This is a genomic window from Streptomyces sp. NPDC000348 (assembly GCF_042898795.1).
In the GTDB taxonomy this organism is placed as follows: Bacteria; Actinomycetota; Actinomycetes; order Streptomycetales; family Streptomycetaceae; genus Streptomyces.
This window is the reverse complement of the sequence record NZ_JBIAZD010000004.1, coordinates 423,675-479,709: the sequence shown is the minus strand read 5'-3', so window position 1 is coordinate 479,709 and position 56,035 is coordinate 423,675. Positions and strand designations below refer to the sequence as shown.

Genomic DNA, 56,035 nt, shown 5'->3' with positions numbered 1-56,035 from the left:
GGCGCAACCTCGCCAAGGGCCAGACCGGTCTGTCGGTCGCCTTCGACCTGCCGACGCAGACCGGGTACGACTCCGACCACGTCCTCGCCCGCGGCGAGGTCGGCCGGGTCGGGGTGCCGGTCGCGCACCTCGGTGACATGCGCCGGCTGTTCCAGGACATCCCCCTGGAGCGGATGAACACCTCGATGACGATCAACGCCACCGCCATGTGGCTGCTGGCGCTCTACCAGGTCGTCGCCGAGGAGCAGGGCGCGGACGTCACCAGGCTCCAGGGCACGACCCAGAACGACATCGTGAAGGAGTACCTGTCCCGGGGCACCCATGTGTTCCCGCCGGGGCCGTCGCTCCGCCTGACCACGGACATGATCGCGTACACGGTCTCCCACCTCCCGAAGTGGAACCCGATCAACATCTGCAGCTACCACCTGCAGGAGGCCGGGGCCACGCCGGTGCAGGAGATCGCGTACGCGATGTCCACCGCGATCGCCGTGCTCGACGCCGTGCGCGACGGCGGCCAGGTGCCGCAGGAGCGCATGGGCGACGTGGTCGGCCGCATCTCCTTCTTCGTGAACGCCGGCGTCCGGTTCATCGAGGAGATGTGCAAGATGCGCGCCTTCGGCCGCATCTGGGACCGGGTCACCCGCGAGCGGTACGGCATCGAGGACCCCAAGCACCGCCGCTTCCGGTACGGCGTCCAGGTCAACTCCCTCGGTCTGACCGAGGCGCAGCCGGAGAACAACGTCCAGCGGATCGTGCTGGAGATGCTGGCCGTCACCCTCTCCAAGGACGCACGCGCGCGCGCCGTGCAGCTGCCGGCCTGGAACGAGGCCCTGGGCCTGCCCCGCCCCTGGGACCAGCAGTGGTCGCTGCGCATCCAGCAGGTCCTGGCGTACGAGAGCGACCTGCTGGAGTACGACGACATCTTCGAGGGCTCGAAGGTGATCGAGGCGAAGGTGGAGCGGCTGGTCGCGGACTCGTTCGCGGAGATGGAGCGGATCGAGGAGATGGGCGGCGCGATGGCCGCCGTCGAGTCCGGCTACCTCAAGTCCCGGCTGGTCTCCTCGCACGCCGAGCGCCGGGCCCGGATCGAGTCGGGCGAGGAGAAGATCGTCGGTGTCAACGCCTTCGAGGGCACCGAGCCGAACCCGCTGACCGCCGACCTGGACACCGCGATCCAGACGGTCGACCCGGCGGTGGAGGCCCGCGTGATCGCCTCGCTGCGGAACTGGCGCGACACGCGCTACCAGCCGCCCTTCAACCACCCGCGCCCCTGCAAGGCGCTGGAGAGGCTGAAGGAGGCCGCGCGCGGCACCGAGAACCTCATGGAGGCCACCCTGGAGTGCGCCCGCGCCGGCGTCACCACCGGCGAGTGGGCCGGAGCGCTGCGCGAGGTGTTCGGGGAGTTCCGGGCGCCGACCGGTGTCTCCTCCGCCCCGGTGACGGTCGCCGCCGAGGAGGGCTCGGCCCTGTCGGAGGTGCGCCGCAAGGTGGACCTGACGGCCAGGGACCTGGGCGTCGGCAAGCTGCGCTTCCTGGTCGGCAAGCCGGGCCTGGACGGACACTCCAACGGCGCCGAGCAGATCGCCGTGCGGGCCCGCGACGCCGGGTTCGAGGTGGTCTACCAGGGCATCCGGCTCACCCCGGAGCAGATCGTGGACGCCGCCCTCGCGGAGGACGTGCACGCGGTGGGCCTGTCCATCCTGTCCGGCTCGCACGCCCAGCTGGTGCCGGACGTGCTCGAACGGCTCCGTGTGGCCGGTGCCACAGATATACCGGTGATCGCCGGTGGCATCATCCCGAACGGTGACGCCGAACAGCTGCGGGCCGCGGGAGTGGCCGCGGTCTTCACCCCGAAGGACTTCGACATCACCGGGATCATCGGCCGCATCGTCGACGAGATCCGCACAGCGAACAAGCTCGACCCCCTGGAGGTCCCCGCATGACCACGGTCAACCGCCTTCGCCCCCGGCGTTCCTGCCTGGCGGTACCGGGCTCGAACCCGCGCTTCCTGGAGAAGGCCCAGGGCCTCCCCGCGGACCAGGTCTTCCTCGACCTGGAGGACGCCTGCGCGCCGCTCGCCAAGCCCGAGGCGCGGCACACCATCGTGAAGTTCCTCAACGAGGGCGACTGGACCGGCAAGACCCGCGTCGTACGCGTCAACGACTGGACGACCGAGTGGACGTACCGGGACGTCGTGACGGTCGTCGAGGGCGCCGGCCCGAACCTCGACTGCATCATGCTCCCGAAGGTCCAGGACGCCCAGCAGGTGGTGGCCCTCGACCTGCTCCTCACCCAGATCGAGAAGACGATGGGCTTCGAGGTCGGCCGGATCGGCATCGAGGCGCAGATCGAGAACGCCCGCGGCCTGAACAACGTCAACGAGATCGCGCAGGCCTCCCCGCGCGTCGAGACCATCATCTTCGGCCCGGCCGACTTCATGGCGTCCATCAACATGAAGTCGCTGGTCGTGGGCGAGCAGCCGCCCGGCTACCCGGCGGACGCCTACCACTACATCCTGATGAAGATCCTGATGGCCGCCCGCGCCAACGACCTCCAGGCGATCGACGGCCCCTACCTCCAGATCCGCAACGTGGACGGCTACCGCGAGGTCGCGCAGCGCGCCGCGGCCCTCGGCTTCGACGGCAAGTGGGTGCTGCACCCGGGCCAGGTCGAGGCGTCCAACGAGATCTTCTCGCCCTCCCAGGAGGACTACGACCACGCCGAGCTGATCCTGGACGCGTACGACTACTACACGTCCGAGGCGGGCGGCAAGAAGGGCTCCGCGATGCTCGGCGACGAGATGATCGACGAGGCCAGCCGGAAGATGGCCCTGGTCGTCTCGGGCAAGGGACGCGCCGCCGGCATGCGGCGCACGTCGAAGTTCGAGATCCCGGAGGCCTGAGCGCGATGCAGTTCGGACGCACCTACGAGGAGTTCGAGGTCGGGGCGACGTACAAGCACTGGCCGGGCAAGACGGTCACCGAGTACGACGACCACCTGTTCTGTCTCCTCACCATGAACCACCACCCGCTCCACATGGACACGAACTACGCCGAGAAGACGACGGACTTCGGCAGGAACGTGGTGGTCGGGAACTACGTCTACTCCCTGCTGCTCGGCATGTCGGTGCCCGACGTCTCCGGCAAGGCGATCGCCAACCTGGAGATCGAGTCGCTGAAGCACGTGGCGCCGACCTTCCACGGCGACACCATCTACGGCCAGACCACGGTGCTCGACAAGTGGCCGTCGAAGTCGAAGGACGACCGCGGCATCGTCCACGTCGAGACCAGGGGCTACAAGCAGGACGGAACCCTGGTCTGCGTGTTCCGCCGCAAGGTGATGGTGCCGACCGAGACGTACATCAAGGAGCGCGGCGGCGAACAGCCCGGCCGCCCCGAACCGAAGCAGCAGGAGAAGTAGCCATGGCGCGACTCGCCCAGACCGCCGGTCTGACCGACGTCCAGCAGGAGATCCTCTCCACCGTCCGCGACTTCGTGGACAAGGAGATCATCCCGGTCGCCACCGAGCTGGAGCACCGCGACGAGTACCCGCAGGCGATCGTCGACGGCCTGAGGGAGCTCGGCCTGTTCGGCCTGATGATTCCCGAGGAGTACGGGGGTCTGGGCGAGTCGCTCCTCACCTACGCGCTGTGCGTGGAGGAGATCGCCCGCGGCTGGATGTCGGTGTCCGGCATCATCAACACGCACTTCATCGTGGCGTACATGCTCAAGCAGCACGGCACGCAGGAGCAGAAGGACCACTTCCTGCCGAGGATGGCGGCCGGCGACGTCCGGGGCGCCTTCTCGATGTCGGAGCCGGGCCTCGGCTCCGATGTGTCGGCGATCACGTCGAAGGCGGTGAGGGACGGCGAGGAGTACGTCCTGAACGGCCAGAAGATGTGGCTGACGAACGGCGGCACGTCGTCACTGGTGGCCGTTCTGGTGCGGAGTGACGAGGGTCACTCCCCTTCGGAGACGGCCGCGGCGCCGCACAGGTCGATGACCACCTTCCTGGTGGAGAAGGAGCCGGGCTTCGGCGAGGTCCGCCCCGGCCTGACCATCCCCGGCAAGATCGACAAGATGGGCTACAAGGGCGTCGACACGACCGAGCTCATCATGGACGACCTGCGGATTCCCGCCGACCGGGTGCTCGGCGGGACCACCGGCCGAGGTTTTTACCAAATGATGGACGGGGTCGAGGTGGGCCGCGTCAATGTGGCGGCGCGTGGCTGCGGCGTCGCTCGGCGCGCCTTCGAGCTCGGCGTCCGGTACGCCCAGCAGCGGCACACTTTCGGCAGGCCGATCGCCCAGCACCAGGCCATCCAGTTCAAGCTGGCGGAGATGGCTACCAAGGTGGAGGCCGCGCATGCGATGATGGTGAACGCGGCACGCAAAAAGGACTCCGGTGAACGAAACGACCTTGAAGCAGGGATGGCGAAGTACCTCGCCTCCGAATACTGCAAGGAGGTCGTGGAGGACGCCTTCCGGATCCACGGCGGTTACGGCTTCTCCAAGGAGTACGAGATCGAGCGCCTCTACCGGGAGGCGCCGATGCTGCTGATCGGTGAAGGCACCGCCGAGATCCAGAAAATGATCATCGGCCGCCGACTGCTCGAAGAGTATCGATTCCAGGGTTAGATGTCCGGATACGGGGTGCTTTCTTGGAGAAGAGGATCACACCCCGTATGCACTCTTCGGCCGCCGACTCGGCTGACTGGCTTACCCAGTTACGGCCCGGAGCCGCTACGATCGCCGGAAAGCCGCCGTCCCCCGCAAGTGCGCGGCATCATCCGCTACGAAGGTCATCCATGCCCCACAGCCAAACCTCTGCACACCGCGACAGCCTCGCCGGCGTACGCCTCGCGCGCGGAGCATCGCCGTGGCTTCTGCCGACCGTCGCCACCGCAGCCGTCAGCCTTCTGCGCGCCCGCCGCTCGGGTGCCGCCAAGGCCGTCGCCGTCCCCGCCACCGCGCTGGCGGCGGGGATGCTGTGGTTCTTCCGCGACCCCGAGCGCGAGATCGCCCAGGGCAGGGTCATCTCCCCCGCCGACGGTGTGGTGCAGAGCATCATGCCGTGGAAGGACGGCCGCACCCGCGTCGCGATCTTCATGAGCCCGCTCAACGTCCACGTGAACCGGGCCCCGCTGTCCGGCACGGTGACGTCGGTCGAGCACATCCCCGGTGGCTTCGTTCCCGCCTTCAACAAGGAGAGCGAGAACAACGAGCGCGTCGTGTGGCACTTCGACACCGAGCTCGGCGACATCGAGATGATCCAGATCGCCGGCGCGGTGGCCCGCCGCATCGTCCCCTACGTGCCCCAGGGCACCAAGGTCGAGCAGGGCGAGCGCATCGGTCTGATCCGCTTCGGCTCGCGCGTCGACATCTACCTGCCGGAGGGCGTGGAGGTGGCCGTCGAGGTCGGTCAGAAGACCGTGGCTGGGGTGACTCGCATTGACCGTGGTTGATCCCGAGACACAGGCCGGCTGGGTACCGGAGGCCGACGAGGCGGACGACGAGGAGGAGATGCCCCTCTCGCTCCGTCTGTCGATAGCGGACACCCTCACCCTGGGCAACGCCACCTGTGGCTTCATGGCGGTGTACTTCACCACCACCGGCATCCTGATCCCGCACCTCCAGGGCAGTCAGGAGACCGGCATGGCCCGCCACAGCGCGGCCACCGCCGTCATCCTGATGCTGTGCGCGGCGGTCTTCGACCTGTTCGACGGCCTGGTGGCGCGCAAGCTGCGCTCCTCGCCGATGGGCGCGGAGCTGGACAACCTGTCCGACCTGATCAGCTTCGGCCTGGCGCCGGCGTACTTCGTCCTGGTCTACGGCATGGTCGCGGACGACGCGCACCAGAGAGTGGCCGCGGTCGGGGCGATCGTGGTGCTGCTGGCGGTGGTGCTGAGGCTGGCCAGGTTCTCCTGCGTCACGGTGAAGGACGGCACCTTCCAGGGCATGCCGTCGCCGTTCGGCGCGCTGACCGTCGTCTCGATCGTGCTCCTTGAGCTGCCGTTCGTGGCGACGCTGCTGGCGATTCTGGGCACGGCGTGGCTGATGGTGAGCCGGGTGGAGTACCCGAAGCCGCGGGGCCGCCTCGCGGTGGCCATGCTCTCCTGGATCGTGCTGTCGATGGGCCTGCTGGCGGCCTGGGCGTTCGACGCGCCGAGCGGTCAGCTGCTGCTGCAGACGGGGTGTGCGCTGCAGCTGGTGATGGGGGCGGTGATCCCGCTGTTCGCCACGGCGCGGCGGGTGAACAATTTCCGCGACAACCGTCGCGAGGCGCGGGCGGCGCAGGTGCCGTAACGCGTGCGGTGTGGTGGGGCCCCGGACCCGGGCAGGGTTCGGGGCCCTTTTCCTTGTCCCCGGCGTGGGTGCGGGCCTCGCCGGGGCTCCGCCCCCGGCCCGCGCCCCCGTGTACGCGGTGTGAGTGCGGCCCTGCCGGGGACTCCGCCCCGGGCCCCCGGCCCGTGCCCACCCACCACCCGACTCGGTCACCTGAGGAGGGACCGCCGGGCCGGCCCGGCCCGTCCGGGGCCGGAAGGGGCCCGGGGGCGCGGCCCCCGGGGAGGGGACGGGAAGGGGCGGCGGGGGCGGAAAACTCCCCCGCGTCAGCTCAGGAAGTCCCGTGCGATCCGTTCCGCCGTGCGTTCCAGGATCGGCCCCGCGTCGGCGATGCACGCGGCCACGTCCGGCTCGAGGTCCGTCAGGGCGTACGCCCGCCGGATCCCCGCCCGTCCCAGCACCTCCGGCGGCAACGCGAGCCGCCCGCACACCGCGACCACCTCCTTGCCCGCCGCACGCGCCGCCGCGGCGACGCCCGCGGGGGCCTTGCCGTGCAGCGTCTGCTCGTCCAGGGACCCCTCCCCCGTGATCACCAGATCCGCCCGCTCCAGCGCCGGCGCGAACCCGAGCACGTCCAGCATGACCTCGATGCCGGGACGGAAGCCGGCCCCGAGCAGCAGCGCGCCGTAGCCGATGCCGCCGGCCGCGCCCGCGCCGGGGGACGCGGCGTACTCCGCGGCCTTCGGCCCCACCGCCCCCTCCAGCACCTTCGCGAAGTGCGCGAGCGCCGCGTCCAGCGTCTCCACGTCCTCCGGTGCGGCCCCCTTCTGCGGGCCGTACACCGCCGGCGCGCCCTTGGGCCCGGTCAGCGGATTGTCGACGTCACTGGCGAGCACGAGCTCCACCGACGCCAGCCGCGGGTCCAGCCCGGACAGATCGGCGGACGCCAGCTCGGCCAGTCCCCCGCCCCCCGGCGTCACCGGCTCACCGTCCGCCGTCACGAACCGCGCGCCCAGCGCCGACAGCATGCCCGCACCGCCGTCGGTGGTGGCACTGCCGCCCACCCCGAACACGATGCTCCGCGCCCCCGCGTCCAGCGCGGCCCGCAGCAGCTCCCCGGAGCCGTACGTCGACGCCGTGAGCGGCGCGAAGACGCCGGCCGGCAGCCGCTGCAGCCCGCTCGCCTCCGCCATCTCCACGACGGCGGTGTCACCGCGCAGCGCGTACGCCGCGGTCACCTCGTCCCCGAGGGGGCCGGCGACCCGTACCTCCCGCCGCTCGAACCCGGCCGCGACCGCCGCGGCCACGGTGCCGTCGCCGCCGTCGGCCACCGGCAGCGCCTCGACCTCCAGGTCCGGTACGATCCGGCGCAGTCCGGCCGTCACCCGCTCGGCGACCCCGACGGCCGTCAGCGACCCCTTGAACTTGTCCGCGGCGACGAGCACCCGCCGCGTCGTACGAGTGCCGCTCCCTGCAGCGTCCGCCACTTGCATTCCCCTCGTCCTCCGGGCCCCGCACACGTGTCAAGGCCAGTCGCGCCGCTGCGACCTTAACCGGCGGTCACGGTGGCCGCCATGCCCTGCCCAGCCCGTGAAACGCCCCCGAACCGGGTAGACCGGTCCCATGACCGCCATGAGCGCTGTGGACACGGAACCGGGACTCGCCGACCGGATCCTCGGAGGCTGGCTGGGCCGGATCGCGGGCAACATGCTCGGCAAACCGGTGGAGCAGGGCGAGGTGTGGACGCGCGAACGCATCGACCGCTACCTGCGGCGGACGGACGCCCTCCCCCTCACCGACTACCTCCCCGGGCCACCGACCGAGAGCGAGGGCCTCGACCTGCGCCCCGAGTGGCGGTCCTGCGTCCGCGGCCGCATCCACGGCAGCTGCCGCGACGACGACGTCGACTACGCGATCCTCGGCCTCGACCTGCTGGAGACCCACGGCTTCGCCTTCACCACCGAGCAGGTCGGCGACCTGTGGCTGCTGCGGCTGCCGTACCTCCAGACCTTCACGGCGGAACGGGCCGCCTACCGCAACCTCGCGAACGGCCTCAAACCCCCGCTCACGGCCACCTACGACAACCCCTACCAGGAGTGGATCGGCGCCCTCATCCGCGCCGACGTCCACGGCTGGACCTCCCCCGGCGCCCCGCGCCGCGCCGCCGCCCTGGCCCGCAGGGACGCGGTGCTCTCCCACACCGGCAACGGCGTGTACGGCGCGATGTGGGCGGCGGCGCTGATCTCGGCGGCGTTCACGGCGCCCACCGTGCGGCACGCGGTGGACGAGGCGCTGACGGTGATCCCGGCGAGCAGCCGCCTCGCCCGTACCGTGCGCCGGGTGGCCTCCCTGCACGACACCGGGCTGGCCTGGGAGGACACGCTCACCACGCTCACGGAGGAGACGGCGGGCCTCGGCTGGATCCACACGGTCCCGAACGCGGCCGTCCTCACCGCCGGCCTGCTGCACGGTGACGGCGACTTCACCCGGACCGTCGCCCTGACCGTGCGCGGCGGCCTGGACACCGACTCCAACGGCGCGACGGCGGGCTCGGTGGCGGGCGTCCTGTGCGGCGCCACGGCCATCCCCGCCCAGTGGAAGGACCCCCTCCAGGACACGGTGCGCAGCGCCGTCTTCGGCTTCGACGGGGTCCGGATCAGCGAACTGGCGGAACGCACGCTGCGGCTGGCGCGGGTGGAGGCCTGACCCGGCCCGTGCCCCGGAGCGCGCGCCGTTCCGTGGCGGTCGTGGGACGGCGTGTGCCGCCGTGCGCCCGGCCCGGGGCACCCGGCCGGCGCCGGACGCGGGTCCCGCGCCGCCGTACCCTTCCCCCCATGACCACCACTCAGCCCGTCCAGGACTACGCCGCCTACATCGCCTCCCTCCCCCGTGTCCTCGCCGGCGCCGCCGCCCTCTTCCGGGACGAGGAGGGGCGGGTGCTGCTCGTCGAGCCGAACTACCGGGAGGGATGGGCGCTCCCCGGCGGCACGATCGAGTCGGACGACGGGGAGAGCCCGCGCGAGGCGGCGCGGCGGGAGACGGCCGAGGAGATCGGGCTGGACCGGGAGCCGGGCCGGTTGCTGGCGGTGGACTGGGTGCGGGGGCCGGGGCGGCCGCCGCTGGTGGCGTACCTGTACGACGGCGGCGTGCTCGGCGCGGACGACTTCGCGGCGATCCGGCTGCAGGAGTCGGAGCTGCTGTCCTGGCGGCTGGTGCCGCGCGGGGAACTGGCCGAGTACCTCCACGGCTCCCTGGGCCGCCGGGTGCCGGCCGCGCTGGACGTCCTCGCCGAGGGCTCGGGCACCGCGGAGCTGGAGGACGGGCACCGGGTGCGCTGAGCCGGCGCGGGGCGATATCCGCTCGCCGCACCGGCGCCCGGCGGCCTACCCTCGGCCGCATGAGCAAGCCCCTCGTCGCCCTTCTCAGTGGTGCCGGTGTCAGTACGGACTCCGGTATCCCCGACTACCGCGGACCGAACGGACTGTGGCGCCGCGATCCCGAGGCCGAGAAGCTGGTGACGTACGAGTACTACATGGGCGACCCGGAGATCCGCCGCCGTTCCTGGCTGACGCGGCGGGAGAACTTCGCGCTCGCCGTCGAGCCGAACGCCGCACACCGCGCCGTGGTCGAGCTGGAGCGCTCCGGGGTGCCGGTGCGGGTGATCACCCAGAACGTGGACGGACTGCACCAGCTCGCCGGCATGCCGGACCGCAAGGTGCTCGAACTCCACGGCACCGTACGGAGCGTGGTGTGCACCAAGTGCCATGCGCAGGGTTCGATGGAGGACGCCCTGGCACGGGTCGAGGCCGGTGAGGACGATCCGCCGTGTCTGGAGTGCGCCGGCGTCCTCAAGCCGGCGACGGTGATGTTCGGTGAGCATCTCGATCCCGTGGTGCTGGGCGAGGCGGCGGCGATCAGCAAGGCGTGCACCGTCTTCGTCGCCGTGGGCACCAGTCTCCAGGTCCACCCCGCCGCCGGGCTCGCGGAGGTGGCCGCCGGCCACGGGGCCCGCCTGATCATCGTCAACGCGGAGCCGACCCCGTACGACGATCTCGCCGACGAGGTGATCCGCGAGCCGATCGGCACCTCGCTGCCCGGGCTGCTGCGCCGGTTCGCCGCCTAGAACAGGGCGGCCGCGCGTTCGAAGTCCAGCAGGCGCCGCTTCCGCTCCAGGCCGCCGCCGTATCCGGTGAGGCCGCCACTCGCGCCGATGACGCGGTGGCAGGGGACGATGATGCCGACCGGGTTGCGGCCGTTGGCGAGACCGACCGCGCGGGATGCCTTCGAGTTGCCGAGCGCGTCGACGAGTTGGCCGTAGGTGCGGGTCTCGCCGTACGGGATGCGGGTCAGCTGGTCCCAGACGCGGCGCTGGAACGGGGTTCCGGGCAGGCGCATTTCGAGGGTGAACTCTTTCAACTCTCCCGTGAAGTAAGCCGAGAGCTGCTCCCGCGCCTCGACGAAGGGAGTGTCGTCGGGAATGCCGAAGGTCTCCTCGGGCGGGCGGTGGCGCTGGCCGGTCATGTAGAGGCCGCACAGGACGCCGTCGTCGGCGACGAGCGTCAGGGGGCCGTAGGGGCTGTCGGTCACGGTGTGCTGCCTCATCGGCGGGGAGTACCTCGTTCCTTCATTCCGGCAGGAAGTTGACGGGGTGGCTGTCCGTCGCCCACAGGTACTGGACCGCGTACGCCCGCCAGGGCCGCCAGGCCGCCGCGCGTGCGGTGAGGGCGGCCGGGGTGGAGGGCAGGCCCAGTTCGCGGGCGGCGCGGCGGATGCCGAGGTCGGTGGGGAGGAAGGCGTCGGGGTCGCCCAGGGCGCGCATGGCGATGACGTCGGCCGTCCAGGGGCCGAAGCCGGGGAGGGCGAGGAGCCGGGCGCGGGTCTCGGGCCAGTCGCTGTCGGCCCCCAGGTGGAGGTCTCCGTCGGCGAGCCGGCGTACGAGAGTGGTGAACGTGGTGCGGCGGGCGCGGGGCAGGGCGAGGGTTTCGGGGTCGAGCTCGGCCAGTGCCCCGGGGGACGGGAAGAGGTGGGTGAGGCCGCCCTCGGGGTCGTCCACGGGTGTGCCGTGCGCGCTGACCAGGCGGGCCGCGTGGGTGCGGGCGGCGGCCGTGGAGACCTGCTGGCCGAGGACGGCCCGGACGGCGAACTCCGCCGCGTCGACCGTGCGCGGCACGCGGCGGCCGGGTGCCTTGTCGACGAGGGGGGCGAGGACCGGGTCCGCGCGCAGCTGCTCGTCGACGGCGACCGGGTCGGCGTCCAGGTCGAGCAGGCGGCGGCAGCGGCTGATGGCGACGGTGAGGTCGCGGAGGTCGCCGAGGGTGAGGCGGCAGGCGATGTGGTCGGGGCGCGGGGCGAGCGCCACGACGCCGTGCCCGTACGGCAGGCGCAGCGTGCGCCGGTAGGCGCCGTCCCGCCACTCCTCCACACCGGGTACGGCGGTCGCGGCGAGGTGGCCGAAGAGGTTGTCGGGGTTGAGCGGGGCGCGGAACGGCAGGCGGAGGGAGATCACTCCGGGGGTGGTGCGGGAGGAGGCGTTCTTGGGGGCCCGGGCGCGCAGGCCGCCCGGGGCGAGCGCGTAGACCTCGCGGACGGTGTCGTTGAAGGTGCGGATGGAGGAGAAGCCGGCCGCGAAGGCGATCTGCGCCATCGGCAGGTCCGTGGTCTCGATGAGCAGCCGCGCGGTCCGGGCGCGCTGGGCGCGGGCGAGCGCGAGGGGCCCCGCGCCCAGCTCGGCGAGGAGTTGGCGTTCGACCTGCCGGGTGCTGTAGCCGAGCCGGGCGGCGAGACCGGGCACGCCCTCGCGGTCCACGACGCCGTCGGCGATCAGCCGCATGGCGCGGGCCACCGCGTCGGCCCGCAGGTTCCACTCCGGCGAGCCGGGGCTGGTGTCGGGGCGGCAGCGCTTGCAGGCCCGGAATCCGGCCTGCTGGCAGGCCGCCGCGCTCGGGTGGAAGACCATGTTGCCGGGTTTGGGCGGGACCACCGGGCAGCTGGGCCGGCAGTAGATGCCGGTGGTCAGGACCGCGGTGAAGAACCAGCCGTCGAACCGCGCGTCCTTCGACCGCACGGCGCGCACGCAGCGCTCGGTGTCGGTGTGCATCCCCTTCTGCATGCCTCAAGGATCGGGCACGGCCGGTACCCCGGTCCGGCGGGAATCCGACATCGACGTCACGTGTCCTGCGGCTGTCCGGATCGCCATGCCGACTCGCGGAGCAGCCGCAGCCCGTTCAGTCCGACCAGCACGGTGGAGCCCTCGTGGCCCGCGGCGCCGAGCGGCAGGGGGCCGCGGCGCGGGCGCGCCTGGACGCGGACAACGTCGCGAAGGTCGCCACCACGCTCCAGGCCCTGTCCACGCCCTCCCGGCTGCTGATCCTCGCCCGGCTGCGCGAGGGCCCGCTCCCGGCCACGGAGGTGGCGGCGGAGGTGGGCATGGAGCAGTCGGCCTGCTCGCACCAGCTGCGGCTGCTGCGCAGCCTGGGCCTGGTGGTCGGCGAGCGCCGGGGCCGCTCCGTGGTGTACGCGCTGCACGACGACCATGTCGCCGGGCTGCTCGACCAGGCCGTGGACCACGTGGAACACCTGCGGCTGGGGATCAGCGACGCCGCGGAGTGAGCAGCTCCCGCATGGTCTCGGCGGCGCGTACGGCGGCGTCCGCGCAGCAGTTGTTGAACAGCACGTGCAGTTCGTCCGTCCGCTCCGCCGCGCGGCGCAGCCGGGGCACCCAGGCGGCGAGTTCGGTCACGTCGTAGTCGTGGCGGAAGCGGTCCTCCTTGCTGCCCCTCCCCCAGTCCCTGCTGCGCCCGTGGAACCGTACGACGGCGAGGGCGCGGCGGCTGACCGGCGCGACGGGCGGCAGGGAGCCGGTGAGTCCCTGGGCCATGTCCACGCCGACGGCCGTCGCGCCCAGCCCGGACAGCAGCGCGAGGGTGTCCTCGGCGCGCCCCGCCTCCCACCACGCCGGATGCCGGAACTCGACGGCGAGCGGCCAGCCGGCCGTGCGCCGCGCGCACTCCTCCAGCGCCCGCTCGGCCGGGGCCCCGGGCGTGAACCGGGGCGGGAACTGGAACAGCACGGCGCCCAGCCGCCCGGCCTCGCGCAGCGGCCCGACCGCCTCGGCGAACCTCCCCCACACCTCGTCCAGCAGGGCGCCGTCCACCGGCCGGCCCCGCAGGTCGGCGGGGAGCGCCTCCGGCCGGGTGGGGTGGCCGGTGAGCAGCGAGAACGCCTTGACGTCGAAGCGGAACCCGTCCGGCGTGCGCTCCACCCACAGCTCGCTGTTGCGGCGGCTGGGCAGCGCGTAGTAGCCGGAGTCCACCTCGACGACGGGCAGCCGGGAGGCGTAGTGCCGCAGCCGGCCCTCGGCGTCCCGCCGCCCGCGCGGGTACCAGCCGCTCGTCACGAGCATGCGGTCCGTCCACGAACAGGCTCCGACCAGAATGTCACCCATGGGAGCCCGGTTACCCCGGGCTCCCGCGCGTGTGCCCCCTACTCGGTCGCCGTGGGCCGGCGCGAGACCGCCATCGCCTCGTCCACGTCCGTGAGCGGGCGGAGGCGGTAGGTGTACGCGTGGTCGCGGTCGGCGAAGAGCTTGAACTCGTCGTGGGTGTGCGCGCCCCAGCTGTCGTCGCCGCCGACGCCCATCTGGCGGTGGTTGACCCGCAGGACGACCGCGTCCCGCGGGGTCAGCTGGTAGTCGTGCCGGACGCCGGCCGACAGGTCCTCGGGGGTGAAGTGCGAGGCGTTGATCTCCAGGAGGGGTTCGCCCGACACCAGCAGACCGCGTCCGCCGCCGTCGGTCAGGGCGGCCCAGCGGACGTCGGTCCTGTTGCCGTTCTCCTGCGGGCGGATGTAGGGGGTCCACTGGCCGGCCACGGTCGACGAGTACCGGCCCACGTCGGTGCCGGTGCGGCGGTCCCAGTGGTTCTCCTCGGGGCCGCGGCCGTAGAAGTGCAGGCGGTCCAGGCGTCGCGGCAGGAACAGCAGCGTGCCGACCTCCGGGATGTACGGCAGGTCCGGCGCGCCCGGGTGCAGGGTGTTGTCGACCTTGATCTCGCCGTTGCCGAACACCGTGTAGGTGGTGGTGTACGTCGACTCCACGGTGGTGGGCAGCGTGCCGCCGACCGTGATCTCGACGGCCCGGTCGCCGAGGGCCCGTACGGTGACGCCGGTGACCTTCCGGCGGGCGCCGGCGTCGCGCCAGGTCTGGTTGCGGGTGTGCTGGCCGTTGCCGTGGTCGTTGTCGGTGGGTGCCCGCCAGAAGTTGGGCACCGGTCCGGAGGTGAGCAGGCGGGTGCCCTTCGCCTCGTAGGAGGTGATGGTGCCGCTGCTCCTGTCGACGGTGACCGAGAAGTCCCTGCCGGTGACCCTGATGTCGTCGTCGCGGTTCTCGTGGCGCAGGGCCGGGACGCGCGACAGCGGTACGGGGGTCACGGCCGGGCTCCCGGCGTCGAGCGGGAGCTGCTGCCGGGCCACTTCGAAGCCGGCCCCGGCCCACTTCGTGGGCTCCTTGGTGGTGAAGGAGAGCTGGAGGAAGTACTCCGCCCCCGGGTCCGGGTTCTTCGGCAGGCGTACGGGCAGGGTGATGTCCTTCCCGGACAGCGGCGCCACGTCCAGCTGGTCCCGGGTCAGCCTTCCCCGCCGTACGACCTCGCCGTCGGCGACGAGTTCCCAGCGGCCGTCGAACTCGAGGAGGTTGGTGAACAGGTACTCGTTGGTGAGGGTGACGGCACCGGGGTCGCCGTCGTCGGAGGTGCGGGCGGCGTTGATCGCCTGGTAGACGCGTTTGATCTCGGCGGCCTTGCCGGTGTGACCGCGGTCGGCGGTGACGATGCCGTCCGCGACGAAGGGGCCGTCGTTGGGGTTGTCGCCCCAGTCGCCGCCGTAGGCGAGGAACGTCCTGTCCTCGGGCCGCTTCGTCCCGGACTCGACGGTGGCGGCGTCGAACCAGAACCGCACGCCGTCGTCGCCGGGCCCCCGGTCGTCCGAGGCCAGTTCGGCGGCGGTGAGGGCGCGCGCGTGGACGCGGGCGCGGCGGACGGTGCCGCTGAACTCCCTGGTCTGGTTGTCGGCGTCGGAGGCGAGGGCGAGCGGCGCGGTGGTGCTGCCGGGGCGCCGGGTGGTGGTCCGGGTGGCCTTCACCGCACCGTCGACGTACAGGGTCAGGGTGCCGGCGTCCGCGTCGAAGACGCCCGCGACGTGGTGTTCGCGGCCGGTCCAGTCGCCCGGCAGCGCCCAGCTCGCGGTGACCCACTGGCCGCCGCCGTGGATGAAGAACTCCAGGGCCGCGCCGGTCTGTTTGAGTGCGTACTGGGTGTCGCCCTTGGTGAGGATGGGCTGGTGGTAGCCCGTCACGCCGGGGGTGACCCATGCCTCCAGGGTCAGTGAACCCGTGAGGTCGAGGCTGTCGTGGCGTTCGAAGACCGTGATGCCGGACAGGCCCCTGTCGCGGTCGAGGCCGCCGCGGGTGGAGAGGATCTCGCCGCGCAGCCCGGCCGGCCCGGACTCGGTGAGCAGGGTGCGGACGGGGACCGGCGTGTACAGGGACTGGTCGGCGAAGTCCCAGATCCAGCCGCCCTGGAGGACGTCGTGACGGCGGACGACGTCCCAGTACTTCTTGAAGTTGCCGTTGGAGTTCCCCATCGCGTGGGAGTACTCGATCATGACGTACGGCCGGGTGTCGGCGGTGTCCTTCGCCCGCTGCTCGACGCGCGACGGGCTCTCGTACATCCTGGAGCGGATGTCGCTGATCCCCGGCCGGTCGTCGCCCTCGTACTGGATGACGCGGGTGGGGTCACAGGAGCGGATCCAGTCGTGCATGGCGGTGAAGGTGGTGCCGCCGCCGGCCTCGTTGCCGAGCGACCAGATGACCACCGAGGGGTGGTTCTTGTCGCGGTGGACCATGTTCTGGGCGCGGGCGACGCAGGCCGCCGTCCACTCGGGGTGGTCGCCCGGGTACTCGGAACGGATGCCGTGGGTCTCGAGGTTGGTCTCGTCGACGAGGTAGAGGCCGTACTCGTCGGCGAGTTCGTACCACAGCGGGTTGTTGGGGTAGTGCGAGGTGCGGACGGAGTTCATGTTCATCCGCTTGATGAGCGTGATGTCCTCGACCAGGTCCTCGCGGGTGAGGGCGGTGCCGCGGGACGGGTGCATCTCGTGGCGGTTGGTGCCGCGGAAGGAGACGGGCCGGCCGTTGACGCGCATCAGCCCGTCCCGGATGGCGAACTCGCGGAAGCCGACGCGGTGGGACAGCGTCTCCACCACCTCGCCTGCCGGGTCGCGGAGCCTGAGGACGGCCGTGTAGAGGTCGGGGTGCTCGGCCGACCACAGCCGGGGACCGGGCACGGCCTTCGAGGCCCGCACGGTGACGTCCTCGCCGGCGCCGGCCGTACCGAGGTCGGCGGTCTGCTCGAGCGGACGGGACCAGACGGCGTGGCCGCGAGCGTCGTACAGCTGGGTCTCGACGGTGTACCGGCCGGACCCGCCGCCGCCGTACGCCCGCACGCTCGCGGTGACCGCCAGTTCGGCCTGCGTGTACGTGTCGTTCAGCGGGGTGTCCAGCTTGAAGTCGCGCAGGTGCACGGCCGGGGTGGAGTACAGGTAGACCGAGCGGAAGATGCCGCTCAGCCGGATCATGTCCTGGTCCTCCAGCCAGTCGCCGTCGGCGTAGCGGTACACCTCCACGGCGATCTGGTTGGTGCCGGGCTTCAGGCGGTCGGTGATGTCGTACTCGGAGGGCGTGCAGGAGTCCTCGTCGTAGCCGACGAGTTCGCCGTTGATCCACACGTAGTGGGCGGACTTGACGCCCTCGAAGTGGAGGAAGGTGCGGCGGCCGGTCCAGTCGCGCGGGACGGTGAAGGTGCGCCGGTACTGGCCGACCGGGTTGTAGCGGGTCGGGGCGGCGGGTGGCTGCGGGTTCTCGCCGCGGCCGTTGGGACCCCAGTACGGGTAGGTGATGTTCAGGTAGATCGGGAAGTCGTGGCCGTGCAGTTGCCACACGGACGGGACCGGGACGGTGTCCCAGTCGCCGTCGTCGGTGTCGGTGCGGTGGAAGTCGGCGTCCCGGTCCTCGGGGCGGTCGGCGTAGGCGAACTTCCAGGTGCCGTCGAGACTCAGCCGGTAGGGCGAGCGGGTGCGGTCGGCGGCGAGGGCCTGGCGCACGTCCGCGTACGGCATGAGCGTGGTGTGCGGCGGCTGGGTGCCGAGCCGGAAGACACCGAAGTCGTTCCACTCCGGGGGCGCGTCGGCAGCCGCCCGCCGGCCGGCCGCGTGCGCCGCGACGGGCGGGGCGGACAGGGCGAGGGCGCCGAGCACGGCGGCGCCGGACTCCAGGAGACGGCGGCGGCTGACGACCGGCGGTCCCCCGTGCGGGAACCGGCCGGCGGGAGACGGGTGCGGGTGCGGCATGACCGTGGCCTTCCTCGGTACGACAGGGCGCTGCACGGACTGAGGGCACGTCGGACTCCCCCTCAACACGCCACCGGACAAGGGGCGTCACGGCAGGGGGGACATCACAACCAGGGGTGACGGAGCAACTACTGAGCCAGCCACACCCTAGGACTCGAACACAAACGAAGCAATGATCCCGTCGGGGTCTGTTCGGTCCTGATGGTTCGGTGGGGTGTGTCACCCCTGGCCGTTCCGTGACCACCGCGTGGGCCCGGTGCCGGCCGCGGAGGACCCGCCCGTTCACCCTCCGTCCGTCCACCGGAGGGCCGGGTCCCGGGCGTTCGCGCGCGCTGTGCGGGAACGCCCGGGACCTGTCGCCGTCGACGCCGCGATTGGCGGCCCTCCGGGCCCGGGGGCGGGGTCAGCCGCGCCGCCAGGTCTGGTTGGCGGTGCCGGTGCAGGGCCACAACTTGACCGGCGTGCCGTTGGCCTCCTCGCCCCACCACACGTCGGCGCACTTGTCGCCGGCCTTGAGCGACACCAGGTCCTCGGTGGCGTTGATCTTGAACTTCTGCCCGCTCGACCCGTCGCACCGCTGCAGCCGGATCGCCGTGCCCTTCTCCACCGATCCGCCGTCCAGCCCCATGCACAGGTCCTCGCCGATGCGCAGGGTGCTGTCGGTGTCGTGGAAGGACCAGATCTGGGCGCCCTCCGAGGCTCCGCAGGGCTGGATGACCAGTTCCGCTCCGGCCCCCCGGGAACTCGCGGTGAGGCACTTGCCGGTGCCGGCGCTGACGATCCGGGCGGCGGCGACGGTGACCGTCTTGTTCGTCCCGCTCTCGGTCCGGTGGGCCGGCTCCTCCGCCGTGTCCTCCTCCTTCTCCCCCTGCGAGGCGGCCCGCGGGCCCGAGCCGGCGGCGGAGTCGGAGCGGGGGCGGGAACCGGAGTCGTCCGGGGAGGCCCTGCCGTCGTCCTCCCCCTCCTCCTTCGCGTCCTCCGTCTTCTTCCCGTCCTTTTCGCCGTCGCCCGCCCCGTCCTTCGGCGAGTCCGCAGGAGCGCCGTCCTTCGGGGGCTCCGCGGCGTACACGCCCGGCGGCTGCTGCGCCCCCTCACCGTCGAGCAGTTCCCGGGAGCCGGCAGCCGCGGTGGCGTGCCCCCCGGGCCGCTCGTCCCGGTCGTCGCCGGCCATGATCAGCAGCGGTACGGCCAGCAGGATCACCCCGGCGATCCCGGCGGCGGCCAGCATGGGGGCCTTCGGTCGCCCCGGCGCGCCGTCGTCCTCGCCGTCACCGTCGCCGCTCCCCCTCCCGGACCCGCCGGACCGGCGGGTGCCGCCGAGCGCGGCAGCCAGTCCGGACAGGGGGGCCGCGGTGCCGCCCGGTGACGCGGTGCGGGCCGGCGTGGCGGTGCGGGCCGGTGTGACGGCGCCCTCCGCCGTCTCCGGCCGGTCCCCGCGGTCCGTAGCCGGTTCCGCGGCCTCTTCCCGTGCGTCCGGCTCGTTCTCCCGCGCCTCCGGCTCGTTCACGGCCGTGGCCGTCCCGGACCCGGCTAAAGCAGGGGCAGGGGCAGCGGGGAGGGTTTCCGTCTCGGCCCGGCCGGCCCCGTCGGTCCCCGCGGCGGCGGCACCCGAGGCGGCCGCGCCACGGCGCGGCGCGGGCCGCAGCACGGCCTGCTCCGCGCCGTCGCCCACCGGGGACAGCACCACCGCGCGGCGGACCGGTGGTCCGCCGTCGGTGCCGGCCGGGCGGGCGGACTCGCCGCCACCCGATCTGTTCTGGCCTGACATCGCTCGTTGTTCTCCTTCGGTCTCACGGTTGTCTGCCGCAGGGCGGCCGCACGCTCGCGGTGCCCTGCGGCCGGAGAGCGGTGCGTGGTCCGGAACACCGCCGGTCTCCACCGGGCGTGGACGGCTGCCGCGCCCGGAGCGGTCCGCCGGGGGTGGGGACACGGCGCCGTCCGGGGGGGATCACCCCCGGCTCCCGGCCGCCGGGGATCCGCCCGGGTGGGCAGGACCGGTCCGTTCGCTCGTGCCCGGCGGCGGAGAGCCCCGGCCGCACCCGGCCGGCACCCCGGCCGGGCACGGTGACCGGGTTCTCCCCGTCGACGGCCGGGGACACCTCAGCCGCCCCGGCCGGAGAGGGGAAGTCGTCACCGGCGGGTGCGGCAGCACCATGCCGTCGGCCTCCTCGACCGGAGCGGGGCCGGCGGGCCGCCCGGCCCCGCTCGCCGGGAGAGCGTCCCCCGTACGGCGCCGGGCGCGGGGAGAACGATCGGCCACGGCCACGGGGGCACTGTAGCGGGGGCAGGTGGCCGCGGAACGTCCGGGATGTCACTCCCCCAGCCCGCGCCCGTACCCTTCTGGTCACCTTTTCCCCGTCCCGCAGCACCCGGCCGCCCCGTCGGACGGCGATCCGGTCCCCCGGCTCCGTCCGTGGGACCGGCCGGGTCGTGGCCGTGCCGGTGCGCTACGTACCGGACGGCATGAGAGGGGCGACGACCAGCACGACGGCCAGGGCGACAAGGCCGACGGTGGGGAAGGTCCGGGCGGCGGTGCGATACCGGTGTGCTGACTGCATGGTGCGCGGGTTCTCCTCGGACATGGGTGACTCGTCGTGAGTCGGCTGCGTCACTGATGGGGACGCACGGTACGGGCGCCGGGTTCACAGGCGGCCGGCATCAGGAACGTCCGCCCCGGCGGTGGCGGGCGGCGCCCGCACCACCGCGGGCGGTTCTCCGCGAACTCACCGCGGTTTCCGTCAGCCGAGCTGCCGGGTGAACGCCTCGTACGCCCGGTCGTCGAAGAGGACGAACCTCACCTCCTCGACGGCGGTCGGCGTGTTCCGCACCGTCTCCACCGCGATGCGGGCCGCGTCGTCCATGGGCCACCGGTACACGCCGGTGGAGATCGCCGGGAACGCGACCGTCCGGGCGCCCAGTTCGTCCGCCACGCGGAGCGAATCCCGGTAGCAGGAGGCGAGCAGCGCGGGGTCACCGCCTGAGGCCTGATGCACCGGGCCGACGGTGTGGATCACCCAGCGGGCGTCGAGGCGGCCGGCGGTGGTGGCGACCGCCCGGCCGGTGGGCAGGCCCCTGCCGTACCCGGAGGCGCGGAGGGCGCGGCATTCGGCGAGGATCTCCGGTCCGCCCCGGCGGTGGATCGCGCCGTCCACGCCTCCGCCGCCGAGCAGGGAGGAGTTGGCCGCGTTGACGATCGCGTCGGCGCTCTGGCGGGTGATGTCGCCCCGGACGAGCGTGATCGTGGTGGTCATGGGCGGCGCAGCCTCCTCCAGACGGCCTTCGCCGCGTTGTGCCCCGACATGCCGTGCACGCCGGGGCCGGGCGGGGTGGCCGACGAGCAGATGAAGACGGCCGGGTGCGGGGTCGCGTAGGGGAACAGGGAGAGTTTGGGACGCAGCAGGAGCTGGAGTCCGGAGACCGCGCCGGAGGCGATGTCCCCGCCGACGTAGTTGGCGTTGCGGGCGGCGAGTTCGGGCGGTCCCGCGGTGGCGCGCGCCAGGACGCGGTCGCGGAAACCGGGGGCGTAGCGCTCCAGTTGGCGTTCGATGGCGTCGGTGAGGTCGCCGGTCCAGCCGTTCGGCACATGGCCGTACGCCCAGAAGACGTGCTTGCCGGCGGGGGCACGGGTGGGGTCGACGACACCGGGCTGCACGGTGATGAGGAAGGGGGCGTCGGGGGCGCGGCCCTCGCGGGAGGCGGCGTGCAGGGCGGCGGCGATCTCGTCGCTGTCCGCGCCGATCTGCACGGTGCCGGCGGTGCGGGCCTGGGGCGCGGTCCACGGGACGGGGCCGTCCAGCGCGTAGTCGATCTTGAAGACGCCGGGGCCGTAGCGGTAGTTCGCGTAGTGGCTGCCGAAGCCGGCGATGCGTGCCAGGGCGGTGGGCGAGGTGTCGAAGACGTACGCCCGGGCCGGCGGCAGGTCGTCGAGGCGCTTGACCTCGTAGTCGGTGTGGACGCTGCCGCCGAGGTCCCCGAGATACGCGGCCAGGGCGTCGGAGACGGCCTGGGAGCCGCCCCGGGCCACGGGCCAGCCCCGGGCGTGCGCGGCGAGGGCGAAGACCAGGCCGACGGCGCCGGTCGCGAAACCGCTGAGAGGGGCCATGACATGGGCGACGAGGCCGGCGAACAGGGTGCGGGCCCGCTCGTCGCGGAAGCGGCGGGTGAGCCACGTCGACGGGGGCAGGCCGACCAGGCCGAAGCGGGCGAGGGTGACCGGGTCGCGGGGCAGCGCGGTCAGCGGCAGCGACATGAAGTCGCGGACCAGGGTGTCCCACTTGGGCAGGAAGGGCTCGACGAGCCGGCGGTACGCGCCGGCGTCGCGCGGTCCGAAGGAGGCGGCCGTCTCCCCGACCGACCGGGAGAGCACGGCCGCCGTGCCGTCCGGGAAGGGGTGCGCCATGGGGAGTTCCGGGTGCAGCCACTCCAGTCCGTAGCGCTCCAGCGGCAGCGCGCGGAACGCGGGTGAGTTGACGGCGAGGGGGTGGGCGGCGGAGCACGGGTCGTGGCGGAAGCCGGGGAGGGTGAGTTCCTCGGTGCGGGCGCCGCCGCCGACGGTGTCCTTCGCCTCGAACAGGGCCACCGAGAAGCCGCGCCGGGCCAGCTCCACGGCAGCGGTCAGCCCGTTCGGCCCCGCGCCCACCACGACCGCATCGAGCATCGACGGCACGTTCGGACTCCTTCTGTCAGCCGGCGGCCACTGCGGGATCAGGATATGCCCGGCCGCCGAGGTTCTCCCGGGCCTCCGGCGAGGGGGGCGGCATCAGGCCCCGTCCCCCAGCAGTCCCACCACCCGGCGGGCGGTGGCCTCGTCGCGGGCCGCGGTGAAGGGCAGGGCGTTGCCGCCCCTGATGCCGAAGGGCTCACCCGCGCGCGTGAGGTGGGTGCCGCCCGCCTCCTCCACGAGGAGCAGACCGGCCGCGTGGTCCCACGCGGCTTCCCAGCTGAACGCGGTCGCGTCGGACTCGCCGCGGGCGACGGCCAGGTACTCCAGTCCGGCCGAGCCGCAGGCGCGGGGTGCCACGCCGTCCGTCCACAGGCCGAGCAGGGCGCGCTTCTGCTCGTCCGTGGTGTAGTCCGGGTGGGAGGTGGCCACCCGGAGGTCGCGGCCGGGTTCCGGGGAGCCCGCGCGCAGCCGCTCGCCGTCCAGGTGCGCGCCCCGCCCCCGCACCGCTGTGGCGAATTGGTCACGGGCGGGGGCATAGGTCCAGGAGGCGTGCACCACTCCGCCCCGCGCGAGGGCGACCAGGGTGCAGAAACCGGTGTCGCCATGCACGAACTGGCGGGTGCCGTCGACGGGGTCGACGATCCACACCGGCGCCCCGGCCCGTATCGCCTCGTACGACGCCGGGTTGGCGTGCACCGCCTCCTCGCCGACCACGACCGAGCCGGGCAGCAGGGCGGCGAGCGCGTCCGTGAGATACAGCTCGGCGTTGCGGTCGGCGTCCGTCACCAGGTCGTGCGGACCGGCCTTGAGGTCCACCTCGTGCTCGGCGAGCCGCCGCCAGCGCGGCATGATCTCCTGCGCCGCGGCCTTGCGGACCAGTTCCTCCACGTCGGAGGTGTAGCGGGCGGGAAACTCGTCGATGGTTTCGTTGCTCTCGATCATGCCTCCATGAGAGCACGCGCCACTGACAATCCCCGCCCGTCCGGTGTACTCCGGATGGAACCGGGATGAAAACGGGATGCCGGCCCGTGGCGTCGTGGGGTCAGCGGCCCACCGCGTAGCCCTGCATGCCGCGCGGGTTCGCGGCGGCGGAGAGGATGCCGGTGGCCGGGTCCCGGGCGACCGCGCAGAGCCGGCCCTCCGACCAGGCGTCGCCGACCGTCACCTCGTGGCCGCGGCGCCGCAGCTCCGCCACCACCGCGGGGTCCGTGCGGGACTCGACGGTGACGCTGCCGGGGCGCATGCCGCGCGGGTGGAAGGAGCCGGGGAAGCTGTCGTTGTGCCAGTTGGGGGCGTCGACGGCGCCCTGGAGGTCGAGTCCGCCGCGCACCGGCTCGCGCAGGGCGACCGCGAGGAAGAAGTGCAGCTGCCACTGGTCCTGCTGGTCCCCGCCGGGCGTGCCGAACGCCATGACGGGCACCCCGTCGCGCAGGGCCATGGACGGGGTGAGGGTGGTCCGGGGGCGGCGGCCGGGGGTGAGGGTGCCCGGCAGGCCCTCCTCCAGCCAGGTCATCTGCAGCCGGGTGCCGAGCGGGAAGCCCAGTTCGGGCACGACGGGGTTGGACTGGAGCCAGCCGCCGCTCGGGGTGGCCGCGATCATGTTGCCCCAGCGGTCGACGACGTCCAGGTGGCAGGTGTCGCCGCGGGTGCCGCCGTCGGCGAGGACGTCGGGTTCGCCGGGCACGGGGGACGTCGGGTACGTGGCGACGGTGGGCTCGCCGCCGCCCATCGGGACGGCACCGGGGTCCTCGGCGGCCACCACGCGCGCGTGGGCGCTCAGCCGGGGGGTGCGCCCGCCGGGGCTGCCGGGCCGCAGGTCGTGGGAGGCGCGGGGGCCGACCCCGGTCCGCCGCTCGGCGTTGTACTCGGCCGACAGCAGGTCGTCGAGCGGCACCTCGGCCGCGTCCCCGTACCAGGCCTCGCGGTCGGCCATGGCGAGCTTGCAGCCCTCGATCAGCAGGTGCAGGTACTCGGCGGAGCCGTAGGGGGGCAGTTCCGGCGGCAGCAGGGCGAGTTGCTGGAGCAGGACCGGTCCCTGGCTCCAGGGGCCGGCCTTGCACACGGTCCAGCCGTTCCAGTCGTACGTCACCGGGGCCTCGTAGGAGGCGGACCAGCCGGCGAGGTCGGCGGCGGTCAGCGTGCCGGTGTGGCGCTCCCCGCTGGTGTCCATGGTCGGGCGCCCGGCCTGCCGGACCAGTGCCTCGGCGATGAACCCGGTCCGCCAGACCTCCCGCGCGGCGTCGATCTGCGCCTCCCGGTCCCCCGCCCCGGCGACCTCGGCGAGCAGCCGCTTCCAGGTGGCGGCGAGGGCGGGGTTGCGCAGCAGCTCACCGGGGCGCGGGGCCCGGCCGCCGGGCAGGTACACCTCGGCCGAGGAGGTCCACTCCGTCTCGAACAGTTCGCGTACTGCCTCCACGGTCACGCCGACGCGCTCCACCGGCGGGTGCCCGTCCTCGGCGTACCCGACGGCGTACTTCAGGACGTCGGCGAGGGTCTTGGTGCCGTGGTCGCGCAGCAGGAGCATCCAGGCGTCGAAGGCGCCGGGCACGGCCGCGGCGAGCGGTCCGGTGCCGGGGACGAGGTCCAGGCCGAGACCCTTGTAGTGGGCGAGGGTCGCCCCGGCCGGAGCGACGCCCTGCCCGCACAGCACCCTTACCTCCCCGCCGGCCGGCGCGAGCAGGATCGGCACCTCACCGGCGGGGCCGTTGAGGTGCGGCTCGACGACGTGCAGCACGAACGCTCCCGCCACGGCCGCGTCGTAGGCGTTGCCGCCGTCCTCCAGCACGGCCATCGCCGACTGGGAGGCCAGCCAGTGGGTGGAGGACACCATGCCGAAGGTGCCCTGGAGGGTGGGGCGGGTGGTGAACTGCATGTCTCACCTCGGTGTTCGCGCGAGCAGGCGACGTCGTCGAACCGTTCAGCCTTGAACGGTCAGCAGGTTACCGATCGGCGCCGACGTGCTCGCGGTCCGGTGCGGCCGCGGCGGTCTCGTCGGCGCGGCGGCGGGCGTCCTCGTCGGTGCGGGCGTCGTAGCCGATGAGCTTCGGCAGCGCCGCCGCGAGCAGGCCCACCGCGGCGACGCAGGCCAGTCCGCCGGTCCAGATCGCCGGGCGGGCGCCGGTCCAGCCGGCCATCGCCCCGGCGCGGACCTGGCCGAGCTGGGGGCCGACGCTGTAGGAGAGGACCTCGATGCCCGCGAGCCGGCCGCGCAGCCGGTCGGGGATGGTCTGGTTCCAGATCGTCGAGCGGCCCAGCCCGCTCAGCATGTCCCCCGCCCCCGCCAGGCCGAGGCACATCAGGACCAGCCAGACGTTCGTCGTCCAGCCGGCCGCCGCCATGGCCAGGCCCCAGCCGGCGGCGCCGAACACCACCAGCAGGCCGTGCCGCCGCGTCCGGGAGACCCAGCCGCTGGTCAGGCTGAGCAGCAGCGATCCGACGGCACCGGCCGAGTACATCAGGCCCAGCGCCCAGTCGGCGTCGAGTTCGTCGGCGAGGAAGGGGAAGATGGTGTTGGGGAAGGCGAAGAACATCGCCGCCAGGTCCACCGCGTACGTGCCGAGGAGCACCGGCCTCGACCAGGCGTAGCGGGCCCCTTCGGCGATGCCGCGCAACGACGGCTTGGCGGCGTGCTCGACGGGCGGCACGGGGGAGAGCCGGCGGCACATCAGGACCGACGCGAAGAAGCAGACCACGGTGGTGGCGTACGCGGGGACGTTGCCCGCGTACGCCACCACGAGGCCGGCCAGCGCGGGTCCGCCGATCGCGCCCGCCTGCCAGCGTAGGGCGTTCAGCGCGGCCGCGGCGGCGAGCTGCTCGTGCGGGACGATCCGGGCCAGCAGCGAGTCCAGGGCGGGGCGCTGGAGTCCCGCGAGTGCCGCCACTCCGGCCGCCACCACGTACAGCGGCCACAGCATGGGGTGCGGCAGCAGCGCGTTCAGCAGCAGGACGGCGGCCAGCAGTCCCAGTCCCGCCTCGGTGAGCACGATGACCTTGCGCCGGTCCACCGCGTCCGCGAGTGCCCCGCCGTACAGGCCGAAGACCACCAGCGGCACCAGTTCGACGGCGCCCATCGCGCCCACCGCGAGCGGTGAGCCGGTCAGTTCCTTGATCTGGAGCGGCAGCGCGATCAGCGCCATCACACTGCCGAGGTAGGTGACCAGCCCCTGCACCCACAGGAGACGGAAGTCACGGGAGGAGCGCCAGGGCGCGAGGTCGGGCAGCACCGCGGTGAGCTTCTTGATCATGGTTCAGCGGCTCCCGGCCGTGTGCTGCGGCAAGCGTGGCGTTCTCATCGACCCGTATGTCACTTTCGGTCCGGGGTGCCGGGGCGCGCACGTCCGGACAGCGGACCGCGGTCGTGGAGCAGGGCACCGGACGTGCTGGGCACGTTAGGTAAGGCTTACCTGGACAGCGTAGGGAGTGAAGGCCCGCTGATCAATCGGGTCCTTCCGTCCCGGGGGGCGGGGTCCGTTCCGCGTCGTGCCTGCGGCGGCCTCCTCGTACCCCTTGATGCAGTTCGACGTGCTCGTCGTGTGGATCCGGTCCCGCTTCGGACGCAACCTCCGTGAGTCCCCCCCACCCGACCACCAGCGCCGAGGCCACGTGATCCCGCTGGTCCAAGGCCGCCCCGAGGACTGCGCCCCCTACGCCATGCTTCGACGGCCGATCCGAGTGCCCGGATCAGAGGCGTCGTCCACCTCTCCGCTCCAGGGGCTTCCCAGGGACTCTCAGCGCTGTCCGAGGAACTTTCCGCCGCCTGACGCGGCAAGCACGCGAAAGATCGGAAAGGCCTCCGTCCCGGATCGGAGGTCCTTTCCCAGGCAGCGCCGGCGTTGGTGGCGGCCGAGCGGGCAGGGCTGTGCCGCTGAGGACATCACGCCCATTCAGTGATCGGTCCTGTCCTCTGCGGGGGCGTCGTAGACCAAGCTGTACCGCCAGAACAAACGGCGCCGAAAGCGGGCGTCGGGCAACTCCGCCGAGGCCGCGGCCCGGATGTCGCCGAGAGTCTCCTGAGGAGCCGCAGTGGGCGCGGTCATGTGTGAGGGCAGCCCATCGGCGCGGGTCGGATGCTTGACCATTCCCATCACCGGATTCGCCAGCATGGCGGGCAGTGCGGCGAGCATGTCGAGACGCCCGGCCTCCCGATAGCAGCCGACAATGACGAGGCGCCCACCCGGACGGAGACACTCGCGCAGCTCTCGCAGAGTGGGGACCAGCGGCAAGTGGTGCAAGACGGCCACCAGGGTGATGGCGTCGAAGCGCCTCTCGGGGTTTCGTCCCGCGAAGCCGGCTTCCACGATGGTGACCGCTGGGTCGTCGGCGAAGCGTTCCGCCGCGACGCGGGCCGTCCGGGGGTCGGGCTCGAGCCCCGTGACGGTGGCGACCCGGCGCCGCAGAAGTTCGGCGAGGTTCCCCGTACCGCATCCGACATCAAGGACGTCGTGGGCCCCGGACTCGGCAACCTGACGGGCGACCCACGGGCCGTAGTGGTCGTTATGGCTCCAGGGGTGCCGCTGGTTGAAACGCTGAAGACGAGGCAATAAGGCCATGGGGTCACAGTGAACATGACGGCACTCCGCAGTCTTTCGTCGGCCCAGCGAACTCAGCCACGCACCACGAGCCGCCGCTGTATGACTGACCGTTTTCATCCTGAATATGTGCAGGTCAGCAGTGCGTGGACGGCTTGGACGGCCGTGCCGACGCGGTGGTTGGAACAGCGGGCCCGCCGCAGTGGCCGCCATGTCTTGAGTTGGGCGAAGGCGCGTTCGCCGGGGGCTCGGAGTCGTGCGTGGTCGCGGTTGAACTGCTGGTAGTGCTCGGATTGTTCGCTGTAGTGGCAGTACGGGGTGCGGAAGGTGGCGTCGGCGCCCTGGTGGGCGCGGTCCGCGAGGACGAGGATCCGCCGGGTGAGGAGGCTCGGACGGTGCGGTGGGCACGGGCCGCGGTCAGGTCGTGCGTGCGGCCCGGGGTGGCGTGGGAGAACCACAACGGGCTGCCGTCCGGAGACGCGCGACGACCTGGACGTTCATGCCGCGGTTGTACGGCGACGGGATATCCAGCGAGCTCGGTGCGCTGGGGGAGCGCCGCAAACTGACCGGACTCCACCCGCTCACGGTGACCTGGACCCGCGGCGACGGATCCCCCGCCACGGTCGACATGGTGGCCATGCCCCCCGCCGCGTCGACGGGACGCTGCGCGCCATCGCACAGGTCCACGGACACCGGCTCGGCCGCGACCAGGAGTTGCTCGACGAGGGCCGGCTGCACCGGGTGCCGGGGCCGGAGCACCTCGCCAAGGGACGCGAGCTGCGGGAGGCGCTGGCCCGCCACGCCGCGGCGGAGCTGCCCGCTCTGGTCGACGCCTCACGAGAGGACGTCCTGCTCGACAGCGTCGAGGACGCCGGGTACCGGACGCAGCAACTGCAGGCACCGCCTCGTACGCTCGTCCGGATCCTCGATGCCTGACGGACCCGAAGGGGCAATGAGCCCGACAGTCATGCCCATTCGTTCGACGGTCGCCGGAGAGAGCGTACGGATACACGCACGGCGGGAGTCATGAGCGCCGCACCGGTTGTAAGGGCACCCGGCACGCTCCAACCGGGATCCCGGCCCAGCACCAGCCGACGGGAGCTCTCAACGGCGTAGGTGATCGGATCGAGGCGGGCCACCCGGCTCAGACACTCCGGCAGCGCACTCGGTGGAACGAACGCGCTGGACGCGCACGAGGGCCTGGTCGTCGACGAGCGCGACACGGATCGGGTCCCTCACGCGGACTCCCCGGCGACGACGGCACCCCGGCGGCCGCGGTCGTCCCGCTCCCCCGCCGGCGACCGCGCCCGCACCGAGAAGCCCCCGTCGGCGCGTGGCCCCGTGGCCAGGGTGCCGCCCCGGGTACGTCTGCGTCATCGCCCGCCTACGGAGCGAGTTGGCCCTTCCGCGCCACAACGATGCGTGTGACACTGGCGTCCCGTCCGCTGTGCGGACTCCCTCCGCACCGTCCCCCACGAAGAGTGCGCCGTGCGTTCCTTTCCCCTGCCGGTCGCCCTGACCGCGCGCCTGTCCCCGGTCGTCGTCCTCGCCGCGGCCGGCTGGGCGCTGTCCTCCGGCCCGACGGACACGCCGCAGGAAGCCGCGGACAGACCGACCGGGAAGACGAAGACCCAGTCCGCTTCGGCCCCTTCGCGGACGCAGGCGGTGAAGACGTACGCCGCCGCGCCGGCACCGTGCGACAGCGTTGTCGAGAAGACCGTCAAGTCCCTTGTCCCGGGCGCCGGGACGGCCGGCAAGGAGATACCGTCCACGGACTCCGATCTGCGCCGCACCTGTTCCTGGAACGCGCTCAAGGGCTACGAGTACCGCTGGCTCGACGTCTCCTTCGAGGTGCTGGAGTCGGACGAGGCGGCGGAGCGGTCGTACCGGGGGCGGCTGGAGGACAGGAGCGGCGGGGGCGCGGTCCCCGGGCTCGGGGACGCCGGCTACTCCGTCGTGAACCTCACCACCGAGGACAAGCAGCAGACGCGCGAGGGCGTGGTGATCGCCCGCGCCTCCAACGCGCTGGTGATCGTGACGTACAACGGCAGCGACTTCGAGTCGAAGAAGGCGCCGGGCACGGAGGAGATCAACAAGGGTGCCATCAAGGCCGCGAAAGAGGCGGTGGCGGCCCTGGAGAAGAACCGAAATTGATGGTTCCGTGACATCTTTCACACGCCCCCGGCGATCTGCGCGGGCCGCTTAGTAGAAACCGTCCGGACGACATAGGGGACTTGTCCGTCTTGCCGCGAATGCGGAAGAGGGCGGGGCGGGGGACGCCCGGGGGGGAAGGCCGACGGCCACCGCCTCTTCGCCGCACGGGGCTTTCTGACGGAACGGCAGGCGCCTCGGAGGGCCCGCCGCGGACCGGTCGGCACGCTCTCCCGCCCGCCGCAAGCCCCCTGCAAACCTACGAAGCGCGGTAGTAGGAGAGCCCTTTGCGCCCTGTGCCGGGGCGTCCCAAGAATGACCAGCCTCCGGACATCAGGGGTGAGGTCACGCATGGGAAAGCATCGTCATCAGAAGCGGTACCGGCGGACGGTCGTCGCGGCGGTCGCCGTAGGGGTCATAGGCATACCCTCGGTCGCCCTGGCCTGTACGGACTGGCCGGGCGACGGAGGGCCGCAGAGCCGGGAGACCGTGGCCGGCGCCGGGAACGGGTGGGACGGCCCCGACCGGTACGGCCGGTGGAGCGGCGAGCAGCACGGTGGGTCCACGGCCCTGCCGTCGGACACGCCGACCGCCACCGCGAGCGCCTCGAAGCCCGGCGCGTCGAAGCGGAGCAGCGCGAAGCCGTCGCACAAGCCGGGCACGAAGGCCCCCGCGGCAGCCACCTCCCGGCCCGCGACCGCGGCCACCAAGGCCACCACGGCCACCACGGCCACTGCGCAGCCCACGACCGCGGCCCCGAAGCCCACCACGACCACGGCCCCCGGGCCCACCGCGCCCGCTCCGCAGCCCACCGCCACCGCGCCGGACCCGGTCGCGACGGGCGGCGCCAGTGCCTCCGGAGCCGTCGCCGAGGTCGTGAAGCTCGTCAACGCCGAGCGCGCCAAGGCCGGTTGCTCCCCGGTGAAGGTGAACACCACCCTGACCAAGGCCGCGCAGGACCACAGCGAGGACATGGCCGCGAGCGGCACCATGTCGCACACCGGGTCGGACGGCTCCTCGCCCGGCGACCGCATCACCCGCGCCGGCTACGGCTGGAGCACCTACGGCGAGAACGTCGCCTACGGCTACTCCACCCCCGCGCAGGTGATGACCGGCTGGATGAACAGTCCCGGCCACCGGGAGAACATCCTCAACTGCGGGTTCGAGGAGATCGGTGTCGGCCTCGCGCAGCCCGGCTCCTACTGGACCCAGGACTTCGGCACGGCCCGGTAGGAGCCGTACGCCCACGCGCGCCGCCGCCCCGCCGCCGGTGCGACGTACACGGCGGGCGACGCCGCGGGACCCACCGTCCGGCCGTGGTCCGCGAGGGGCCCCGCCGAAGGGGAGCGGCCCGTCCTCGGGGACGGGTCCCCCCCTTCGGCGGGGGTCACCGGTGGAGCGCCGGGATGATCTCCGCGCCGTACGCGTCGATCGTCGTCTCCTGCGCGTCGTGCATGTCGTACACGGCGAACTGGTCCACGCCCAGTTCCCGCAGCGTCCGCAGCTTCCCGATGTGCGCCTCGGGCGGGCCGAGCAGGCAGAACCGGTCGACGATCTCGTCGGGGACGAAGTCCGCGGACGGGTTGCCGGCCCGTCCGTGGTGGCTGTAGTCGTAGCCGTGCCGTTCCTTGATGTAGGACGTCAGCGCCTCGGGGACCAGATCGGAGTGCTCGCCGTAGCGGGCGACCAGGTCGGCGACGTGGTTGCCGACCATGCCGCCGAACCAGCGGCACTGCTCGCGGGCGTGCGCCAGGTCGTCGCCGACGTACGCCGGGGCGGCGACGCAGACGGTGACGGACGCGGGGTCGCGTCCCGCCTCCGCGGCCGCGGCGCGTACGGCCTTCACCATCCACTCGGTCAGATACGGGTCGGCGAGCTGGAGGATGAAGCCGTCGGCCTTCCGCCCTGCGAGGGCGAGCGCCTTGGGCCCGTAGGCGGCCATCCAGACGGGCAGCTTCCCGTCCCTCACCCACGGGATCCGCAGCGGCTGCCCGTCGACCTCCGCCTCGCGGCCCTCGGCGAGGTCGCGGATCGCGTCGATCGCCTCGCCGAGGCGGGCCAGCGTGCCCGGCCTGCGTCCGGCGACGCGCATCGCGGAGTCGCCGCGGCCGATGCCGCAGACGGTGCGGTTGCCGAACATGTCGTTGAGGGTGGCGAAGGTGGAGGCGGTGACCTCCCAGGTGCGGGTGCCCGGGTTGGTGACCATCGGACCGACCCTCAGGGTCGTGGTGGCGGCCAGGATCCGGCTGTAGATCACGAAGGGTTCCTGCCACAGCACGGCGGAGTCGAAGGTCCAGCCGTGGGTGAAGCCGGCCTGTTCGGCGCGCTTCATCAGGCCGACGACCCGTGCGGCCGGCGGGTCGGTCTGCAGGACGAGTCCGAAGTCCATGCGCGGCGCTCCTAGGTGAGGTACTGACAGGTGGACCGCGGGGTGTAGACGCCGTGTCCGGCGCGTCCGGTGTACTCCCGGTCGGTGATGACGGGTTCGCCGCGCGAGAGGACGGTCTCGACGCGGCCGGTGACCCGCTTGCCCTCGTAGGCCGAGTAGTCGACGTTCATGTGGTGGGTGGCGGCGGAGAGGACCTGCTCGGCGTGCGGGTCGTAGACGACGACGTCGGCGTCGGCGCCGGGCGCGATGGTGCCCTTCTTCGGGTAGAGGCCGAACATCCGGGCCGGGGTGGCGCAGGCGATCTCGATCCAGCGGCGGCGGGAGATGTGTCCGTCGAGGACGGCCTGGTGGAGCAGGTCCATACGGTTCTCCACCCCGGGGAGACCGTTGGGGATCCTGGAGAAGTCCCCGCGGCCGAGTTCCTTCTGGCCCGTGAAGCAGAACGGGCAGTGGTCGGTGGAGACCACCTGGAGGTCGTTGGTGCGCAGGCCCCGCCACAGCGCGGCCTGGTGCTCCTTCGGCCTCAGCGGCGTGCTGCACACGTACTTGGCTCCCTCGAAGCCGGGCTCGGCGAGGTTGTCGGTGGAGAGGAACAGGTACTGCGGGCAGGTCTCGCCGAAGACGTTCAGACCCTCGTCGCGGGCCCGCGCCAGCTCGGCGACCGCCTCCGTCGCGGAGACGTGCACGACGTACAGCGGGGCGCCCGCGACCTGGGCGAGCCGGATGGCGCGGTGGGTGGCCTCGGCCTCCAGCAGGGTCTTGCGGACCTCGCCGTGGAAGCGGGGGTCGGTCTCGCCGCGGGCGAGGGCCTGCTCGACGAGCACGTCGATGGCGATGCCGTTCTCGGCGTGCATCATGATCAGCCCGCCGTTCCCGGCGGAGCGCTGCATGGCGCGCAGGATCTGGCCGTCGTCGGAGTAGAAGACACCCGGATAGGCCATGAACTGCTTGAACGAGGTGACTCCCTCCTCCACGAGGAGGTCCATCTCCTTCAGCGTCCCGGCGTTGACGTCCGAGACGATCATGTGGAAGCCGTAGTCGATGGCGCAGGCGCCCTCCGCCTTGGCGTGCCAGGCGTCCAGGCCCTGGCGCAGGGACCGGCCGACGCTCTGCACGGCGAAGTCGACGACGGTGGTCGTGCCGCCCCAGGCGGCGGCCCTGGTGCCGGTCTCGAAGGTGTCGGAGGCGGAGGTGCCGCCGAACGGCAGCTCCATGTGGGTGTGGGCGTCGACCCCGCCCGGAATGACGTACTTGCCGGTGGCGTCGATGGTCCGGTCGGCGGTGAAGGCGTCGGCGGCCGGGGTGCCGGAGGCCGCGAGGGCGGCGACGCGGCCGTCCTCGATCAGGACGTCGGCGTGGATCTCGTCGGAGGCGGTGATGACGAGGCCGCCGCGGACGACGGTACGGCTGCTCATGGTGCTCCCTCTCTGCGAGACGGTGCTACGACGCGCTCCGCAGGGCGCGCTCGAGGATCTCGGCGCCCTCCTCGGCCTCCGCGACGTTGAGGGACAGCGGCGGGGCGATGCGCAGGACGCTGGTGTTGTGGCCGCCGCCCTTGCCGATGAGCAGACCGCCCGCGCGGGCCGCCTCCAGGACGGCGGACGCGGCCGCCGGGTCGGCCTCGTCGGTGCCGGGCTTCGTCAGCTCGATGCCGATCATCAGCCCGCGCCCGCGGACCTCGCGTACGGCGGGAACCCGGGCGGCGGCGGCCCGCAGCCGCTCGATGAGCAGGCCGCCGACCCGGCGGGCGTTGCCCTGGAGGTCGTGCTCCAGCAGGTAGGTGAGGTTGGCCAGACCGGCCGCCATGGTGATCTGGGTGCCGCCGAACGTCGAGATGCTCTGGGCGTCCAGGCAGTTCATGATCTCGGCGCGGGCGACGACCCCGCCGATGGACATGCCGTTGCCGATGCCCTTGGCGAAGGTCAGCATGTCGGGCGGGCCGCCGCGGCCGTGGGCCTGCCAGCCCCAGAAGTGCTCGCCGGTGCGGCCCCAGCCGGTCTGCACCTCGTCGGCGATCCACAGGACGCCCCGCTCGTGCAGCACCTCGCGGAAGGCCGCGTACAGTCCGTCGGGCGGCGAGGTGAAGCCGCCGACGCCCTGGATCGGCTCGGCGATCAGCGCGGCGGGCGGGCGGGTGTGGCCGAGGACGTCCTTCAGGTCCTCGACGCAGGCGGCGACGAAGTCGTGGTCGTCGAGCGCGGCGAACGGGCCCCGGGTGCGCACGCCGCCGTGGACGTAGTGCGTCTGGAGCGGGGAGAGCGAGGTCGGGGACCAGCCGCGGTTGCCGGTGATGCCGACCGAGCTGAAGGAGCGGCCGTGGTAGCTGTTGCGCATCGCCAGGATCGTGTTGCTGCGCCGGTAGGCGGTGGCGAGCAGCAGGGCGGTGTCGTTGGCCTCGGTGCCCGAGGTGGTGAAGAAGACCCGGGCGTCCGGGATGCCGCTCAACTTGGCGATGCGCTCGGCGAGTTCCACCATCTGCCGGTTGAGGTAGAGGGTGGAGGAGTGGACGATCCGCCCGGCCTGCTCGCTCACGGCCTTGGTGACCTCGGGCAGGGCGTGGGCGGTCATGGTGGTGAGGATGCCGCCGAAGAAGTCGAGGTAGCGGTTGCCGTGGGAGTCCCAGACGTGGCGTCCCTCGCCGTGGGTGATCTCGATGGGCTCCTCGTAGTACAGGGCGAGCCAGTCCGGGAGCACGGAGCGGTGGCGGCCCAGCAGGTCGCCGGTCACGGCCGCACCAGCCCCTCGTAGGCGTCGGGACGGCGGTCGCGGTAGAAGGCCCACTGCTGCCGCACCTCCTCGATGAGGCCGAAGTCCAGGTCGCGGACCACGAGTTCCTCCTTGCTGTCGCTGGCGACGTCGCCGACGAACTGCCCGCGCGGGTCGACGAAGTACGAGGTGCCGTAGAAGTCGTTGTCGCCGTACTCCTCCACGCCCACGCGGTTGATGGCGGCGACGAAGTACTCGTTCGCGACGGCCGCCGCCGGCTGCTCCAGCCGCCACAGGTGGGACGACAGCCCGCGGTGCGTGGCGGACGGGTTGTAGACCAGCTGGGCGCCGTTGATGCCGAGTTGCCGCCAGCCCTCCGGGAAGTGGCGGTCGTAGCAGATGTAGACGCCGACCTTGCCGACGGCGGTGTCGAAGACCGGCCAGCCGAGGTTGCCGGGCCGGAAGTAGAACTTCTCCCAGAAGCCCTTGACCTGCGGGATGTGGTGCTTGCGGTACTTGCCGAGGACGGTGCCGTCGGCGTCGATCACGGCGGCGGTGTTGTAGTAGTAGCCCGACTGCTCGATCTCGAACACCGGCACGACGATCACCATGCCGGTCTCGCGGGCCAGCTCCCGCATCCGGCGGACGGTCGGCCCGTCGGGCACCGGCTCCGCCCAGCGGTAGTGCTCGGGGTCCTGGACCTGGCAGAAGTAGGGGGCGTTGAACACCTCCTGGAACCCGATGACCTTCGCGCCCCGCCGGGCCGCCTCGCGGGCGTGCTCCTCGTGTTTCGCCAGCATGGACTCGGTGTCCCCGGTCCAGGTGGCCTGGACCAGGGCGGCACGTACGACGTTGGCCATGAGCTGCTCCTTGGACACGACGTCAGAGCCTCTACGCCCGTAGAAGGGGCCGTAGAGGGACGAACCTAAGCCTCTCGGGCAGCCTTGCCAAGACCATCGTCGTGAACCCGCTGAGTCGATCGTGTTTCGCACTCCGGTGGGTGAGTCGGCCGTGCCCGCCGGGACCGGTCAGGCGGCGAGTCCGGCGACGCGGAGGGCGTGCAGCAGGTCCCAGTGCCGCTCGTCGGAGACGTCCTGCGCGGCGGTGAGGAGCAGGGGGACGAGCCGTCGCGGGTCCGGGGCGGCGGTGCGGGCCGCGTCCTCGGGGGTGCGCATACGGACGCAGGCGTCCAGCAGCGCCCGCAGTTCGCGGTGGCGTGCCTCCGCGTCCAGGGCGAGCACGGCCCGCCCGAGCTCGTCGGCCGGCCGTACCACGCCCTGCCGCAGGATCTGCTCCCCGTCGTCCGCGCGGCCCGCCGCGGTGAGCGCGTCGGCGGCGGCGACCAGCCGTTCGGGGGGCAGCGCGGCGGCCTCCCAGAGCAGCGTCGTCCAGTCGGCCTCCAGCCCGGCCCGCCGCATCTCGTCCGCGAGCAGCGGGAAGCGGGCGGCCGGGCCGTACGCGGTCTCGATCAGCAGCGCGTGCGCCTCCCCGCCGCGTCCTTCGCGCCGCAGCCGCGCGAGGGCCGCCACGACCCGGCCGGCCTCACGCCGGTCCACGGCGTCGAGGGGCCGCCCGGCCCGGGTCCCCTCCCCGGGCGCCCCCGCGTCGGCGACCCCGGCGAACCTCGCTCCGCGCGGGGTGCGACCGGGAGCGGACGCGGGCGCGGACGGGCCCGGCGCGGCCACCGGAGGGACGACGGGGCCGGTGGTCGAGGGCGGTCATGCGTGCGGTGATCTCCGCGCACCGGGCCGTGGCGCGTTCGTGGTCGTCCTGGACCCAGGCGAGGTCGAGGCGGAGGGCGTCGGCCTGCTCGCGGGTGACGGCGGAGGCGAGCCGGCGGGTCAGCTCCGCGCGGCGCTCCGCCGCGTACCTCTGCTCGCGCAGCATGACGTCGAGCCGGTCGCTCAGCGCCTCCCCGGCCCCGGGCCGGGCGTCGTACGCGGCCAGTGCGGCCGTGTGCAGGGAGCGGGCGTGCGGGGTCTCGGCGTCGGCGGCGCCGGCGCCGTATGCGGCGGCGAGGTCCTGGAGCAGGGCCTCCACCGCGTCCCAGGGCGGTGGTTCACGCCCGTCGAGGCAGGCCCGCATCCCTTCGGGGTCCCGTTGCCAGAACACCGCGCACCAGCCGCCGGACGGATCCAGCCGCGCCAGCAGGCCTCGCAGGTATTCAGTGAACTCCCGGATGCCGTCCGGAAGTTGCTCCGCCGCCATAGCCAACTCCCGCCCGGTCCGGAGTACCCGGCTCCGTAGGTAACACCCGTTGTGTTACGACGGCGCTACGGAGAGTTTTCCGGCGGGGTTCAGGCGGCGGCCGAAGGGGCGGGCGCGGCCGGCGCGCAACGTCGCGCCACGTCGTCCATCGACAGGCCGAGCGCGCCGGCCAGCGCCGCCACCGTGAAGAACGCGGGGGTCGGGGCCCGCCCGGTCTCGATCTTGCGGAGGGTCTCCGCCGAGATGCCGGCGCTCGCCGCGACCTCGGTCATGCTGCGGCCGCCGCGCGCCTCGCGCAGCAGCCGGCCGAGCCGCTCGCCGCGTTCACGCTCTTCCGGGGTCAAGGGGGTGCGCACCATGACGCCCATTTTAATACCGGTACAGTAATGGGCAGGGTGGAGCCGAGGACCGACACATCGGTCGATGCCGTGCACGAGGACCCGGGCGTGCCGAACGAGGGCCGGCCGGGCCGGGGCACGCCCCTGCGGCACGGCGTGGTCCTGGCGATCGGGCCCATGCCCATCGGCGGCGGCACCGACTCCCACCACACGGCCCCGGACGGCTGGACCCTCCGTACGAACGACGGTTCCCGCGCGGCCCACACGGAACACACGGTGGCGATCACCGAGAACGGACCGCGCGTCCTGACGGCCCGCCGGCCCGGACGAGGGCGCCCGCCGCCTCCCCACCCGCGTAAAAACCGCCTCCCCACCCGCATGAAAGGTGAGGCGCGGTGTGCGCCGGAGGGACGTGAACGCGCCCCGGCGGCTCCCCCTCCACCCCCCACTTCAGGACCGGTGCGCCGGGCGGACGATCCACCACCGAAGCCGGGGTGAGAACGTTTCTTCGCGCAGACGTCCGAGCGAACCGTCCAGACACGCACCCACCGGACCGGACGGAACCGGGCCAGCCGGCAGGCGGAATCGTCAAGCATTTACATATAGTCATACTTTGTCTTATCTCCTTGCCCCGCCCGGCGGTTCTGCCGCTAGCTGGGTGCCGCACCGCTCCTCGCCCTGGGCTCCCGATGAGCCACGGGCACGTCGACGAGGGGAGCGGGCCGAGCAATCAGCACGCGAGGAGAGTCATGAAGAAGGCATACGAAGCTCCGACGCTCGTCCGTCTCGGTACGTTCCGCAAGGAGACCGGGCTCCTGGGCCGCTCCGGCAACGACCGCCTGATCCTGAGCAAGAACTGACGGACGAGGGCACCGACCCGACGTCATGACACCACTGCACGCGAGTGCGGGGACGGGCCCCGGCGAGGCGCACTTCGCGGTCTTCACCGACCGCGAGGAGGCGGCCGCCGCGGCCCGCTCCTTCGCCCGGTCCGGCCGCCGGACCGTGAACCATCCCTCGGGCCGGCCCTGGCTGGTCGGCCACTGGCGCGACGACGAGGCCGTCACCGTACACGCCGGTGACGCGGCCCTGGCGGTCATCGGCTGCTGCCCCGTGGCGGCGGACGAGCTGCGCCGCAGGGCGGCCCGGCTGCGCGACCTCGCCGAGGTCGACGCGCTGGCCCGTTCCCTCCCCGGCAGCTTCCACCTGGTGGCCGCCCTCGACGGGAGGATCCGGGTCCAGGGCACCGCCTCCGGCCTCCGGCTGGTCTTCCACGCGGAGATCGCCGGCACCCGGGTCGTCGCCACCCGGGCCGACGTGCTCGCCGACGCCCTCGGCCTCGACCCCGATCCCGCGGAACTGGCCGTCCGGCTGCTGTGGCCCGCCCCGTATCCGCTGTACGAGACGTCCCTGTGGCCCGCGGTCACCGCCGTACCCCCGCAGGACGCGGTGGTGGTCGCGGCGGACGGGCGCGGCGCGCGGCACACGCGGTGGTGGACGCCGCCCGAACCGGTCGTGCCGCTGGCGGAGGCGGCCGGCCCGGTCCGTGCGGCGCTCCAGGACGCCGTCGACGCGCGGACCCGGCAGGGCGGTGTGGTCAGCTGCGACCTCTCCGGCGGGCTGGACTCCACCTCCGTCTGCTTCCTCGCCGACCGCTCCCCCGCCCGGGTGGTGGCCTCCACCTGGCCGGGACGAGACCCGGCGGACACCGACCTGTACTGGGCCGAGCAGGCCGCCGGGCACCTCCCGGACGTCGAGCACGTGGTCTGGGACGCCGACGCCTCGCCGCTGGTCTACGACGATCTGCTGGGCGTCGACGACGTGCTGGACGAACCCACCATCGGCGTGATGGACCGCTCCCGGGCCCTGCACCATCTGCCGGGACTGGCCGCGCGCGGCAGCCGCGTGCACCTGACCGGCATCGGCGGTGACCACGTGGCCTGGTGCTCCGAGGCGTACTACCACCGGCTGCTGCGCACCAGGCCGCTGCACGCGCTGCGGCAGCTGCGCGGGTTCCGGGCCCTGTGGCAGTGGCCGCTCGGCGGCACCGTCCGTGCCCTGGCCGACACACGGCCGTACGGGACGTGGCTCGCCGACACCGCCGGCCGGCTGCGCGAACCGGCCGCGCCGTCCTCCGTCGGCACGGGACTGGGCTGGGGCATGGCCCCCCGCCTGCTCGACTGGGTGAGCGCGGACGCCGAACACCTGGTGCGGCGGGCACTGCGCGACGCCGTCGCGACGGCGGCCCCGCTGCATCCCGACCGGGGCATGCACGCGGACCTGGAGCAGATCCGCTCCACCGCACGCGTCGTCCGGCAGTGGGACCACACGGCGGCCCGCACCGGCCTGCCCATGGCCTCGCCCTTCTTCGACGACCGGGTCGTCGAGGCGTTCCTCGCCGTGCGCCCGGCCGAGCGCGTCACGCCCTTCCGGTACAAGCCGGTGCTGACCGCCGCGATGAGCGGGGTGGTTCCCGAGCCGTGCCTGCGCAGGACGAACAAGGCCACGGCCTCCATGGACGCCGCCGACGGACTGCGCGAGAACCGTGCCGACCTGCTGGCGCTGTGGGAGGACTCCCTGCTGGAGCGGCTGGGGCTGGTGGACGGCACCGAGCTGCGCCGCCTCGCCCGGCGGCCGGCCTCTCCCGGTCTGTCCGGCGCCGTCCTCTACCCGACGATCGCCGCCGAGGTGTGGCTGCGCGGACGCTCCCGCAGCCGCAGCGGCACCCGTGTCCCGTAACCCCCGTAGCCCTCCAGGGCCGCGAGGCCCCTCGCGGTGCAGAAAGGCCGATGCCATGCCCTTGCGTTTCGTCGCACACGTCTCCACGACCGAGACCGACTACGGCACCGTCCTCCTGGACGAACGAGCCGGGAACTACTGGGAACTGAACCCCACCGCCACGCTGGTGGTGCGGACGCTGATGGACGGCGGCGAGGTCGCCGACGCGGCCGCCGTGCTGGTCCGCGAGTTCGACATCGAGCGGGCGCAGGCCCTGCGGGACGTCGAGGCACTCGTCGGTGACCTGCGCGAGGCGGGGCTGGCCTCATGACCACGCCCAGCGCGCTGGAACGACCCACCGGGGTACCGCTCGGGCTGCGCCTGGCCGCCCGGCTGGTCCTGCTGCCCGCCCTCGTGCTCGCCCTGCTGCCGCCCCGCCGCATCCGCGCCGTGCTGGGTGTCCTGCGGCGCGGCGCGGTGCCCGCCACGGCCGCCCGGGCCCAGGACGCGCGGGACGCCCTGTGCGCGGTGAGCCTGCGCTGCACCGGTCCGAAGGGCTGCCTGCCGCGTTCCCTGGGCGCCGCCCTGCTGTGCAGGCTGCGGGGAACGTGGCCGACCTGGTGCGCCGGGGTCCGGGTCGTGCCGCCCTTCACCGCGCACGCCTGGATCGAGGCGGAGGGCCGCCCGGTCGGCGAAGGCGTGCCCGAGGGCTACTTCGCCCGGCTGGTCTCCGTCGAGCCGCACCCCCGCCCGCCGTCCCGATGACCGACACCCCGACGCCCCGGCGTCCCGACACCCCGACCACCGGTTCCACAGCCCGGACCACCGGTTCCACGGCCCGGACCACCGGTTCCGCGGCCCCGACCACCGGTTCCACAGCCCGGAGCACCGAGGAGCCGGCCGGTCTCCCCGGCTCCCGGCCGGCCCCGGACGAGGACCGGTCCACCCGGGCGGCGCTCGGTACCCTCTACCGCCTCACCGCCGGGCACCGGCGGGCCGTCGCCGTGGCCGCCGTGCTGACCCTCGCGGGTTCCGCCCTCGGGCTGGCCCAGCCGCTCGTGGCCCGGCACGCCGTGGACGCGAGCGGCCGCGGGCAGGTCGTCTGGCCGCTGCTGGCCCTGCTCGGCGCGCTGTTCGCCGCCGAGGCCGTGACCGGCTCGGCGGGACGCTTCCTCCTGGAGCGCATGGGCGAGGGCGTCGTACGGCAGCTCCGGTTAGGTCTGGTGGACCGGCTGCTCCGGCTGGAGATGCGCGAGTACGACCGCCACCGCTGCGGCGACCTCGTCTCCCGGGTCACCGCCGACACCGCCCTGCTGCGCGAAGTCGTCTCGCAGGCCCTGGTCGACCTGGTGACCGGAAGCCTCGTCGCCGTCGGGGCCGTCGTCCTGATGGCGTGGCTCGACCCGCTGCTGCTGCTCCTGGTCGCGCTCACCGTGGCCGCCGCGGCCGGGGTCGTCACCTCCCTGCTCAAGGGGATCCGCTGCGCCTCCGAGCGCATGCAGCAGGCGGTCGGCGCCATCGCCGCCGACCTGGAACGGGCCCTCGGCGCCCTGCCCATGGTCCGGGTGCACCGCGCCGAGGAGCGCGAGACGGCCCGGGTGGGAACGCGCGTGCGGGAGGCCCACGACGCGGGGGTGCGCACCGCGAAGCTGGCCTCCGTCATGAGTCCCGCCGTCGAGCTCGCCGTCCAGGGTTCCTTCCTCGTGGTCCTCGTCGTCGGCGGCCTGCGCGCGGGCGGCCGGGACGGCTCCCTCGGCGACCTGGTCGCCTTCCTGCTGTACGCCTCCTACCTCGTGCTGCCGCTGTCCTCCGTCTTCCAGGCGGTGGGCCTGATCCAGCGGGGCATGGGCGCCCAGCGGCGCGTCGAGGAGGTGCTGCGCCTCCCCGTCGAGCGGACCGGACCGTCGGTCCCGGCCGCAGCCGCCCGCGTCCGGCCCCGTTCCGGGACGCCGGGCGCCGGCGAGCGGCCCGCGCTCGCCCTGGACGGCGTCCGCTTCGGCTACGAACCGCACCGGCCGGTGCTGCGCGACGTGTCCTTCACCGTCGCCCCGCGCCGCCAGGTCGCCCTGGTGGGCCCCTCCGGCGCCGGGAAGAGCACGGTCTTCGCGCTGGTCGCGGGCTTCTACGAGCCGGACGCGGGCGCCGTGCTCTTCGACGGCCGGCCGGCCGTCGAACTCGGCCGCGACGCCTGCCGGCGCCGTATCGCCGTCGTGGACCAGAACCCCCACGTCGTGCACGGCACCCTGCGGGAGAACATCGCCTACGCCGTGCCCGACGCCCCGGAGACGGAGCTCCGGCGGGTGGTGGAGCTGGCCCGGCTCGAGGAGGTCGTCGACCGGCTGCCCGGCGGTCTGGACGCCGTCGTCGGCGAGCGCGGGAGCACCCTCTCGGGCGGCGAACGCCAACGCGTGGCGCTGGCCCGCGCCCTGCTCGCCCGTCCCTCGCTGCTGCTGCTCGACGAACCGACCTCCCACCTGGACGCGATCAACGAGGCGGCGCTGACCACGGTGCTGAAGGACGTGGCCCGGGAGTGCGCCCTGCTGGTCGTCGCCCACCGCCTGTCCACCGTGCGGCACGCCGATCACATCGTCGTGCTGGACCGGGGCCGCACGGTCGGCCGCGGGCGGCACGAGGAGCTGCTGGCCGTGCACCCCCTCTACCGGGAGCTGGCCGCGAGCCAGCTGCTGCGGCCGGGTGACCGCCGGTCCGCGGGCCGTGCTCCGTCGCCCTCCTGACATGCCCGCGGATACGGAACGTGTCATCGTGGGCATGAGCGAGCCCCGGCCGGGTTACCCGGCCCGGGCACCTCGACCCAGCGAAGGAACGGATGACGATGACGAGTGGTTTCGTCGGCCCGGAGGGTGACCCCTTCGCAGAATTCCTCGCCCGCTTCTTCGGCGGGCCGCGCCCCCGCCAGATCGACATCGGCCGGCTCCTCAGCCAGCCCGCCCGGGAACTGGTGCGCGGCGCCGCCCAGTACGCCGCCGAACACGGCAGCCGCGACCTGGACACCCAGCACCTGCTGCGCGCCGCCCTCTCCGCCGAGCCGACCCGGAGCCTGCTCAGCCGGGCCGGCGCGGACCCCGACTCCCTGGCGTCCCAGATCGACGACCGGTCCGGCCCCGTCCAGCACGGCCCGGGCGAGGCCCCGCCGCCGACCTCGCTGTCCCTGACCCCCGCCGTCAAACGGGCCCTGCTGGACGCCCACGAGCTGGCCCGGACGAGCGGCGCCGGCTACATCGGCCCCGAGCACGTGCTCAGCGCCCTCGCCGCCAACCCCGACTCGGCCGCCGGTCACATCCTCAACGCGGCCCGGTACGCCCCCTCCGGCCCGCCGGAGGCGCCGGAGGCCCCGCCGGCCCGCGCCGAACGCCCCCGCCCCGCGACCGGCACCCCGACCCTCGACAAGTACGGCCGCGACCTCACCGAACTGGCCCGCGAGGGCCGTATCGACCCGGTGATCGGACGCGACGACGAGATCGAGCAGACCGTCGAGGTGCTCTCCCGGCGCGGCAAGAACAACCCGGTGCTGATCGGTGACGCGGGCGTCGGCAAGACCGCCGTCGTGGAGGGACTGGCCCAGCGGATCACCGAGGGCGACGTCCCCGACGTGCTCCTCGGGCGGCGCGTGGTCGCCCTGGACCTGACGGGCGTGGTCGCCGGCACCCGCTACCGGGGCGACTTCGAGGAACGGATGAACAACATCGTCGAGGAGATCCGGTCCCACTCCGACCGGCTGATCATCTTCATCGACGAGCTGCACACCGTCGTCGGCGCCGGGGGCGGGGGCGAGGGCGGCTCGATGGACGCCGGCAACATCCTCAAGCCGGCCCTCGCCCGCGGCGAGCTGCACGTCGTGGGCGCGACCACCCTGGAGGAGTACCGCCGGATCGAGAAGGACGCGGCGCTGGCCCGCCGCTTCCAGTCGATCATGGTGCCCGAGCCGACGCCCGCCGACGCGATCGAGATCCTGCGCGGTCTGCGGGACCGGTACGAGGCCCACCACCAGGTCCGCTACACCGACGAGGCGCTACTGGCGGCCGTGGAGCTGTCCGACCGCTACCTGAGCGACCGCCGGCTGCCGGACAAGGCCATCGACCTCATCGACCAGGCCGGCGCGCGGGTGCGGCTGCGGGCCCGGACCAAGGGCACCGACGTACGGGCCCTGGAGCGCGAGGTCGAGCAGCTGACCTGCGACAAGGACCAGGCGGTCGCCGACGAGCAGTACGAGCGGGCCACGCAGCTGCGGGACCGCATCGTGGAGCTGAAGCAGCGGATCACGGACGCCGGCGGCGACGGCGAGGTCGACGAGGGACAGAGCCTGTGGGTGGACGCCGAGGCGATCGCCGAGGTGGTGGCCCGGCAGACGGGCATCCCGGTCAGCCGCCTCACCGAGGAGGAGAAGGACCGGCTGCTGGGCCTGGAGCAGCACCTGCACCAGCGGGTCGTCGGCCAGGAGGAGGCGGTGCGCGTCGTCTCGGACGCGGTGCTGCGCTCCCGCGCGGGGCTCGCCAGCCCCGACCGGCCGATCGGCAGCTTCCTGTTCCTCGGGCCGACCGGCGTCGGCAAGACGGAGCTGGCGCGGGCGCTCGCCGAGGCGCTGTTCGGCAGCGAGGACCGGATGGTGCGCCTCGACATGAGCGAGTACCAGGAGCGGCACACGGTCAGCCGGCTGGTGGGCGCCCCGCCCGGGTACGTGGGGCACGAGGAGGCCGGGCAGCTGACCGAGGTGGTGCGCCGGCACCCGTACTCGCTGCTGCTGCTCGACGAGGTGGAGAAGGCGCATCCGGACGTCTTCAACATCCTGCTCCAGGTCCTCGACGACGGCCGGCTGACCGACTCGCAGGGCCGGACGGTGGACTTCACCAACACCGTGATCGTGATGACCAGCAACCTCGGTTCCGAGGCGATCACCCGGCGCGGCGCGACCCTGGGGTTCGCGTCCGGCGGCGCGGACGCGGACGAGGAGGCGCGGCGCGAGCAGATCCTGCGGCCGCTGCGGGAGCACTTCCGGCCCGAGTTCCTCAACCGGATCGACGAGATCGTGGTGTTCCGCCAGCTGACCGCCGAGGAGCTGCGGCGGATCACCGACCTGCTCCTTGAGAGCACCCGGCGCGGTCTGAAGAGCCGGGACGTCTCGATCGACTTCACCGACGCCGCCGTCGACTGGCTGTGCGAGCGCGGGTACCAGCCGGAGTACGGCGCCCGGCCGCTGCGCCGCACCATCCAGCGGGAGGTCGACAACCAGCTGTCGCGGCTGCTCCTGGACGGCCGGGTCCGGGAGGGCGGCCGGGTGACGGTGGACGCGGAGGACGGGCGCCTGGCGTTCCGGACGCAGGAGACGCCGGCACCCGAGCTGTGAGCGGCGGGGGCGCCCCGGACGGGGCGCCCCCGCGTGTCACCGACGCGTCGGGCGGACGACCATCGCGGAGCCGCCGCCCCTGCGGACCCTCTCGGCCGCCGCGAGCCACCTGCCGTCCGGCAGCCGCTGGACGCCCGTGACCGCGCCGATCTCCGGGTTCACCCGGAAGGAGTGCCCGATGGCCTCCAGGCGCTGCCTGACCTCACTGTCGTACAGCCCGGGTTCGAGGTCCGTCCGCTCCGTGTTGCGCTGGCTGGCGCGCGGCGCGGCGATCGCGTCGACCAGGGGCAGTCCCCGGTCGAGGAAGCCGGTGAGGGTCCCCAGCACGGTGGTGATGATGGTCGAGCCGCCGGGTGAGCCGAGCGCCACCACCGGCCGGTCGTGCCGGTCGAGCACGATCGTCGGCGAGATGGACGACCGGGGGCGCTTGCCGGGGCCGGGCAGGTTCGGGTCGTGGACGGCCGGGTTCGCCGGGGCGAAGGAGAAGTCGGTCAGCTCGTTGTTGAGCAGGAAGCCGCGGCCGGGCACGGTGATGCCGCTGCCGCCGGTCTGCTCGATGGTGAGGGTGTAGGCGACGACGTTGCCCCACCGGTCGGCGGTGGTGAGGTGCGTGGTGCTGTCGCCCTCGTACGTCGTCGGGGCGGCCGTGCCGCCCGTCGCGCAGGGCTCCGGGTCGCGGGGGTCGCCGGGGGCGAGGGGGCTGGTGAGGACGGCGTCGTCCTCGATGAGGCACGCGCGCGAGTCGGCGAACCGCTGGGAGAGCAGTTCCTCCGTCGGGACGTCCTCGAAGGCGGGGTCGCCGACCCAGCGCCCCCGGTCGGCGAACGCGATGCGGCTCGCCTCGATGAAGCGGTGCAGGTACCGCACGTCGCTCGCGGCGGGGAGGTCGGTGCGCTCCAGGATGTTGAGCGCCTCGCCGACCGTGGTCCCGCCGGAGGAGGAGGGCGCGATGGAGTAGACGTCCAGTCCGCGGTACGAGGTCTTCGTGGGCGGCCGGGACGTGACGCGGTACGCGGCGAGGTCACGGGCGGACAGCTCGCCGGGGCGGGCGTTCCAGCCGGAATCCGGGTCCACGGGCGGCTTGTCGACCGTGGTGGCGATGTCCCGGCCGATGGCGCCCCGGTACAGGGCGTCGACGCCCTCGCGGCGCAACTCCCGGTAGGTGCGGGCCAGGTCGGGGTTCTTGAAGGTGGAGCCGACGGCCGGGAGTTCGCCGCCCGGGAGGAACAGCTCGGCCGTGTCGGGGAAGTGGCGGAAGCGGGCCTCGTTGGCGGCGGTCTGCGCGCGGAAGGTCTCGTCGACCGTGAAGCCGTCGCGGGCGAGGCGTTCGGCGGGTTTCAGGACCGTGCCCAGGCCGCGCTCGCCCCACATGTCGAGCGCCCGCTGCCAGGTGGCGGGCGTGCCGGGGGTGCCGACCCCGAGTCCGCTGCCGACCGCTTCGGCGAACGGGATCGGCGCGCCGTTCTCCAGGAACAGTCCGGAGTCGGCGGTCAGCGGGGCCGTCTCACGGCCGTCGAGGGTGTGCACGGTGCGGGAGCGGGCGTCGTAGTAGACGAAGTAGCCGCCTCCGCCGACGCCGGCCGAGTAGGGCTCGGTGACGCCGAGCGCGGCGGCCGTGGCGACGGCCGCGTCGACGGCGTTGCCGCCCTTCTCCAGGACCTCGATCCCGGCGGCGGAGGCGTCCGCGTCGACGCTGGAGACCGCACCGCCGTGGCCGACGGCCACCGGGACCTTGGGGGTGTGCCGGGAGGACGCCTCGTGCCGGGAGGACGCCTCGTGCTGGGTGGGCGGCGGGGCCGCCCCCACCGACAGGACGGCGGCACCGACCGCCAGGACTGCGAGATTCCGTGCGACAGGACGACGCATCCGCACCTCCGGTAAACGGCTGTCCGCGCAGCCTAGTTCGTCACCGGGCTCCCGTCAGGGATGCCGCGGGACGTGCCGTCCCGTCGTCGGGTGGCCTCCACCGCCCGCGTCTCGAACACGGGTTTGCGTGGGACCGCTACCATGCGCGCCCATGACTGACGACGTGCGCAACATCGTTCTGGGCATAGTGGCCGCCGGTCTCAGCGCCGCGCTGGGCTGGATCGCCCGTACCTACCTGTGGCGGCGGAAGCTCCGCCGCAGGCAGTCGTTCTTCGGCCTGCCGGAGAACTCCGAGTCCCTGCTCGTCGTCAACCGCGATCCGGCGACGGCGGAACCGGCGGTGCACCGCTTCGACGTGTTCGCGCTGCTTGAGCTCTCCGCGCTGATCAAGGACTGCGGGGCGCACGTCCAGGTGGTCACCCAGGACACGGCCCACCAGGGCTTCGGCGAGCGGACCGAGTTCTGTGTGGGCGGGCCGGGGTCGAACCGGCGGATGGTGGCCCACATGGCGGCCATGCTGCCGGGGATACGGGTCAACGTCGATCCGGCGCCGGGTCCGGACCGGGGCGCCTTCCAGATCGGCTCCGAGCGCTACCGCATGGATCCGGGCGTCACCGAGTACGTCCTGCTGGCGCGGCTGACCGCCGGTGAACGGCGCGAGACGCGGCCGGTGTTCCTGTTCTGCGGTCAGCGCGCGATCACCAACCAGGCCGCGACCCGCTATCTCGCCCGCCACCACGAGCGGCTGGCCCGCAAGCACGGCTCGAACTCGTTCGTCCTGCTGCTGAAGGTGATCAACTCACAGGCGTACGGCCCCGATGTGGTCGAACTGGTCGCGGACGTGACCAGGGCCGCGCAGACCGCGCTGCTGGCCGCCGCGCCGCGCACCGGTCACCGGGCGGACTGACCTCGTTCAGCACCGCCCGTCCGGCGCGCAGCTGACCTTCTCCTCCTCGGCGGACGACCCGTCGTCGGGGTCGCGTCCACCGCGCGAGCAGTGATCTCCGGCTGCCGCCGGACGGGTCCGGCCGATGCGATCCGCCGCCCCGTGGACGTGGGGCGGTGGGCCCCTCCCGGTGGCGGTGTCCCCGCTCCTGACGCGGAGTCCCCTCCCCCACCGGGATGAAGGAACCATCGTAGTCGAGGTCCGGGCGGACGGGTCCACGGGCGTCACCCGGTCAGTGCCCGAGGATCTCGGAGAGCAGGTCCTCGGCGCGGTCGCTGCCGGGACCGCCGGAGAACGCGTCGCCGTCACGCGGCTCGATCAGCGGACCGACGGCCATGAGCCGTACGCGGACCGAGCCGTGGGCCGGGGCCTCACGCCTCCGCGACCTCCGCGTACAGCTGCGACAGCTCGGGCACGCCGGTGGCCGCCCACGCGTGGCCGGCGTCCACGACGTCGAACTCCCGGCCGGAGGTGAGCCGTACGACCGGCTGGCCGTCGGCGCGGATCTCCCAGGCGGCCCCCGGCACGGTGCGCACGACGACGGTGCCGAGGTACAGTCCCGCGTCGTTGCCCAGCCGGGCCGAGGCCTCCTCGTCGTCCCGCCAGCGCGGCACCAGCTGGTCCAGCGCCTCCAACGAGGCCGGGGAGTCGTCGAGCCGGACCCCCGCCCGGTCGGCCTGGGAGCGCAGGAACTCGCACTCGGCGAGGAGTTCCGCGATGCCCTCGGGACCGGGGAACCCCGTCTTCCGGTGCCGGTTGCCCAGGAAAGGGATGTTCATACCTCCAGCCTGTCATTCGTACCGCACCGCGCACCATAGGCGCGCGGGGTCGGACGACGGCCGGCCGGCGCCGTGCCTACACGTCGAGGTCCACCACGACCGGTGCGTGGTCCGAGGCGCCCTTGCCCTTGCGCTCCTCGCGGTCGACGTAGGAGTCCGTGACCGCCTTCGCGAAGGGCTCGTTGCCGTACACCAGGTCGATGCGCATGCCCCGGTTCTTGGGGAAGGCGAGCTGGCGGTAGTCCCAGTACGTGAACGGGTGCTCGTACTTGAGGGGACGCGGGACGACGTCGGAGAGGCCGGCCTCGCGCAGGGAGGCGAGGGCGGCCCGTTCGGCGGGGGTGACGTGGGTGGAGCCCTCGAAGTCGGCCCGGTCGTAGACGTCCTCGTCGGTCGGCGCCACGTTGTAGTCGCCCAGGACGGCGAACGGGCGGCTGCCCGCCGCGTCGCCGGCCACGGCGGCCTTGAGCGCCTCGAACCACTGGAGCTTGTACGCGTAGTGGGGGTGGTCCACCTCGCGGCCGTTGGGCACGTACACCGACCAGACGCGGACCGGGCCGCAGGTCGCCGAGACGGCGCGGGGCTCGACGGAGCCGTCGTAGCCGGGGTCGCCCGGCAGGCCCTTGACGACGTCCTCCAGGCCGACGCGGGAGAGCACCGCCACGCCGTTCCACCGGCCGGTGGCGTTCACCGCCGACTCGTAGCCCAGCTCGCGCAACTCCTCCACCGGGAACTTCTCCTCGGCGACCTTGGCCTCCTGAAGGCACAGCACGTCCGTGCCGCTGCTCTCCAGCCAGGCCAGGAGCCTCGGCAGGCGGGCGGTGATCGAGTTCACGTTCCAGGTCGCGATGCGCATGTTCCCCAACCTACCCGTCACCTGTGACAACGCCCGACCGACCGCCCGCCGGGTCACAGCTCGGCGGAGCCGCCGGGTGCGAGCCGCAGGTGTTCCGTGCCGCCGAGGGCGCCGATCTGACGGTCGTAGATCGGGCGGGCGAGGTCGGCGAGGAGGGCGTCGTGGATGTCGTAGGCGCGCCGCGGCTTCACCTCGCGGACGTAGTCGATGACCTCGGAGATCTTGTTCCAGGGGGCCATGACCGGCAGCATCAGCGTGTCGACCGGCCGGTCGGGGACGGTGAGCGCGTCGCCGGGGTGGAACAGCTTCCCGTCGTCGACGAGGTAGCCGACGTTGGTGACGCGCGGGATGTCGGGGTGGATCACCGCGTGGAGTTCGCCGTGGACCTGGACGTCGAAGCCGGCGGCGGTGAAGGTGTCGCCGTGGCCGACGGTGTGCACGCGCCCCGGGAAGGCCGCCGAGAGCCGGTCCGCGACCGACTTCAGGGTCCAGATCCCGGCGGCCGGGTTGGCCTCCAGCGCGACCCGCAGCCGGCCCTCGTCGAAGTGGTCGGGATGCTCGTGCGTGACCAGGACCGCGTCCGCGCCGAGGACCGCGTCCTCCTCGCTGAACGCTCCGGGGTCGAGGACGAGGACGCGGCCGTCCTTCTCCAGGCGGACGCAGGCGTGCGACTTCTTCGTGAGCTTCATGACTCCATCCTGCCCCGTGCCGCTCACGGCCGCGCGGAGCCCCCCGGGGCTCACTCCTGGGGCGTGGTCTCCTCACGGACGACCTGCTGGGCCACCCGGAAGGCGCTGTTCGCCGCCGGGACGCCGCAGTAGACGGCCGTCTGGAGCAGCACCTCCTTGATCTCGTCCGGGGTGAGCCCGTTGCGCAGGGCGGCCCGGACGTGGAACGCGAGCTCCTCCAGGTGACCGCCGGCGACGAGGGCGGTGAGGGTGACGCAGCTGCGGGTGCGCCGGTCGAGCCCGGGCCGGTCCCAGACCTCGCCCCAGGCGTAGCGGGTGACGAGCTCCTGGAAGTCGCCCGAGAACGCGTCGGTCCCGGCCAGCACCCCGTCGACGTGCGCGTCGCCCAGCACTTCCCGGCGGACCTTGAGCCCGGCGTCGTAGGGGTCCGGTCTGCTCTGCGTCTGCTGCGGCGCGACGGGCGGGGCGATCTCGGCGACGGGGGCCTGCTGCGGCGGGACGACGGCCGGCGCCGGCTTCACCGCCGCCGCGGGCAGCGCGACGTGGCCGGTGGCGGTGTCGAAGCCGGGCTGCCAGGCGGTGGAGAAGTGCCGCACCAGCAGATCGGTGACGGCGGCCGGCTGCTCCACCGGCACCAGGTGGGAGGCGCCGGGTACGACGGCGAGCCGGGCGTCCGGGATCCCGGCGACCAGCGTGCGGGCCTCGGCGGGGCCGGTGACCTGGTCCTCGGAGCCGACCAGCACCAGGGTCGGCACGCCGACGCTGCCGAGTCCGGCCCGCACGTCGAACGAGGCGAGCGCCTCGCAGGCGGCGATGTAGCAGCCGGGGTCGGTGGTGCGCACCATCTGCACGGCCCACTCGGTGATCGCGGGCTGGGCGGCGGCGAACCCGCCGGTGAACCAGCGCTCCGGCGCGGAGCGGGCGATGGGGTCGAGCCCGTTGGTGCGTACGATCACCCCGCGCCGGCGGAACTCGTCCGCCGTACCGAAGCGGGGCGAGGCGGCGATCAGCGCGAGGGAGGCGAGGCGCTCGGGGTGGCGCAGGGCCAGCTCGATCCCCACGGCGCCGCCGAGCGCGCAGCCCGCGTAGCCGAAGCGCTGGACGCCGAGGGCCTCGAGGGTGGCGAGCAGCCGCGTGGTGAGATCGGCGACCGAGCCCGCGGGGTGGGCGGGGGCGCCGCCGTGTCCCGGCAGATCGAACCGGAACACACGCCACTGCTTCGTCAGCTCGGGGACCTGCCGGTCCCACATGTGCCATGTGGTACCCAGTGAGGGGCCGAGGATCAGGACCGGGGCCTCTTCCGGCCCGTCAAAGCGGTATTGCAGGGTGTTCGACGGTGTCTCACTCACGCCCCGCACCCTCTCATGTCTCACGGACACCCCTATAACGCGGGTCCACGGGAAACCGGTCTGACCAGGTTGAAGACCTCGCGGGCGGCATACCGTGTGTTCGACGAGCCGGGTCAGGCGTTGGTTCAGCTCATTGATCTGTCCGGTGAGCTGCTCGATGCGCTCGGCGAGCATGCGCAGCGTCATGTGGGCGGCCTGGGCCACCGCGTCCTCGTCTCCCCCACCAACGGGCGGGCCGAGGCGCGCGCAGGTGCGGAACAGCTCGGCATTGCCCAGGCTCGACAAGCGTTCCCGCAGGGCGGGATCGGCGATCACTGGAACGGCCTTGAGCTGGTTGATCGCCTGGGTGCGGGCCTTGACCGCGGAGTCCTTGGCGAGCTTGAAGATCCGGGCGGCGTGCACCGGTCCGTCGCCGGATTTCACTCGGGCCCGGGCGCGACCGCTGAGCACGGCCCGCGCATCGAGCGGGTCCGACTTGCCGAGCAGACGGCGGACCGTGCGGTCGGGCCGGTTCACTTCGAACACCTGGATCTGCTGGCCCAGCAGACAGCGGGTCAGGCCCGCGCCGAGGGTGCCGGTGCCCTCCACGCCGGCCCGGCGCACCGTCCCCCGCTTGCGGGCCCAGACGAGCAACTGTCGGTAGCCGGCCGCCGTGGCCGGACAAGGAATCGGTGCCTAAGATCTTCCCGAGCGAGGAGAGCACGGCGGCGACATGCACCTCGCCGTGCGGGTCCACGCCCAGGACGACCTCACGCCGAACGGGAGGATCCGTGCTGGAGGAGGTGCTGTGCTGTCGGGTCGTCACGATGGTTCGCCTCCCACGTGGTGACGTGCCGGCTGGGGGAACGACACCGGCCCGCTCGGGCGGTCTGCACCGTGATGGCGCCTGATCGTCGGCAAGGCCCCTCTGGGGACACGCCCTGTGGCTCGGTGGCAGGCAGCACCCCGCAACGGCAGTCGACAGGTCCGTGACTGGACACTTCGGTCATAGATCTCACGAGTCAGACCCCCGTCCGGGAAGGCACTGCACAACCGTCCCATCGATCCCGGTACACCAGCGGGCTCCGACCACAGCCGGATGGCTTGGTCCGAACCGGCGCTCAACCTCGGCCGATCGCGAGGGCCGGCCGATGACGATGACCGTCCTTCATTCCACACCTCCGCTGAGCCGGGCGAACTGACGGATCCGAGCCACCACGTGGAGAGCTTCCCGTTCCTCGCGGGAGACCTCTTGTTGCTGTACACGGACGGCGCCACCGGGGCCCGTGACTCCGACGGCACCTTCTACCCGCTCACCGAGCGCGTTACCGGCTGGACCGGGTGCGACCTCGACGCCTTCCTCGGCCGCTTCCGACCCGACCTGCTGCACCACGTCGGCAGTCACCTGGACGACGACGCCATGATCGTCATCGAGCACCCGGCTGCGCAGGGGCACGGCGGAACACCGATCAGGCGGGCAAGCCGGCCGAGGGCTTCGAGCGCCTCGTCGTCCGGGGCTGCGACGGCGGCGGCATCAGCATGGCGCCCACGGCGATGTTCGCCCACGCACTCGACCTCGGGGACCGGAGACATCGTGGCACCAGCCGCCCGCCTCCCCGCCGGACCACAGGAGGTCCAGGCCCGCGCCCCGGACGGGTACGACTTCCCAGGGTCCCCACCACAGGGATCGCCTCAGATCGATCTCGCCGGTCTGAACGCGTGCGCTTGGGTTGACGGGTCTGCCGCTTCACCAGGCGACCGGCAGTTCGTGCAGACCGTTCACCATCGTCCCGGTCTTCCAGCGCAGTTCCTCTGCGGGGACGGCCAGCCGGAGGCCGGGCATGTCCTCCAGGAGGACCTCCAGGGCCACCTGGAGTTCCACTCGCGCCAGGTGGGCGCCGATGCAGTAGTGCGGGCCGTGTCCGAAACTGAGGTGCGGGTTGACGGCCCGGTCGAGGACGAGGTCATCGGGGTCGCTGAACACCTCTGGGTCCCGGTTGGCGGCCGCCGTGTCGACCAGGACGGGATCACCGGCGCGGATGAGGGCCCCGCCGAGTTCGATGTCCTCGGTGGCGTAACGGGGGAAGGCGAAGCCGTTGGGCAGTGGTACGTAGCGCAGTAGTTCCTCCACCGCGCGGGGGAGCGCCTCCGGCCGGCCGAGCAGTGAGGAGAAGCGGTCGGGGCGGGCCAGCAGAAGGTAGCAGGAGTTGGAGATCTGGTTGAAGGTCGTGACGAATCCCGCGCTGATGAGTACCGGGGCGAGGGCCATCAGTTCCCCCATGGTGATGCGTCCTTCCTGATCATGAGCCCGTACGAGGGCGCTGAACAGGTCGTCGCCGGGTTCCTGACGACGCAGCTCCACCAGGTCGGCCGTATACGAGGCGAACGTGGTGTTCCACTTGTGGAACTCCTCGGCCGTCACCGTGTGGGACATCATCACGTCCAGCCAGTCCCGGACGCGGACGTGGTTCTCTTGACCGATGCCGAGCAGCTCACCGATCACGGTGATCGCCAAGGGGAAGGCGTACCCGTTGCCGAGGTCCGCCGGAGCGCCCGACTTCCGCATGCCGTGCGACAGTTCCCTGGCGATCTCGCGCACGCGGTCGCGCAGCCGCTCGACACGGCGGGCGGTGAACGTCTTCGCCACCGTGCCGCGCAGTCGGAGGTGGTCCGGCCCGTCGGTGGACAGCAGGCCCCCGCCGCTCACCGCGACCGGCCTGACGCGTGGCCGGTCCCGGCCGACCGCCGCGGCCATACTGAACCGGGGATCGCCCAGCAGCGACTTGGCGTCGGCGTACCGGGTGACGAGCCAGGCGTCCTCGCCGTACGGCATGCGCACCCGTGCCGGGGGCCGTTGCCGCAGTTCGGCGTAGATGGGGTGGAGCCCGAGTCCGTCGGGCTGTCCGAAGGGATAGGCGAGCGGTTCGCGCTGTGCCGTTGTCGTCATCGTCGGCCCTTCCTCGGGCAGGAAAGTCGGAGAAGGCGGGTGGTCACAGGCGCACCAGGAGCTTGCCGCGGTTGGCGGCCGGGTCCGTGTACAGGCTGCGGTACGCCTCGGGGATGGCGTCGAATCCGTGCCGGACGGTCTCGTGGTGGACGATCTCGCCGCGGCGGACCATTCCGCCGAGGTCGTCGTGGAGCGCGTCCAGGGTCTGGTCGTCGTACCACTCCTCCGCGAAGATCCCGCGGACGGTCGTACGGGGGAACATGATGAAGGGGAGGAGACGGGGTCCCGTGTGGTCACCCGCGATCTGCGTCGCCCACTGCCAGCAGACGGCGACCTGACTGCCGACGTTCAGCATGGAGAAGACCGCGTCGGTGATCGCCCCGCCCAGGTTGTCGAAGTATTTGTCGATGCCTCGAGGTGTCGCTGCTCGCAGTGCCTCGCGTGCTTTACCGGGGTCGTCGCCCTGGCGGTAATGGATGACGTCGTCGAAGCCCAGGGCCGTCAGATGCTGTGCCTTCACGGGTGAGCTGGTGGTGCCGACCACGCGTGCGCCGGCTCGTTTGGCGAGCTGGCCGGCCAGTGATCCGACGGAGCCGGAGGCACCGCTGACCACGAAGGTGTCACCCGGCTCGACGGTGAAGAACTTGGTCAGCGTGCCCCAGGCGGTCAGTCCCGGTGGACCCATGACGCCGAGTGCCGTCGACAGCGGCAGCGCCTCGTCGTAGCGTTGCGGGTCCAGCCGCCGGAAGGCGGGGAAGGGGACGGGGAACGCGCCGTGCTCCCACCGCCATCCCGCACCGGTGCCGATCAGGTGGCTGCGCCAGCCGCCGTAGCCCTGCACCAGGTCGCCGACCGAGAAGGCGGCCCGCGGGCCGGC

General features: G+C 72.9%; 47 protein-coding genes and 3 pseudogenes (2 of these 50 only partly in view). 22 read left to right on the top strand and 28 right to left on the bottom strand.

Features of this window, described 5'->3' with window-relative positions:
- The 6 genes from ACFY3N_RS11735 to pssA all read left to right on the top strand — a co-directional run.
- Positions 1-1,943, top strand: the 3' portion of a protein-coding gene (locus ACFY3N_RS11735; protein ID WP_390816444.1) for a protein meaA. It extends 85 nt beyond the left edge of the window; 1,943 of the gene's 2,028 nt are visible here — the last part of the coding sequence; the start codon falls outside the window, past its left edge; the stop codon is at positions 1,941-1,943.
- Positions 1,940-2,902, top strand: coding sequence for a CoA ester lyase (locus ACFY3N_RS11730; RefSeq protein WP_059302684.1), 963 nt, complete (start codon positions 1,940-1,942; stop codon positions 2,900-2,902). The genes ACFY3N_RS11735 and ACFY3N_RS11730 overlap by 4 nt, the downstream gene beginning before the upstream one ends.
- A 5-nt stretch (positions 2,903-2,907) precedes the next feature.
- Entirely contained in the window at positions 2,908-3,420 is a 513-nt protein-coding gene (locus ACFY3N_RS11725) for a MaoC family dehydratase (protein WP_390816443.1), read from the top strand.
- 2 nt (positions 3,421-3,422) lie between these two features.
- On the top strand, positions 3,423-4,637 hold the full coding sequence (locus tag ACFY3N_RS11720; RefSeq protein ID WP_390816442.1) for an acyl-CoA dehydrogenase family protein: 1,215 nt from the start codon (positions 3,423-3,425) through the stop codon (positions 4,635-4,637).
- A gap of 170 nt (positions 4,638-4,807) precedes the next feature.
- Positions 4,808-5,464 (top strand): phosphatidylserine decarboxylase, encoded by a 657-nt coding sequence (locus tag ACFY3N_RS11715; RefSeq protein WP_390816441.1) that lies wholly within the window; start codon positions 4,808-4,810, stop codon positions 5,462-5,464.
- 58 nt (positions 5,465-5,522) lie between these two features.
- Positions 5,523-6,305 (top strand): CDP-diacylglycerol--serine O-phosphatidyltransferase, encoded by a 783-nt coding sequence (gene pssA, locus ACFY3N_RS11710; protein WP_390816476.1) that lies wholly within the window; start codon positions 5,523-5,525, stop codon positions 6,303-6,305.
- 305 nt (positions 6,306-6,610) lie between these two features.
- Here pssA and ACFY3N_RS11705 read toward each other — a convergent pair whose 3' ends face one another.
- Positions 6,611-7,729 (bottom strand): glycerate kinase, encoded by a 1,119-nt coding sequence (locus ACFY3N_RS11705; protein WP_390816475.1) that lies wholly within the window; start codon positions 7,727-7,729, stop codon positions 6,611-6,613.
- A gap of 187 nt (positions 7,730-7,916) precedes the next feature.
- Here ACFY3N_RS11705 and ACFY3N_RS11700 point away from each other — a divergent pair, with 187 nt between their 5' ends.
- The 3 genes from ACFY3N_RS11700 to ACFY3N_RS11690 all read left to right on the top strand — a co-directional run bounded on the left by ACFY3N_RS11700 (position 7,917) and on the right by ACFY3N_RS11690 (position 10,407).
- Entirely contained in the window at positions 7,917-8,990 is a 1,074-nt protein-coding gene (locus ACFY3N_RS11700; protein ID WP_390816440.1) for an ADP-ribosylglycohydrolase family protein, read from the top strand.
- Positions 8,991-9,118: 128 nt separating this feature from the next.
- Positions 9,119-9,622, top strand: coding sequence for an NUDIX domain-containing protein (locus tag ACFY3N_RS11695; protein WP_390816439.1), 504 nt, complete (start codon positions 9,119-9,121; stop codon positions 9,620-9,622).
- 59 nt (positions 9,623-9,681) lie between these two features.
- On the top strand, positions 9,682-10,407 hold the full coding sequence (locus tag ACFY3N_RS11690) for an NAD-dependent deacetylase (RefSeq protein WP_390816438.1): 726 nt from the start codon (positions 9,682-9,684) through the stop codon (positions 10,405-10,407).
- Here ACFY3N_RS11690 and ACFY3N_RS11685 read toward each other — a convergent pair.
- Both ACFY3N_RS11685 and ACFY3N_RS11680 read right to left on the bottom strand, forming a co-directional pair.
- Positions 10,404-10,886 carry a methylated-DNA--[protein]-cysteine S-methyltransferase gene (locus tag ACFY3N_RS11685; RefSeq protein ID WP_390816437.1) on the bottom strand — a complete coding sequence of 161 codons (483 nt, stop codon included), beginning with the start codon at positions 10,884-10,886 and terminating at the stop codon, positions 10,404-10,406. The genes ACFY3N_RS11690 and ACFY3N_RS11685 overlap by 4 nt on opposite strands.
- 22 nt (positions 10,887-10,908) lie before the next feature.
- Positions 10,909-12,381: an AlkA N-terminal domain-containing protein gene (locus tag ACFY3N_RS11680; protein ID WP_390816474.1), complete on the bottom strand. Its 1,473-nt coding sequence runs from the start codon at positions 12,379-12,381 to the stop codon at positions 10,909-10,911.
- 155 nt (positions 12,382-12,536) lie between these two features.
- Here ACFY3N_RS11680 and ACFY3N_RS11675 point away from each other — a divergent pair, with 155 nt between their 5' ends.
- Positions 12,537-12,893: an ArsR/SmtB family transcription factor gene (locus ACFY3N_RS11675; RefSeq protein WP_390816436.1), complete on the top strand. Its 357-nt coding sequence runs from the start codon at positions 12,537-12,539 to the stop codon at positions 12,891-12,893.
- On the opposite strand, the gene ACFY3N_RS11670 is transcribed toward ACFY3N_RS11675, so the two are convergent.
- The 11 genes and pseudogenes from ACFY3N_RS11670 to ACFY3N_RS11620 all read right to left on the bottom strand — a co-directional run.
- The gene (locus ACFY3N_RS11670) at positions 12,874-13,728 is read right to left on the bottom strand and encodes a DUF72 domain-containing protein (RefSeq protein WP_390816435.1); all 855 of its coding nucleotides are present in this window, start codon (positions 13,726-13,728) and stop codon (positions 12,874-12,876) included. The two genes, ACFY3N_RS11675 and ACFY3N_RS11670, sit on opposite strands and share 20 nt — an antisense overlap.
- A gap of 38 nt (positions 13,729-13,766) precedes the next feature.
- Positions 13,767-17,684 carry a glycoside hydrolase family 2 TIM barrel-domain containing protein gene (locus ACFY3N_RS11665; protein WP_390816434.1) on the bottom strand — a complete coding sequence of 1,306 codons (3,918 nt, stop codon included), beginning with the start codon at positions 17,682-17,684 and terminating at the stop codon, positions 13,767-13,769.
- A gap of 403 nt (positions 17,685-18,087) precedes the next feature.
- Positions 18,088-19,452 (bottom strand): ricin-type beta-trefoil lectin domain protein, encoded by a 1,365-nt coding sequence (locus ACFY3N_RS11660; RefSeq protein ID WP_390816433.1) that lies wholly within the window; start codon positions 19,450-19,452, stop codon positions 18,088-18,090.
- 679 nt (positions 19,453-20,131) lie between these two features.
- A complete protein-coding gene (locus ACFY3N_RS11655; protein ID WP_390816432.1) occupies positions 20,132-20,266 on the bottom strand; it encodes a hypothetical protein in 135 nt (44 codons plus the stop codon).
- 156 nt (positions 20,267-20,422) lie between these two features.
- Positions 20,423-20,935, bottom strand: a complete 513-nt coding sequence (locus ACFY3N_RS11650) for an O-acetyl-ADP-ribose deacetylase (protein WP_390816431.1) — start codon at positions 20,933-20,935, stop codon at positions 20,423-20,425.
- Positions 20,932-22,341: a phytoene desaturase family protein gene (locus ACFY3N_RS11645; protein WP_390816473.1), complete on the bottom strand. Its 1,410-nt coding sequence runs from the start codon at positions 22,339-22,341 to the stop codon at positions 20,932-20,934. Before ACFY3N_RS11645 ends, ACFY3N_RS11650 begins: the two co-directional genes overlap by 4 nt.
- Before the next feature lie 102 nt (positions 22,342-22,443).
- Positions 22,444-23,289 carry an inositol monophosphatase family protein gene (locus ACFY3N_RS11640; RefSeq protein WP_390816430.1) on the bottom strand — a complete coding sequence of 282 codons (846 nt, stop codon included), beginning with the start codon at positions 23,287-23,289 and terminating at the stop codon, positions 22,444-22,446.
- A gap of 100 nt (positions 23,290-23,389) precedes the next feature.
- On the bottom strand, positions 23,390-25,219 hold the full coding sequence (locus ACFY3N_RS11635) for a gamma-glutamyltransferase family protein (protein WP_390816429.1): 1,830 nt from the start codon (positions 25,217-25,219) through the stop codon (positions 23,390-23,392).
- Positions 25,220-25,286: 67 nt separating this feature from the next.
- The gene (locus ACFY3N_RS11630) at positions 25,287-26,591 is read right to left on the bottom strand and encodes an MFS transporter (protein ID WP_390816428.1); all 1,305 of its coding nucleotides are present in this window, start codon (positions 26,589-26,591) and stop codon (positions 25,287-25,289) included.
- Between the two features lie 639 nt (positions 26,592-27,230).
- Complete coding sequence (locus ACFY3N_RS11625) at positions 27,231-27,896, bottom strand: class I SAM-dependent methyltransferase (protein WP_390816427.1); 666 nt, start codon at positions 27,894-27,896, stop codon at positions 27,231-27,233.
- Between the two features lie 95 nt (positions 27,897-27,991).
- A pseudogene (locus ACFY3N_RS11620) lies at positions 27,992-28,379 on the bottom strand (transposase family protein); the annotation flags it as partial.
- Between the two features lie 210 nt (positions 28,380-28,589).
- Here ACFY3N_RS11620 and ACFY3N_RS11615 point away from each other — a divergent pair.
- The 3 genes from ACFY3N_RS11615 (at position 28,590) to ACFY3N_RS11605 (ending at position 31,259) form a co-directional block, all read left to right on the top strand.
- The gene (locus ACFY3N_RS11615) at positions 28,590-28,811 is read left to right on the top strand and encodes a hypothetical protein (RefSeq protein WP_390816426.1); all 222 of its coding nucleotides are present in this window, start codon (positions 28,590-28,592) and stop codon (positions 28,809-28,811) included.
- A 552-nt stretch (positions 28,812-29,363) separates the two neighbouring features.
- Entirely contained in the window at positions 29,364-30,029 is a 666-nt protein-coding gene (locus tag ACFY3N_RS11610) for a hypothetical protein (protein WP_390816425.1), read from the top strand.
- A 348-nt stretch (positions 30,030-30,377) separates the two neighbouring features.
- Positions 30,378-31,259 carry a CAP domain-containing protein gene (locus tag ACFY3N_RS11605; protein ID WP_390816424.1) on the top strand — a complete coding sequence of 294 codons (882 nt, stop codon included), beginning with the start codon at positions 30,378-30,380 and terminating at the stop codon, positions 31,257-31,259.
- A 154-nt stretch (positions 31,260-31,413) separates the two neighbouring features.
- On the opposite strand, the gene ACFY3N_RS11600 is transcribed toward ACFY3N_RS11605, so the two are convergent.
- From ACFY3N_RS11600 to ACFY3N_RS11570, 7 genes are all read right to left on the bottom strand, one after another.
- The gene (locus ACFY3N_RS11600; protein WP_390816423.1) at positions 31,414-32,415 is read right to left on the bottom strand and encodes a TIGR03842 family LLM class F420-dependent oxidoreductase; all 1,002 of its coding nucleotides are present in this window, start codon (positions 32,413-32,415) and stop codon (positions 31,414-31,416) included.
- Between the two features lie 11 nt (positions 32,416-32,426).
- Positions 32,427-33,830 (bottom strand): dihydropyrimidinase, encoded by a 1,404-nt coding sequence (hydA, locus tag ACFY3N_RS11595; RefSeq protein ID WP_390816422.1) that lies wholly within the window; start codon positions 33,828-33,830, stop codon positions 32,427-32,429.
- A gap of 25 nt (positions 33,831-33,855) precedes the next feature.
- Positions 33,856-35,142: an aspartate aminotransferase family protein gene (locus ACFY3N_RS11590; protein WP_390816421.1), complete on the bottom strand. Its 1,287-nt coding sequence runs from the start codon at positions 35,140-35,142 to the stop codon at positions 33,856-33,858.
- A complete protein-coding gene (locus tag ACFY3N_RS11585; RefSeq protein ID WP_390816420.1) occupies positions 35,139-35,981 on the bottom strand; it encodes a nitrilase-related carbon-nitrogen hydrolase in 843 nt (280 codons plus the stop codon). The genes ACFY3N_RS11590 and ACFY3N_RS11585 overlap by 4 nt, the downstream gene beginning before the upstream one ends.
- 168 nt (positions 35,982-36,149) lie before the next feature.
- Positions 36,150-36,677 (bottom strand): hypothetical protein, encoded by a 528-nt coding sequence (locus tag ACFY3N_RS11580; RefSeq protein ID WP_390816419.1) that lies wholly within the window; start codon positions 36,675-36,677, stop codon positions 36,150-36,152.
- The gene (locus tag ACFY3N_RS11575; RefSeq protein WP_390816418.1) at positions 36,664-37,329 is read right to left on the bottom strand and encodes a hypothetical protein; all 666 of its coding nucleotides are present in this window, start codon (positions 37,327-37,329) and stop codon (positions 36,664-36,666) included. Before ACFY3N_RS11575 ends, ACFY3N_RS11580 begins: the two co-directional genes overlap by 14 nt.
- An 89-nt stretch (positions 37,330-37,418) precedes the next feature.
- Positions 37,419-37,688 carry a helix-turn-helix domain-containing protein gene (locus tag ACFY3N_RS11570; RefSeq protein ID WP_390816417.1) on the bottom strand — a complete coding sequence of 90 codons (270 nt, stop codon included), beginning with the start codon at positions 37,686-37,688 and terminating at the stop codon, positions 37,419-37,421.
- A 69-nt stretch (positions 37,689-37,757) separates the two neighbouring features.
- Between ACFY3N_RS11570 and ACFY3N_RS11565 the strand changes: the two are divergent.
- The 7 genes and pseudogenes from ACFY3N_RS11565 to ACFY3N_RS11535 form a co-directional block, all read left to right on the top strand.
- Positions 37,758-37,985 (top strand): annotated as a pseudogene (locus ACFY3N_RS11565) (type I methionyl aminopeptidase); the annotation flags it as partial.
- A 431-nt stretch (positions 37,986-38,416) separates the two neighbouring features.
- Entirely contained in the window at positions 38,417-38,527 is a 111-nt protein-coding gene (locus tag ACFY3N_RS11560) for a keywimysin-related RiPP (RefSeq protein WP_107102704.1), read from the top strand.
- A 25-nt stretch (positions 38,528-38,552) separates the two neighbouring features.
- Complete coding sequence (locus ACFY3N_RS11555; protein WP_390816416.1) at positions 38,553-40,406, top strand: lasso peptide isopeptide bond-forming cyclase; 1,854 nt, start codon at positions 38,553-38,555, stop codon at positions 40,404-40,406.
- 55 nt (positions 40,407-40,461) lie between these two features.
- Positions 40,462-40,716, top strand: a complete 255-nt coding sequence (locus tag ACFY3N_RS11550) for a lasso peptide biosynthesis PqqD family chaperone (protein WP_390816415.1) — start codon at positions 40,462-40,464, stop codon at positions 40,714-40,716.
- Positions 40,713-41,150: a lasso peptide biosynthesis B2 protein gene (locus ACFY3N_RS11545; RefSeq protein WP_390816414.1), complete on the top strand. Its 438-nt coding sequence runs from the start codon at positions 40,713-40,715 to the stop codon at positions 41,148-41,150. Before ACFY3N_RS11550 ends, ACFY3N_RS11545 begins: the two co-directional genes overlap by 4 nt.
- Positions 41,147-43,120 (top strand): ABC transporter ATP-binding protein, encoded by a 1,974-nt coding sequence (locus ACFY3N_RS11540; protein ID WP_390816413.1) that lies wholly within the window; start codon positions 41,147-41,149, stop codon positions 43,118-43,120. Before ACFY3N_RS11545 ends, ACFY3N_RS11540 begins: the two co-directional genes overlap by 4 nt.
- Before the next feature lie 98 nt (positions 43,121-43,218).
- Positions 43,219-45,747, top strand: coding sequence for an ATP-dependent Clp protease ATP-binding subunit (locus ACFY3N_RS11535; RefSeq protein ID WP_390816472.1), 2,529 nt, complete (start codon positions 43,219-43,221; stop codon positions 45,745-45,747).
- A gap of 36 nt (positions 45,748-45,783) precedes the next feature.
- Here ACFY3N_RS11535 and ggt read toward each other — a convergent pair whose 3' ends face one another.
- Positions 45,784-47,613: a gamma-glutamyltransferase gene (ggt, locus tag ACFY3N_RS11530; RefSeq protein ID WP_390816412.1), complete on the bottom strand. Its 1,830-nt coding sequence runs from the start codon at positions 47,611-47,613 to the stop codon at positions 45,784-45,786.
- A 151-nt stretch (positions 47,614-47,764) separates the two neighbouring features.
- Here ggt and ACFY3N_RS11525 point away from each other — a divergent pair, with 151 nt between their 5' ends.
- Complete coding sequence (locus ACFY3N_RS11525; RefSeq protein ID WP_390816411.1) at positions 47,765-48,520, top strand: hypothetical protein; 756 nt, start codon at positions 47,765-47,767, stop codon at positions 48,518-48,520.
- Between the two features lie 410 nt (positions 48,521-48,930).
- Here the strand turns inward: ACFY3N_RS11525 and ACFY3N_RS11520 are convergent, their stop codons facing one another.
- From ACFY3N_RS11520 to pcaC, 4 genes are all read right to left on the bottom strand, one after another.
- Positions 48,931-49,338 carry a DUF6278 family protein gene (locus ACFY3N_RS11520; RefSeq protein ID WP_390816410.1) on the bottom strand — a complete coding sequence of 136 codons (408 nt, stop codon included), beginning with the start codon at positions 49,336-49,338 and terminating at the stop codon, positions 48,931-48,933.
- 76 nt (positions 49,339-49,414) lie between these two features.
- Positions 49,415-50,194 (bottom strand): exodeoxyribonuclease III, encoded by a 780-nt coding sequence (locus tag ACFY3N_RS11515; protein ID WP_390816409.1) that lies wholly within the window; start codon positions 50,192-50,194, stop codon positions 49,415-49,417.
- Between the two features lie 53 nt (positions 50,195-50,247).
- Positions 50,248-50,883: an MBL fold metallo-hydrolase gene (locus tag ACFY3N_RS11510; RefSeq protein ID WP_390816408.1), complete on the bottom strand. Its 636-nt coding sequence runs from the start codon at positions 50,881-50,883 to the stop codon at positions 50,248-50,250.
- 50 nt (positions 50,884-50,933) lie between these two features.
- Positions 50,934-52,232: a 4-carboxymuconolactone decarboxylase gene (gene pcaC / locus ACFY3N_RS11505; protein ID WP_390816471.1), complete on the bottom strand. Its 1,299-nt coding sequence runs from the start codon at positions 52,230-52,232 to the stop codon at positions 50,934-50,936.
- A gap of 1,078 nt (positions 52,233-53,310) precedes the next feature.
- On the opposite strand from pcaC, the pseudogene ACFY3N_RS11500 reads away from it, so the two are divergent.
- A pseudogene (locus tag ACFY3N_RS11500) lies at positions 53,311-53,583 on the top strand (SpoIIE family protein phosphatase); the annotation flags it as partial.
- Positions 53,584-53,958: 375 nt separating this feature from the next.
- Here the strand turns inward: ACFY3N_RS11500 and ACFY3N_RS11495 are convergent.
- Positions 53,959-55,158 (bottom strand): cytochrome P450, encoded by a 1,200-nt coding sequence (locus tag ACFY3N_RS11495; protein WP_390816407.1) that lies wholly within the window; start codon positions 55,156-55,158, stop codon positions 53,959-53,961.
- Between the two features lie 43 nt (positions 55,159-55,201).
- Positions 55,202-56,035: the 3' portion of a zinc-binding dehydrogenase gene (locus ACFY3N_RS11490; RefSeq protein WP_390816406.1), read on the bottom strand. 222 nt of this gene lie beyond the right edge of the window; 834 of the gene's 1,056 nt are visible here — the last part of the coding sequence; its start codon lies beyond the right edge, outside the window — the gene reads right to left on this strand; the stop codon is at positions 55,202-55,204.

What these genes read in the sequence shown, in the direction of transcription:
- ggt (WP_390816412.1), bottom strand. Translation starts at nt 47,613, where the DNA reads ATGCGTCGTCCTGTCGCACGGAATCTCGCAGTCCTGGCGGTCGGTGCC.
- ACFY3N_RS11625 (WP_390816427.1), bottom strand. Translation starts at nt 27,896, where the DNA reads ATGGCCTTATTGCCTCGTCTTCAGCGTTTCAACCAGCGGCACCCCTGG.
- ACFY3N_RS11655 (WP_390816432.1), bottom strand. Translation starts at nt 20,266, where the DNA reads ATGTCCGAGGAGAACCCGCGCACCATGCAGTCAGCACACCGGTATCGC.
- ACFY3N_RS11640 (WP_390816430.1), bottom strand. Translation starts at nt 23,289, where the DNA reads ATGATCGAGAGCAACGAAACCATCGACGAGTTTCCCGCCCGCTACACC.
- ACFY3N_RS11685 (WP_390816437.1), bottom strand. Translation starts at nt 10,886, where the DNA reads ATGAGGCAGCACACCGTGACCGACAGCCCCTACGGCCCCCTGACGCTC.
- ACFY3N_RS11510 (WP_390816408.1), bottom strand. Translation starts at nt 50,883, where the DNA reads ATGAAGCTCACGAAGAAGTCGCACGCCTGCGTCCGCCTGGAGAAGGAC.
- ACFY3N_RS11520 (WP_390816410.1), bottom strand. Translation starts at nt 49,338, where the DNA reads ATGAACATCCCTTTCCTGGGCAACCGGCACCGGAAGACGGGGTTCCCC.
- ACFY3N_RS11605 (WP_390816424.1), top strand. Translation starts at nt 30,378, where the DNA reads ATGGGAAAGCATCGTCATCAGAAGCGGTACCGGCGGACGGTCGTCGCG.
- ACFY3N_RS11635 (WP_390816429.1), bottom strand. Translation starts at nt 25,219, where the DNA reads ATGCAGTTCACCACCCGCCCCACCCTCCAGGGCACCTTCGGCATGGTG.
- ACFY3N_RS11645 (WP_390816473.1), bottom strand. Translation starts at nt 22,341, where the DNA reads ATGCTCGATGCGGTCGTGGTGGGCGCGGGGCCGAACGGGCTGACCGCT.
- ACFY3N_RS11715 (WP_390816441.1), top strand. Translation starts at nt 4,808, where the DNA reads ATGCCCCACAGCCAAACCTCTGCACACCGCGACAGCCTCGCCGGCGTA.
- ACFY3N_RS11535 (WP_390816472.1), top strand. Translation starts at nt 43,219, where the DNA reads ATGACGAGTGGTTTCGTCGGCCCGGAGGGTGACCCCTTCGCAGAATTC.
- ACFY3N_RS11670 (WP_390816435.1), bottom strand. Translation starts at nt 13,728, where the DNA reads ATGGGTGACATTCTGGTCGGAGCCTGTTCGTGGACGGACCGCATGCTC.
- ACFY3N_RS11720 (WP_390816442.1), top strand. Translation starts at nt 3,423, where the DNA reads ATGGCGCGACTCGCCCAGACCGCCGGTCTGACCGACGTCCAGCAGGAG.
- ACFY3N_RS11600 (WP_390816423.1), bottom strand. Translation starts at nt 32,415, where the DNA reads ATGGACTTCGGACTCGTCCTGCAGACCGACCCGCCGGCCGCACGGGTC.
- ACFY3N_RS11680 (WP_390816474.1), bottom strand. Translation starts at nt 12,381, where the DNA reads ATGCACACCGACACCGAGCGCTGCGTGCGCGCCGTGCGGTCGAAGGAC.
- pssA (WP_390816476.1), top strand. Translation starts at nt 5,523, where the DNA reads ATGCCCCTCTCGCTCCGTCTGTCGATAGCGGACACCCTCACCCTGGGC.
- ACFY3N_RS11585 (WP_390816420.1), bottom strand. Translation starts at nt 35,981, where the DNA reads ATGGCCAACGTCGTACGTGCCGCCCTGGTCCAGGCCACCTGGACCGGG.
- ACFY3N_RS11545 (WP_390816414.1), top strand. Translation starts at nt 40,713, where the DNA reads ATGACCACGCCCAGCGCGCTGGAACGACCCACCGGGGTACCGCTCGGG.
- ACFY3N_RS11575 (WP_390816418.1), bottom strand. Translation starts at nt 37,329, where the DNA reads ATGGCGGCGGAGCAACTTCCGGACGGCATCCGGGAGTTCACTGAATAC.
- ACFY3N_RS11495 (WP_390816407.1), bottom strand. Translation starts at nt 55,158, where the DNA reads ATGACGACAACGGCACAGCGCGAACCGCTCGCCTATCCCTTCGGACAG.
- ACFY3N_RS11540 (WP_390816413.1), top strand. Translation starts at nt 41,147, where the DNA reads ATGACCGACACCCCGACGCCCCGGCGTCCCGACACCCCGACCACCGGT.
- ACFY3N_RS11650 (WP_390816431.1), bottom strand. Translation starts at nt 20,935, where the DNA reads ATGACCACCACGATCACGCTCGTCCGGGGCGACATCACCCGCCAGAGC.
- ACFY3N_RS11730 (WP_059302684.1), top strand. Translation starts at nt 1,940, where the DNA reads ATGACCACGGTCAACCGCCTTCGCCCCCGGCGTTCCTGCCTGGCGGTA.
- ACFY3N_RS11630 (WP_390816428.1), bottom strand. Translation starts at nt 26,591, where the DNA reads ATGATCAAGAAGCTCACCGCGGTGCTGCCCGACCTCGCGCCCTGGCGC.
- hydA (WP_390816422.1), bottom strand. Translation starts at nt 33,830, where the DNA reads ATGAGCAGCCGTACCGTCGTCCGCGGCGGCCTCGTCATCACCGCCTCC.
- ACFY3N_RS11725 (WP_390816443.1), top strand. Translation starts at nt 2,908, where the DNA reads ATGCAGTTCGGACGCACCTACGAGGAGTTCGAGGTCGGGGCGACGTAC.
- ACFY3N_RS11525 (WP_390816411.1), top strand. Translation starts at nt 47,765, where the DNA reads ATGACTGACGACGTGCGCAACATCGTTCTGGGCATAGTGGCCGCCGGT.
- ACFY3N_RS11700 (WP_390816440.1), top strand. Translation starts at nt 7,917, where the DNA reads ATGAGCGCTGTGGACACGGAACCGGGACTCGCCGACCGGATCCTCGGA.
- ACFY3N_RS11550 (WP_390816415.1), top strand. Translation starts at nt 40,462, where the DNA reads ATGCCCTTGCGTTTCGTCGCACACGTCTCCACGACCGAGACCGACTAC.
- ACFY3N_RS11660 (WP_390816433.1), bottom strand. Translation starts at nt 19,452, where the DNA reads ATGTCAGGCCAGAACAGATCGGGTGGCGGCGAGTCCGCCCGCCCGGCC.
- ACFY3N_RS11570 (WP_390816417.1), bottom strand. Translation starts at nt 37,688, where the DNA reads ATGGTGCGCACCCCCTTGACCCCGGAAGAGCGTGAACGCGGCGAGCGG.
- ACFY3N_RS11560 (WP_107102704.1), top strand. Translation starts at nt 38,417, where the DNA reads ATGAAGAAGGCATACGAAGCTCCGACGCTCGTCCGTCTCGGTACGTTC.
- ACFY3N_RS11665 (WP_390816434.1), bottom strand. Translation starts at nt 17,684, where the DNA reads ATGCCGCACCCGCACCCGTCTCCCGCCGGCCGGTTCCCGCACGGGGGA.
- ACFY3N_RS11555 (WP_390816416.1), top strand. Translation starts at nt 38,553, where the DNA reads ATGACACCACTGCACGCGAGTGCGGGGACGGGCCCCGGCGAGGCGCAC.
- ACFY3N_RS11695 (WP_390816439.1), top strand. Translation starts at nt 9,119, where the DNA reads ATGACCACCACTCAGCCCGTCCAGGACTACGCCGCCTACATCGCCTCC.
- ACFY3N_RS11515 (WP_390816409.1), bottom strand. Translation starts at nt 50,194, where the DNA reads ATGCGCATCGCGACCTGGAACGTGAACTCGATCACCGCCCGCCTGCCG.
- ACFY3N_RS11690 (WP_390816438.1), top strand. Translation starts at nt 9,682, where the DNA reads ATGAGCAAGCCCCTCGTCGCCCTTCTCAGTGGTGCCGGTGTCAGTACG.